This is a genomic window from Jeongeupia naejangsanensis, from assembly GCF_016865585.1.
GTDB lineage: Bacteria > Pseudomonadota > Gammaproteobacteria > Burkholderiales > Chitinibacteraceae > Jeongeupia > Jeongeupia naejangsanensis.
This window is the reverse complement of the sequence record NZ_JAESND010000005.1, coordinates 170,893-226,804: the sequence shown is the minus strand read 5'-3', so window position 1 is coordinate 226,804 and position 55,912 is coordinate 170,893. Positions and strand designations below refer to the sequence as shown.

General features: G+C 65.4%; 55 protein-coding genes (2 of these 55 running past the window's edge). 10 read left to right on the top strand and 45 right to left on the bottom strand.

Annotated features, from left to right (window positions below; all coding sequences use genetic code 11):
* A protein-coding gene (queC, locus tag JMJ54_RS12015; protein WP_203538799.1) for a 7-cyano-7-deazaguanine synthase QueC crosses the window boundary here: on the top strand, positions 1-653 show its 3' portion. The gene continues 31 nt to the left of window position 1, outside the view; the window shows 653 of its 684 coding nt (coding positions 32-684); its start codon lies beyond the left edge, outside the window; it ends in the stop codon at positions 651-653.
* Between the two features lie 62 nt (positions 654-715).
* Here the strand turns inward: queC and rpoH are convergent, their stop codons facing one another.
* The 5 genes from rpoH to ftsY form a co-directional block, all read right to left on the bottom strand.
* A complete protein-coding gene (gene rpoH / locus JMJ54_RS12010) occupies positions 716-1,576 on the bottom strand; it encodes an RNA polymerase sigma factor RpoH (protein ID WP_203538798.1) in 861 nt (286 codons plus the stop codon).
* Positions 1,577-1,749: 173 nt separating this feature from the next.
* On the bottom strand, positions 1,750-2,646 hold the full coding sequence (ftsX, locus tag JMJ54_RS12005; protein WP_203538797.1) for a permease-like cell division protein FtsX: 897 nt from the start codon (positions 2,644-2,646) through the stop codon (positions 1,750-1,752).
* Between the two features lie 11 nt (positions 2,647-2,657).
* The gene (gene ftsE / locus JMJ54_RS12000; protein ID WP_203538796.1) at positions 2,658-3,311 is read right to left on the bottom strand and encodes a cell division ATP-binding protein FtsE; all 654 of its coding nucleotides are present in this window, start codon (positions 3,309-3,311) and stop codon (positions 2,658-2,660) included.
* A gap of 46 nt (positions 3,312-3,357) precedes the next feature.
* Entirely contained in the window at positions 3,358-3,837 is a 480-nt protein-coding gene (locus JMJ54_RS11995; RefSeq protein ID WP_203538795.1) for a GNAT family N-acetyltransferase, read from the bottom strand.
* A 3-nt stretch (positions 3,838-3,840) separates the two neighbouring features.
* Positions 3,841-5,031 carry a signal recognition particle-docking protein FtsY gene (gene ftsY / locus JMJ54_RS11990; RefSeq protein ID WP_203538794.1) on the bottom strand — a complete coding sequence of 397 codons (1,191 nt, stop codon included), beginning with the start codon at positions 5,029-5,031 and terminating at the stop codon, positions 3,841-3,843.
* Between the two features lie 67 nt (positions 5,032-5,098).
* On the opposite strand from ftsY, the gene rsmD reads away from it, so the two are divergent.
* From rsmD to JMJ54_RS11975, 3 genes are all read left to right on the top strand, one after another.
* Positions 5,099-5,656, top strand: coding sequence for a 16S rRNA (guanine(966)-N(2))-methyltransferase RsmD (gene rsmD / locus JMJ54_RS11985; RefSeq protein ID WP_203538793.1), 558 nt, complete (start codon positions 5,099-5,101; stop codon positions 5,654-5,656).
* A gap of 93 nt (positions 5,657-5,749) precedes the next feature.
* Entirely contained in the window at positions 5,750-6,001 is a 252-nt protein-coding gene (locus tag JMJ54_RS11980) for a YfhL family 4Fe-4S dicluster ferredoxin (protein ID WP_203538792.1), read from the top strand.
* Between the two features lie 157 nt (positions 6,002-6,158).
* Complete coding sequence (locus JMJ54_RS11975; RefSeq protein WP_203538791.1) at positions 6,159-7,223, top strand: tetratricopeptide repeat protein; 1,065 nt, start codon at positions 6,159-6,161, stop codon at positions 7,221-7,223.
* On the opposite strand, the gene JMJ54_RS11970 is transcribed toward JMJ54_RS11975, so the two are convergent.
* Positions 7,220-8,434: a multifunctional CCA addition/repair protein gene (locus JMJ54_RS11970; RefSeq protein ID WP_203538790.1), complete on the bottom strand. Its 1,215-nt coding sequence runs from the start codon at positions 8,432-8,434 to the stop codon at positions 7,220-7,222. The genes JMJ54_RS11975 and JMJ54_RS11970 overlap by 4 nt on opposite strands.
* 97 nt (positions 8,435-8,531) lie before the next feature.
* Here JMJ54_RS11970 and cysK point away from each other — a divergent pair, with 97 nt between their 5' ends.
* Complete coding sequence (gene cysK, locus JMJ54_RS11965) at positions 8,532-9,464, top strand: cysteine synthase A (protein WP_203538789.1); 933 nt, start codon at positions 8,532-8,534, stop codon at positions 9,462-9,464.
* Positions 9,465-9,963: 499 nt separating this feature from the next.
* Here the strand turns inward: cysK and JMJ54_RS11960 are convergent, their stop codons facing one another.
* Complete coding sequence (locus JMJ54_RS11960) at positions 9,964-11,100, bottom strand: MFS transporter (protein ID WP_203538788.1); 1,137 nt, start codon at positions 11,098-11,100, stop codon at positions 9,964-9,966.
* Between the two features lie 423 nt (positions 11,101-11,523).
* Here JMJ54_RS11960 and JMJ54_RS11955 point away from each other — a divergent pair, with 423 nt between their 5' ends.
* Positions 11,524-11,751 (top strand): hypothetical protein, encoded by a 228-nt coding sequence (locus JMJ54_RS11955; RefSeq protein WP_203538787.1) that lies wholly within the window; start codon positions 11,524-11,526, stop codon positions 11,749-11,751.
* Between the two features lie 6 nt (positions 11,752-11,757).
* On the opposite strand, the gene JMJ54_RS11950 is transcribed toward JMJ54_RS11955, so the two are convergent.
* The 17 genes from JMJ54_RS11950 to JMJ54_RS11870 all read right to left on the bottom strand — a co-directional run bounded on the left by JMJ54_RS11950 (position 11,758) and on the right by JMJ54_RS11870 (position 30,367).
* The gene (locus tag JMJ54_RS11950; RefSeq protein WP_203538786.1) at positions 11,758-12,891 is read right to left on the bottom strand and encodes a M14 family metallopeptidase; all 1,134 of its coding nucleotides are present in this window, start codon (positions 12,889-12,891) and stop codon (positions 11,758-11,760) included.
* Positions 12,892-12,970: 79 nt separating this feature from the next.
* On the bottom strand, positions 12,971-13,933 hold the full coding sequence (locus JMJ54_RS11945) for a Gfo/Idh/MocA family protein (RefSeq protein WP_203538785.1): 963 nt from the start codon (positions 13,931-13,933) through the stop codon (positions 12,971-12,973).
* Positions 13,934-13,964: 31 nt separating this feature from the next.
* Positions 13,965-14,666, bottom strand: coding sequence for a glycoside hydrolase family 16 protein (locus JMJ54_RS11940; protein WP_203538784.1), 702 nt, complete (start codon positions 14,664-14,666; stop codon positions 13,965-13,967).
* A gap of 1 nt (position 14,667) precedes the next feature.
* Positions 14,668-15,297: a methionine biosynthesis protein MetW gene (metW, locus tag JMJ54_RS11935; protein WP_203538783.1), complete on the bottom strand. Its 630-nt coding sequence runs from the start codon at positions 15,295-15,297 to the stop codon at positions 14,668-14,670.
* Positions 15,294-16,454, bottom strand: coding sequence for a homoserine O-succinyltransferase MetX (gene metX, locus JMJ54_RS11930; RefSeq protein WP_203538782.1), 1,161 nt, complete (start codon positions 16,452-16,454; stop codon positions 15,294-15,296). The genes metW and metX overlap by 4 nt, the downstream gene beginning before the upstream one ends.
* Before the next feature lie 53 nt (positions 16,455-16,507).
* The gene (locus JMJ54_RS11925; protein WP_203538781.1) at positions 16,508-17,539 is read right to left on the bottom strand and encodes a glycosyltransferase family 9 protein; all 1,032 of its coding nucleotides are present in this window, start codon (positions 17,537-17,539) and stop codon (positions 16,508-16,510) included.
* Complete coding sequence (locus tag JMJ54_RS11920; protein ID WP_203538780.1) at positions 17,536-18,708, bottom strand: O-antigen ligase family protein; 1,173 nt, start codon at positions 18,706-18,708, stop codon at positions 17,536-17,538. Before JMJ54_RS11920 ends, JMJ54_RS11925 begins: the two co-directional genes overlap by 4 nt.
* 4 nt (positions 18,709-18,712) lie before the next feature.
* Positions 18,713-19,762, bottom strand: a complete 1,050-nt coding sequence (locus tag JMJ54_RS11915) for a glycosyltransferase family 9 protein (protein ID WP_203538779.1) — start codon at positions 19,760-19,762, stop codon at positions 18,713-18,715.
* 22 nt (positions 19,763-19,784) lie between these two features.
* Positions 19,785-20,894 carry a glycosyltransferase gene (locus JMJ54_RS11910; RefSeq protein WP_203538778.1) on the bottom strand — a complete coding sequence of 370 codons (1,110 nt, stop codon included), beginning with the start codon at positions 20,892-20,894 and terminating at the stop codon, positions 19,785-19,787.
* Complete coding sequence (locus tag JMJ54_RS11905; protein ID WP_203538777.1) at positions 20,891-22,081, bottom strand: glycosyltransferase family 4 protein; 1,191 nt, start codon at positions 22,079-22,081, stop codon at positions 20,891-20,893. The genes JMJ54_RS11910 and JMJ54_RS11905 overlap by 4 nt, the downstream gene beginning before the upstream one ends.
* Complete coding sequence (locus JMJ54_RS11900) at positions 22,078-23,190, bottom strand: glycosyltransferase family 4 protein (protein WP_203538776.1); 1,113 nt, start codon at positions 23,188-23,190, stop codon at positions 22,078-22,080. Before JMJ54_RS11900 ends, JMJ54_RS11905 begins: the two co-directional genes overlap by 4 nt.
* Positions 23,187-25,019 carry an asparagine synthase (glutamine-hydrolyzing) gene (gene asnB / locus JMJ54_RS11895; protein ID WP_203538775.1) on the bottom strand — a complete coding sequence of 611 codons (1,833 nt, stop codon included), beginning with the start codon at positions 25,017-25,019 and terminating at the stop codon, positions 23,187-23,189. Before asnB ends, JMJ54_RS11900 begins: the two co-directional genes overlap by 4 nt.
* A 1-nt stretch (position 25,020) precedes the next feature.
* The gene (locus JMJ54_RS11890) at positions 25,021-26,004 is read right to left on the bottom strand and encodes a glycosyltransferase family 9 protein (protein WP_203538774.1); all 984 of its coding nucleotides are present in this window, start codon (positions 26,002-26,004) and stop codon (positions 25,021-25,023) included.
* Positions 26,005-26,015: 11 nt separating this feature from the next.
* On the bottom strand, positions 26,016-27,113 hold the full coding sequence (locus tag JMJ54_RS11885) for a glycosyltransferase family 4 protein (protein ID WP_203538773.1): 1,098 nt from the start codon (positions 27,111-27,113) through the stop codon (positions 26,016-26,018).
* Positions 27,114-27,139: 26 nt separating this feature from the next.
* Complete coding sequence (locus tag JMJ54_RS11880; RefSeq protein ID WP_203538772.1) at positions 27,140-28,276, bottom strand: glycosyltransferase family 4 protein; 1,137 nt, start codon at positions 28,274-28,276, stop codon at positions 27,140-27,142.
* A complete protein-coding gene (gene rfaQ / locus JMJ54_RS11875) occupies positions 28,273-29,370 on the bottom strand; it encodes a putative lipopolysaccharide heptosyltransferase III (protein WP_203538771.1) in 1,098 nt (365 codons plus the stop codon). The genes JMJ54_RS11880 and rfaQ overlap by 4 nt, the downstream gene beginning before the upstream one ends.
* Complete coding sequence (locus JMJ54_RS11870; protein WP_203538770.1) at positions 29,363-30,367, bottom strand: NAD-dependent epimerase/dehydratase family protein; 1,005 nt, start codon at positions 30,365-30,367, stop codon at positions 29,363-29,365. The genes rfaQ and JMJ54_RS11870 overlap by 8 nt, the downstream gene beginning before the upstream one ends.
* A gap of 80 nt (positions 30,368-30,447) precedes the next feature.
* Between JMJ54_RS11870 and JMJ54_RS11865 the strand changes: the two genes are divergently transcribed.
* A complete protein-coding gene (locus tag JMJ54_RS11865; RefSeq protein ID WP_203538769.1) occupies positions 30,448-31,203 on the top strand; it encodes a glycosyltransferase family 2 protein in 756 nt (251 codons plus the stop codon).
* A 28-nt stretch (positions 31,204-31,231) separates the two neighbouring features.
* Here the strand turns inward: JMJ54_RS11865 and msbA are convergent, their stop codons facing one another.
* The 7 genes from msbA to JMJ54_RS11830 all read right to left on the bottom strand — a co-directional run bounded on the left by msbA (position 31,232) and on the right by JMJ54_RS11830 (position 38,339).
* Positions 31,232-32,968: a lipid A export permease/ATP-binding protein MsbA gene (msbA, locus tag JMJ54_RS11860; RefSeq protein WP_203538768.1), complete on the bottom strand. Its 1,737-nt coding sequence runs from the start codon at positions 32,966-32,968 to the stop codon at positions 31,232-31,234.
* Positions 32,969-33,007: 39 nt separating this feature from the next.
* Positions 33,008-33,730 (bottom strand): 16S rRNA (uracil(1498)-N(3))-methyltransferase, encoded by a 723-nt coding sequence (locus JMJ54_RS11855; RefSeq protein WP_203538767.1) that lies wholly within the window; start codon positions 33,728-33,730, stop codon positions 33,008-33,010.
* A 3-nt stretch (positions 33,731-33,733) separates the two neighbouring features.
* Positions 33,734-33,919, bottom strand: a complete 186-nt coding sequence (locus tag JMJ54_RS11850) for a hypothetical protein (RefSeq protein WP_203538766.1) — start codon at positions 33,917-33,919, stop codon at positions 33,734-33,736.
* Positions 33,920-33,937: 18 nt separating this feature from the next.
* Complete coding sequence (gene lpxC, locus JMJ54_RS11845; protein WP_203538765.1) at positions 33,938-34,852, bottom strand: UDP-3-O-acyl-N-acetylglucosamine deacetylase; 915 nt, start codon at positions 34,850-34,852, stop codon at positions 33,938-33,940.
* Between the two features lie 170 nt (positions 34,853-35,022).
* Positions 35,023-36,201: a cell division protein FtsZ gene (gene ftsZ, locus JMJ54_RS11840; RefSeq protein ID WP_203538764.1), complete on the bottom strand. Its 1,179-nt coding sequence runs from the start codon at positions 36,199-36,201 to the stop codon at positions 35,023-35,025.
* A 47-nt stretch (positions 36,202-36,248) separates the two neighbouring features.
* Complete coding sequence (gene ftsA, locus JMJ54_RS11835; RefSeq protein ID WP_203538763.1) at positions 36,249-37,481, bottom strand: cell division protein FtsA; 1,233 nt, start codon at positions 37,479-37,481, stop codon at positions 36,249-36,251.
* A 72-nt stretch (positions 37,482-37,553) separates the two neighbouring features.
* Complete coding sequence (locus JMJ54_RS11830; protein ID WP_239000048.1) at positions 37,554-38,339, bottom strand: cell division protein FtsQ/DivIB; 786 nt, start codon at positions 38,337-38,339, stop codon at positions 37,554-37,556.
* Positions 38,340-38,361: 22 nt separating this feature from the next.
* On the opposite strand from JMJ54_RS11830, the gene JMJ54_RS11825 reads away from it, so the two are divergent.
* Positions 38,362-38,523 (top strand): hypothetical protein, encoded by a 162-nt coding sequence (locus JMJ54_RS11825; RefSeq protein ID WP_203538761.1) that lies wholly within the window; start codon positions 38,362-38,364, stop codon positions 38,521-38,523.
* Here the strand turns inward: JMJ54_RS11825 and JMJ54_RS11820 are convergent.
* Genes JMJ54_RS11820 through mraZ form a run of 12 tightly spaced genes read right to left on the bottom strand, consistent with a single transcriptional unit; the run spans position 38,520 to position 52,095 of the window.
* Positions 38,520-39,437, bottom strand: a complete 918-nt coding sequence (locus JMJ54_RS11820) for a D-alanine--D-alanine ligase (protein WP_203538834.1) — start codon at positions 39,435-39,437, stop codon at positions 38,520-38,522. The two genes, JMJ54_RS11825 and JMJ54_RS11820, sit on opposite strands and share 4 nt — an antisense overlap.
* A gap of 10 nt (positions 39,438-39,447) precedes the next feature.
* Complete coding sequence (murC, locus tag JMJ54_RS11815) at positions 39,448-40,833, bottom strand: UDP-N-acetylmuramate--L-alanine ligase (protein WP_203538760.1); 1,386 nt, start codon at positions 40,831-40,833, stop codon at positions 39,448-39,450.
* Positions 40,830-42,020 carry an undecaprenyldiphospho-muramoylpentapeptide beta-N-acetylglucosaminyltransferase gene (gene murG / locus JMJ54_RS11810; protein WP_373310144.1) on the bottom strand — a complete coding sequence of 397 codons (1,191 nt, stop codon included), beginning with the start codon at positions 42,018-42,020 and terminating at the stop codon, positions 40,830-40,832. The genes murC and murG overlap by 4 nt, the downstream gene beginning before the upstream one ends.
* Entirely contained in the window at positions 42,017-43,204 is a 1,188-nt protein-coding gene (gene ftsW / locus JMJ54_RS11805; protein WP_203538759.1) for a putative lipid II flippase FtsW, read from the bottom strand. The genes murG and ftsW overlap by 4 nt, the downstream gene beginning before the upstream one ends.
* A 4-nt stretch (positions 43,205-43,208) precedes the next feature.
* Complete coding sequence (gene murD / locus JMJ54_RS11800; RefSeq protein ID WP_203538758.1) at positions 43,209-44,612, bottom strand: UDP-N-acetylmuramoyl-L-alanine--D-glutamate ligase; 1,404 nt, start codon at positions 44,610-44,612, stop codon at positions 43,209-43,211.
* A gap of 9 nt (positions 44,613-44,621) precedes the next feature.
* Positions 44,622-45,707 carry a phospho-N-acetylmuramoyl-pentapeptide-transferase gene (mraY, locus tag JMJ54_RS11795; protein ID WP_203538757.1) on the bottom strand — a complete coding sequence of 362 codons (1,086 nt, stop codon included), beginning with the start codon at positions 45,705-45,707 and terminating at the stop codon, positions 44,622-44,624.
* Positions 45,708-45,709: 2 nt separating this feature from the next.
* Positions 45,710-47,074, bottom strand: a complete 1,365-nt coding sequence (locus JMJ54_RS11790) for a UDP-N-acetylmuramoyl-tripeptide--D-alanyl-D-alanine ligase (RefSeq protein ID WP_203538756.1) — start codon at positions 47,072-47,074, stop codon at positions 45,710-45,712.
* The gene (locus JMJ54_RS11785) at positions 47,071-48,567 is read right to left on the bottom strand and encodes a UDP-N-acetylmuramoyl-L-alanyl-D-glutamate--2,6-diaminopimelate ligase (protein ID WP_203538755.1); all 1,497 of its coding nucleotides are present in this window, start codon (positions 48,565-48,567) and stop codon (positions 47,071-47,073) included. Before JMJ54_RS11785 ends, JMJ54_RS11790 begins: the two co-directional genes overlap by 4 nt.
* Entirely contained in the window at positions 48,555-50,435 is a 1,881-nt protein-coding gene (locus JMJ54_RS11780; protein WP_239000047.1) for a peptidoglycan D,D-transpeptidase FtsI family protein, read from the bottom strand. The genes JMJ54_RS11785 and JMJ54_RS11780 overlap by 13 nt, the downstream gene beginning before the upstream one ends.
* 3 nt (positions 50,436-50,438) lie before the next feature.
* Positions 50,439-50,741: a cell division protein FtsL gene (gene ftsL / locus JMJ54_RS11775; RefSeq protein WP_203538754.1), complete on the bottom strand. Its 303-nt coding sequence runs from the start codon at positions 50,739-50,741 to the stop codon at positions 50,439-50,441.
* Complete coding sequence (gene rsmH / locus JMJ54_RS11770) at positions 50,738-51,661, bottom strand: 16S rRNA (cytosine(1402)-N(4))-methyltransferase RsmH (RefSeq protein WP_203538753.1); 924 nt, start codon at positions 51,659-51,661, stop codon at positions 50,738-50,740. The genes ftsL and rsmH overlap by 4 nt, the downstream gene beginning before the upstream one ends.
* Complete coding sequence (mraZ, locus tag JMJ54_RS11765; RefSeq protein ID WP_203538752.1) at positions 51,658-52,095, bottom strand: division/cell wall cluster transcriptional repressor MraZ; 438 nt, start codon at positions 52,093-52,095, stop codon at positions 51,658-51,660. The genes rsmH and mraZ overlap by 4 nt, the downstream gene beginning before the upstream one ends.
* A 238-nt stretch (positions 52,096-52,333) precedes the next feature.
* On the opposite strand from mraZ, the gene JMJ54_RS11760 reads away from it, so the two are divergent.
* Entirely contained in the window at positions 52,334-52,501 is a 168-nt protein-coding gene (locus JMJ54_RS11760) for a protein MIGRI (RefSeq protein WP_203538751.1), read from the top strand.
* 70 nt (positions 52,502-52,571) lie between these two features.
* A complete protein-coding gene (gene msrP / locus JMJ54_RS11755; RefSeq protein WP_203538750.1) occupies positions 52,572-53,492 on the top strand; it encodes a protein-methionine-sulfoxide reductase catalytic subunit MsrP in 921 nt (306 codons plus the stop codon).
* A 48-nt stretch (positions 53,493-53,540) separates the two neighbouring features.
* Here the strand turns inward: msrP and JMJ54_RS11750 are convergent, their stop codons facing one another.
* Positions 53,541-54,062 carry a YcnI family copper-binding membrane protein gene (locus JMJ54_RS11750; RefSeq protein ID WP_203538749.1) on the bottom strand — a complete coding sequence of 174 codons (522 nt, stop codon included), beginning with the start codon at positions 54,060-54,062 and terminating at the stop codon, positions 53,541-53,543.
* A gap of 133 nt (positions 54,063-54,195) precedes the next feature.
* Positions 54,196-55,912: the 3' portion of an ammonium transporter gene (amt, locus tag JMJ54_RS11745; RefSeq protein ID WP_203538748.1), read on the bottom strand. Its footprint extends 50 nt past the window's final position; the window shows 1,717 of its 1,767 coding nt (coding positions 51-1,767); its start codon lies off the right edge, out of view — the gene reads right to left on this strand; its stop codon occupies positions 54,196-54,198.

The window sequence follows — 55,912 nt, the reverse complement described above, 5'->3', positions numbered from 1 at the left end:
GCGGCCTCGATTCCGCGACCTGCCTGGCGATCGCCAGGGATCAGGGCTTTGCACCCTACTGCCTGTCGTTCAATTACGGCCAGCGCCACAATGCCGAGCTGAAAGCCGCCGAACGCGTCACCAAGGCGCTCGGCGCAGCAGCCCACCGTGTCGTCACGATCGACCTGGCTGCCTTCGGCGGTTCGGCCCTGACCGACGCCAGCATCGCCGTGCCCGAGGAGGCACCCAAGGAAGGCGAGATCCCGCTGACCTACGTCCCGGCACGCAACACCATCCTGCTGTCTTACGCGCTGGCCTGGGCCGAAGTCCTGAAGAGCGACGACATCTTCATCGGCGTCAACGCCGTGGACTACTCGGGCTATCCCGACTGCCGTCCCGACTACATCGCCGCCTATCAGGCGATGGCGCGGCTGGCGACGCGCACCGGCGTCGAAGGGTCGCCGCTGACGATCCACACGCCGCTGATCGACCTGTCCAAGGGCGACATCATCCGGACCGGCGCCCGGCTCGGTGTCGATTACGGCCTGACCGTGACCTGCTATCAGGCCGACGACGACGGCCGTGCCTGCGGCGTCTGCGATGCCTGCCGGCTGCGCCGTGAAGGCTTTACCGCAGCCGGTGTGACCGATCCGACGCGCTACCGGCCGGTCTGATCCGGCCGCGAGGCAAAACAAAAAGGGCACCCGAAGGTGCCCTTTTTGTTGAAGCGCATCGTTTACGCGGCGACCGGCAACAGCGCCGAGCGCATCTTCTGCAGCGCCTTGACCTCGATCTGGCGGATCCGCTCGGCCGAAACGCTGTATTCGGCGGCGAGTTCGTGCAGCGTCAGACCCTTGCCTTCATCGGCCAGCCAGCGTGTTTCGACAATGCGACGGCTGCGCTCGTCGAGCGTTTCGAGCGCTTCGCGCAGGCCGTCGGACTGCAGACGGTCGGCGGCACGACGTTCGATCTGCCGGGTTGGCTCCGCGTCATGGTCGGCCAGCCAGTCGATCGGGGCGAAACCGCCCTCGTCGTCGTCGTGATCGGCCATCAGCGCGATGTCCTGGCCGGTCATCCGCGTTTCCATTTCCAGCACTTCTTCCGGCTTCACGCCGAGGTCGTCGGCGATTTCCTTGGCCTGCGCATGCGTCAGCGCGGCAAAGCTCGACTTCATCGAGCGCAGGTTGAAGAAGAGCTTGCGCTGCGCCTTGGTCGTCGCGATGCGGACCAGACGCCAGTTGCGCAGGATGTATTCGTGGATTTCGGCCTTGATCCAGTGCACGGCGAACGAGAACAGCCGCACGCCACGATCGGGCTCGAAGCGTTTGACCGCCTTCATCAGGCCGATGTTGCCTTCCTGGATCAGGTCCGCCTGCGGCAGGCCGTAACCGGCGTAGCCGCGCGCGATCGACACCACGACGCGCAGGTGGCTCATCACCAGGCGCCCGGCGGCCTCGAGATCGCTTTCCTTCTGCAGGCGCGTGGCGAGTTCGACCTCTTCCTCGACGCTCAACATCGGAATCGCGTTGACACGATGGATGTAACTTTCAATGCTGTCACCGCCGGTGATCACCGGCAGGGCAAGGCTGTTCCCCATTCGTTCACTCCTGTCTTGCTGACGTTACACAAGCAACGTTCATGATATTAGCACTCGTATCATTTGAGTGCTAAGTCTGCTTCGGGTTCCACAGATTCAAGCACGGGATGTACCGATGCGCACGGCAATTATGCCAATCATGCCCATTGCCTGAAGCTATGACGTCGTCGTACTCAGCGATAGCGGCGCAGATGACGCCAGACGGCAAACCACGCACCGAGCAGGCACAGCAGCATCGTCGTCACGCAGACGGCAGCAAGCTCGACCGGCCCCGGCAACGCCAGCAGGAAGGGCTGGCCGTAGGCGGCGGCCAGCTCGCCGACCGCCGGATTCAGCCAGGTGATCGCCCCGGCGGCGATGCCGCAGCCGACCAGCCCGCCGAGTACCCCCTGGATTGCCGCGCTGTAATGGAACGGCCGGCGGATGAAGCTGTCGGTTGCGCCGATCAGCTTGGCGACCTCGATTTCCTCGCGCCGGGTCAGGATCTGCATGCGGATGGCGTTGCCGGTGACCAGCACCAGCGCCACTGCCAGCAGCAGCACGACGACCTGCAGCGCATGGCGGCCGAGTGCGATCGCCTTCTCGAGCCGCGCCGCCCATGCCGAATCGAGCTGCACGGTATCGACGCCGGGATCGGTCAACAGCGTTTGTTCCAGCCGGGTCAGCTCGGCCGCGGGCACGTCACGCCGGGCGGTCAGCACGAAAGCGTCGGGCAGCGGATTGTCCGGCAGGCCGGCGAGCAGGTCGCCGCTACCGATGGCGGCTTCCATCGACTTCAGCGCCTCGTCCTTCGGCACGAAGCGCGTCTGCGCCAGCCGGCCGTCCCTGGCGAGCTGCGCGCGCAGCGCGCCGACGTCGGCCTCGGGCTTGAGGAAGACCGTCAGCTGCGGCTCGACCGGCATCTTCGACGTCACGCCGGCGACGCTCGAAAGCAGCAGATACAGGCCGAGCGGCAGGCTGGCGACAAGGCCGATCACCGCCAGATGCAGCAGGGTCGCGACCGGATGGCGCAACAGCGCGCCAACAGTGCGGGACAGGGCAAGGCCGTGCAGGCGGAACCAGTGTTTCATCAGTTTTTCCCTTAAGCGCTGAACTGGCCGTTTTTCAGCCGCAGGATGCGCCGGCCGTAATCGGCCATCAGCGTTTCGTCGTGCGCCGAGATCACCAGCGTCACGCCGACCTGGTGGAAGGACTTGAACAGCTCGAGGATGTCGTGCGCATAGTCGCGGTCGAGATTGGCGGTCGGTTCGTCGGCCAGCAGGATGGCGGGTCGGTGCACGACGGCACGGGCGATGCACAGCCGCTGCTGCTCGCCGCCCGACAGCGCGATCGGATTGAGCTTTTCCTTGCCCGACAGCCCGACCTTGTCGAGCGCCGCCAGTACCCGGCGTTTCACCTCGCGGCCGTCGAAGCCGATGATGTCGAGCGGCAGCTTGACGTTGTCGTACACCGAACGGTCGAACAGTATCTTGTGGTCCTGGAAGATCAGCCCGAAATGGCGCCGCACGTAGGGCAGGCTGCCGCGCGACGCGCGCGCGAGGTTCTGGCCGTTGACGAGCACGGTACCGGCAGTCGGTTTCTCGATGCCGGCAATAAGCTTGAGCAGCGTCGACTTGCCGGCGCCCGAGTGGCCGGCGAGGAAGACGAGCTCGCCCGGCTGGATGTCCATGCTCAGGCCCTTGAGCGCTTCGAGTCCGCCGGGATAGCGTTTGGTCACTTGCTGGAATTGGATCATCGGTCCGCCTTGGAAAGGATCACGGAGTCTGAACGGAAGAAGGCGCTCACAGGCCGCCCGAGGTCTGCGCAACCGACCAGCTGAGCCGGCGCAGACGCCAGCCTAGCTGCACGTCGCCGCTGGTATCGAGATCGAAGCCCAGCCGGGTCAGTACCCGCGCCGCCGCACCATCGGACCGCAAGGTCCGGGCCAGCAGGACGCGCGGCGAATGTTGCGTGAACAGCCGGTCGATGAAGGCACGACCGGCCTCGACGCCAAAGCCGTTGCCACAGGCCGCCGGCAGCAGCCACAGCCCGACATGCGCTTCGTCACGCTCGAACCGCGCGCCGACGCAGCCGACGGTTTGCCGGTCGCTGCGACGGCAGATCGCCATTCCGGTCGCACCGCCGAACAGCTCGCCGCGTCGCAGTTCACGCAGATAGCCCGCAGTGCCACCGGGCAGCGGCAGCGCTGCCAGCACACCGGCATCACCGTCGCCGAACGGGCGCAGGATCAGCCGGGGCGTGAGCAGCGTCGGCAGGCTCATCGATCAGTCGAACAGCGCGTCGACGTAGTCGCGCGCCACGAAGGGGCGCAGGTCATCGATGCTCTCGCCGACGCCGACGAAGCGCAGCGGAATGCTGCGTTCGCGCGCGATCGCCGCGATCACGCCGCCCTTGGCGGTGCCGTCGAGCTTGGTCAGCACCAGGCCGGTCAGATCGAGCGCATCGTCGAAGGCCTTCACCTGAGACAGCGCGTTCTGGCCGGTATTGGCGTCGAGCACCAGCATGATTTCGTGCGGGCCGGTCGGATCGGCCTTCTGCACCACGCGTTTGACCTTCTTGATCTCTTCCATCAGGTGCAGCTGCGTCGGCAGACGGCCGGCGGTATCGACGATGACCACATCGACGCCACGCGCCTTGGCTGCGTTGACCGCGTCGAACGCCACCGCTGCGGCATCGCCGGACTCCTGCGCGATCACCTGAACGCCGTTGCGCTCGCCCCAGACGACCAGCTGCTCGCGCGCCGCAGCGCGGAAAGTGTCGCCGGCAGCGAGCAGCACGCTCTTGCCTTGCGACTGGAAGTACTTGGCCAGCTTGCCGATGCTGGTGGTCTTGCCGGCACCGTTGACGCCGGCGACCATCAGAATGAAGGGCTTGTGGCCTTCGAGGCTGAGCGGCACTTCGAGCGGGCCGATCAGCATGTTCAGGCTGTCCTTCAGCGCGCCCTTCAGCTCGAGCGAATCCTTCAGTCCCTTCAGCGACACGCGCTCGCGCACGTCGTCGAGCAGGTGGGTCGTCGCGTTGACGCCCATGTCGGCGGTCAGCAGGACGGTTTCCAGCTCTTCGTACAGTTCCTCGTCGATCTTGCCACCGCCGAACAGGCCGGCGAGGTTCTTGCCGAGCTTGTCGCGCGTCTTGGCCAGCCCGGCCTTGAGCCGTTCGGCCCACGACAGTCTGGGTTTGTCCTGCGGCTGGGCGACAGGAGCCGGCTGCGCAACGACCGGCGCACTCGCGGCCGGTTCGATCGACGCGACGGATTCAGCGACAGGCGCCACAGCCGGCGCTGCAAGCTCCTGCGCTGGTGCGACGGGCGCGGGGCTGTCGACGAACTGCGGTGCGGCGGCTTCGACGGACGCGGGCTGCGGGGCCACCGGCGCCTCGACGGGTGCCGGAACGGGCTGCGCTTGCGGTTCGGGCGTCGCCTCGGCCGGCTTTTTCTTGCGGAAGAAACTGAACATGGGTTTTGAAATTGGCCCTGATTGGCGGAAAATGCTTGATTTGCCGCGATTTTAACGCTTCGACCCCATGGCAGCCCAGCAGAAAAACCAGCTCCGCATCATCGGTGGCGAATGCCGCCGCCGCATCGTGCATTTTCCCGACGGTGACGGCCTGCGCCCGACGCCCGACCGCGTCCGCGAAACACTGTTCAACTGGCTCGGCCAGGACCTGACCGGCAAGCGCTGCCTCGACCTGTTCGCCGGCAGTGGCGCGCTCGGTTTCGAGGCGGCGTCGCGCAATGCCGCACATGTAGTGATGATCGAAAAATCCAAGCCGGTGCACGCAGCACTCGCCGCCAACCGGACCACGCTCAAGCTCGACCGGATCGAACTGGTCCAGGCCGACGCGGCCAGCTGGCTGGCGCGCAGCAGCGACACTTTCGATATCGCTTTCGTCGACCCGCCGTATGCCAGCGATCTGCTGTTGCCGACGCTGACGGCCTTGCTGCCTCGACTGGCGCCCGACGCCCGCGTCTACGCCGAAACCGCCGACTGGTCCCGCCTTGAAGCCGGACTGGCCGGCTGGGCCGTGCTGCGCGAAGGGCGTGCCGGCACCGTCCACTACCGCTTGCTGACACCCGCGTGACCATTCACGCAGCATTGTCCTGCGCCGTCCAAAGTGGGACAATTGCGCAAAGCTCTTGTTTTTATGTGATTTTCTAAACGGAAGAACCGCACCATGTCGTTGATGATTACCGACGAATGCATCAATTGCGACGTCTGTGAACCGGAATGCCCGAACAGCGCGATCTCGCAGGGCGAAGAAATCTACGAGATCGATCCGAACCTGTGCACCGAGTGCGTCGGCCATTACGACGAACCGCAATGCCAGCAGGTCTGTCCGGTCGACTGTATTCCGCTCGACCCGGAACACGAGGAGTCGAAGGAAGTCCTGATGCAGAAATACCTGGTGATCTCGGGCAACGCCTGAGTTCCGGCCAGCCGAAAAAAGCCGCGCACTGCGCGGCTTTTTTCATGGCGCGCAACCGGCCATCAGTCGCACGAATCGCACACCGGTCCGGAGCAGCCGTTTACCCCCGACCGGCCGGTCTCTATGATCGGCCTGTCCGGTTTTCTTGTTTCCTTTCATGTCGGCTCCCCTGCCCGCGCGCGTGTTCAACCTCCGCGCAGAAATAGACCAGACCCTTGCCGTCGCCGCCACGCTGACGCACTCCCAACCGGCCGAAGCCCTGTTGCTTGCCACCCAGTCGCGGCAGCGCGCACAGGCCATCGCCTACCGGGCCGGCGAAGCACGCGCATGGATGCAGGCCGCCCGCGCGGCGTTTGCCATGCCCGATTGCGCCGAGGCCCATCCGGCCTGCGTCGCGGCAGCCGAACTGGCCGACACGCTCGGTGATCCGCTGTTGTGGAGCGAGGCGACCCATATCGCCGCCGAAGTCCGCTACGGCAGCGGCAGCTACCAAGAGGCCGAAGCCCACTGGCTGGCGCTGCTCGAGCGCGGTCTGGCAGGCGGTCCCGCACTGGCCCGGCTGCTCGGCTATCTCGGCATGGCCAAGCTCTACTTCATGCTGATCGCACCGGAGCCCGCAGCGGCGATGCTCGCCAAGGCCGAGCGCGAACTGCCGGACATCGATCGGCTCGACATCCGTTTCGGCCTGCACATCAATATCGCCGCCCACCATTACCGCTGCGGCGACGACGATGCGACCGTTGCCGAACTCGCCACCGCCGAAGCCTTGCTGCCACGGCTGGGATTCTGCGAGTTCGAACCCGAGCTGTACTACTACCGCGGCTACCTGCTCAAGCGCCAAGGCCGACTGGGCGAAGCGAGGCAGCAGTTCGAGCGTTCGCTGTCGCTGAACGGCAGCGCCCACAACTACTGGGGCAAGGTCGTCAATCTGGTGGCGCTCGGTGAAACCTGCCTCGATCTGGCCCAGCCGCACGCGGCCGACCACTATCTGCGTCGCGCGCTCGACGGCGCGATCAGCCTCGGCGCCCCTTATCTCGAGGCCCAGTGTCAGGCCGCGCTCGCACGTGCCTGTGCCGACATCGGCGACACCCATGGCGAATTCGCGTACTGGCAACGGCATTTCACGCTGATGGCACAGCTCGAGCAGCGCGACAACGCTGCCGACCGGCCCGACGCCATCGCCCAGCTCGGTGCACGGATTGCCGCGCTGGAAGCCCGTTAGCCGGTCCGCCTGACCGCCTCGATCGCGCGGATCCGCGCCGTGCGCACCGCATGCGGAATCTGCGCCTTGTCGCTACAGCCCTGGGCAATTTCACCGGCGTTGACGGTATTGGCCGCAGCGAGCTGCAGCCGCAGCCAGTCCGGCTGCGGGTAGTCGCAATCCTCGAAGTGCAGCCGGCCACGCGCATCGGCCAGACAAGCATCGAGGAACTCGTCGAACCGCGCCGGCTTGCGGAACGCATCGCAACGGGTGAACAGATCCAGCGTGGTATCGGCCCGCAGCTCTTTCGCCCGGTGCACGTGGGTGTGGTCGCGACAGACCATCACCGCCAGATCGCGGCAGTCGGCCGGCACGCGCAGCCGCTCACACAGGGCCTCGACGACCTTCACGCCGGCGCCTTCGTGGCCGTAGTGGCTCGGCAGCACGTCGCCCGGTGTCAGCGGCTTGCCAAGATCGTGGCACAGTGCGGCGAAGCGCGTCGTCAACGGCCAGCGCTGCGCGGCGGCGTAGTCGAGCACCATCATCACGTGCACACCGGTATCAACTTCCGGATGGTAGTCTGCGCGTTGCGGCACGCCCCACAGTGCATCGAGCTCGGGTGCGATCCGCGCGAGTGCGCCGCACTCGCAAAGCACCGCGAACATCCGGCTCGGCGTATGGCACATCAGACCCTTGGCAAACTCCTGCCAGACACGCTCGGCCACCAGATGGTCGACCTCGCCATCGGCCACCATCTGCCGCATCAGGTCCATCGTTTCCGGCACAACGGCAAAATCGAAGCGGGCGGCAAAACGGGCCAGCCGCAGGATGCGCACCGGATCTTCGACAAAGGCCGGCGATACGTGACGCAACCGCCTTGCCTGCAGGTCGGCCTGGCCGTGATACGGATCGATCAGCGCGCCGTGCTCGTCCTCGGCGATCGCATTGATCGTCAGGTCGCGCCGCGCCAGGTCTTCCTCCAGCGTCACACTCGGTTCGGCGAAGACGGTGAAGCCCTTGTAGCCATGGCCGGCCTTGCGCTCGGTGCGCGCCAGCGCGTATTCCTCGTTCGTCTGCGGGTGCAGGAAGACCGGGAAATCCTTGCCGACCGCACGGTAGCCCTGCGCCGCCATTTCATCGGCGGTGGCGCCGACGACGACCCAGTCGACGTCCTTGACCGGCAGGCCAAGCAGGCGGTCACGCACGGCGCCGCCGACTTTGTAGATCTGCATAGTGTCCGGGGTTCTAAGCTTTGAAGCCTTCAATTGTAACGAGCTGACAGGCTGCGGCTACAATCTTCAGGTTACTCCTTGAGACAGGAACACCGCCATGAAGATCGCCAACGACGTCACCGCGCTGATCGGCAACACGCCGCTCGTCAAACTCAACCGTGTCACCGCCGGCTGCGGCGCCACCATCGTCGCCAAGCTCGAATACATGAACCCCAGCCATTCGGTGAAGGACCGGATCGCCGTGAGCATGATCGACGCCGCCGAAGCCGCCGGCGTGATCAACGCCGACACGACCATCGTCGAACCGACGTCGGGCAATACCGGCATCGGTCTGGCCATGGTGTGTGCGGCGCGCGGCTACAAGCTGGTGCTGACGATGCCGGAAACGATGTCGAAGGAACGCCGTGCGCTGCTGCGCGGCTACGGCGCCGAACTGGTGCTGACCCCGGGGCCGGACGGCATGGGCGGCGCGATCGCCAAGGCCAAGGCCATCGTCGACGCCAATGCCAACCACTTCATGCCGCAGCAGTTCGAGAACCCGGCCAACCCGGAAATCCACCGCAAGACCACGGCCGAGGAGCTGTGGAACGACACCGACGGCCAGATCGACATCCTGATCGCCGGCGTCGGCACCGGCGGCACGATCACCGGCGTGTCCGAAGTGATCAAGGCGCGCAAGCCGTCGTTCCAGGCGATCGCGATCGAGCCGGACGCCAGCCCGGTCCTGTCGGGCGGCGCCAAGGGCCCGCACCCGATCCAGGGCATCGGCGCCGGTTTCGTCCCGGCCGTGCTGAACACCCACGCTTACGACGAAGTGATCCGCGTGACCAACGACGACGCCTTCGCGACCGCCAAGGCCATGGCGACGCAGGAAGGCATCCTCTGCGGCATCTCGGCCGGTGCGGCAACGTGGGCAGCGATCCAGGTCGCCAAGCGCCCGGAAAACGCCGGCAAGCTGATTGCGGTCATCATCCCGTCGTTCGGCGAACGTTATCTGTCGACCAAGCTGTTCGAAGGCCTGACCGACTAGAAATCAGGTGGATGATTAACCCACGAACCTGCCATGCCGGACTTTCTGCGGGTCAGCGGTCATGGCAGGCAGTGGCCAATTCACGGTGGCGTGGGGGTTGGTTTTGGCGAGGTCAGCGCCATGGCAGGGAACCTGAGCGAGACGTGCGGGTACATCCGGCCATGGGCGGCGCAGGACATCATCATTCGGCAGACTGATGGCGCTGAAGTCGTCTTGATCCTGCACTTCAAGTGCCATCGGTCATGGCGGCCAACCCAGCCGCTTGTTCATTCGACAGCGCATCGGCCACAGCAAGCCCGACCGGCTCGGACGCCAGCTTGCGCGACGTGACCGGCGAATCGGGCTGCGCCAACAGCTCGGTGCGCTCATTGCCCGACTCCCGATAGTGCCTCAACCGCCGACGCGTCAATACGCAGCGTCAGCGCTACCTCATCGCCATCGGCCTGCCAAATGAAGCGCGAATTCGAAACCGGAGAGCCCGCCTCCGATGAGGCATGAATTATTCATGCTTCTTTCCGTTATTTATTTTTTCCGAACGAAAAAGAATGATGACACCCAGTAGGCCAACGCCTACCGAGATGGAGATGGTTCGCGTGATGTCAAAGAAATAGGTACCCAGAAAATAAACCACGGACGAAACAGACGATGAAACAAAGAATGAAATGGAAAGCAAGGACCCACCGATACCCGGTCTGTCTTTGGCCAGAGATTGCAGAAAACCGATGGGGATACTAATCAGGCAAGCGGCTCCCAATGCAAGCAATGGAATCAAAAAGTAGATATGGACGAGATTACGTGTCATCGAAAACAACAGCATGGCAAGTGAAAACAGGAGGGCACCCCAAATTATCACGCTGGAGACTTTCCTTTTCTGCGCCACTCGGGACCAGAAGAATATGAAAAATATTTCAAATATGGCAATGCCTGCTTCGAACAGGCCAATGCTTGAATACTCACCACCCGCTTGATTGACGAGAATCAATGGTGCCGTTGCATCCAGTGTGAACAGCATGCTGGCAATCAGTGAAACGCCCACCAGCTTGAAAATGTTCGCTTTGTTGAATACTTGAGAAACAGGCGCAGAAGCACTCGCTGACTTGAAAGCTTCGTTAGAAGGCTGCTCTTTGAAGTAGATCGCAAAGATCAAGAGGCTCATGACGCCAGAAAACAGCCAAATGAAAATCAGCTCTTTTTTGGGAAGGGCCAGTACGCCAATCAGCCCAAGTGTCAGCACGTACCCCATCGAGTAAGTCGAGCGCAACAGGGCATTTTCGTCACCACGGCTGCTTTCTCGGGCGGCAGTCCGTCTGACTGTCGCATAGCTGAAAATCAGCGAATTGAGCACGCAGAAAATCGGCAGTAAAAGGCACGTCGCCAGAAAATAGGTGTATGGATTTGGCCAGAGAAAAACGGCGATGTTGCCAGCGAATCCGCATGCGCTGCAGATCAGGATATATTTGACAAAGCTTCCATTTTTGTCCGCCTTTACGCCGAAATAAATGCTGGCGAAGGTGATGATCAGCCCTGAGAACAAAATAACCAGGCTGTAGTAAATCTCGGTCACGCCGATTACGTCGATACCGAAGATATTTTTATACGGATTGATTGCTGCATTCGCGCTGGAGAAAAGCAGCATTGCGACGATCTGTTTACTTAGAAGCGGAAACCTTGAGGAGTCAGCAATACCCAATGAACTTGAAGCATTAGACATGGTTAAACACTCACTTGACTGACGACAAATCAACCATCGTCTGTAATTGTTTGGGCGCAAAACTATAATCTACTTGATGCCGAAGTAGTGGCAATTGTTCATTGGGTGTCGCATCCGCAACAGTCATCGAGGGCGTCAAGCCGAGTGTGCGGCTCACAGGGGTGCTGCACGACCGTTCTGCAGGTCCATTTCGCACCGCCCGGCGCCGCCGGGCGGGCTTGCCATCAAGTTGCGGCATTTCCAGTCGATATTGACTGCAAATCATCCTGAAGGACGCTTGTCGTGGTCGCCGCCGTCTCACCGCTCGGATACGAGCACCCCGTTCTGCGTACCGACCCGGCCCCCCGGGTGCTGGTCCACGAGGAACGCCTGCCGCCAGAATCACGCTATCGCTCGCCCGGTGACAGCTGGAACGGCGTCGAGCGCCGTAGCGGCGACGACCGGCGCAACGGCGAGGAACGGCGGCAACAGGCACAGAAAGCGCTGCTCGACACACGCGGCCGGCAGGACCGACGTGCCCAAGGCCGCCGTGCGACCGATGCGGCCGTCGCGACCTCGGTCTCGCTGCGCGTCTGAGCCTTTTCAGCCCGCGCGGTTGACCACCGCCCACAGCGGCGCCAGCACCGACGCACCGAACTGGCGCGACCGCTCGCCGTTCCAGCCGACCTCGGGCACCGGCCGGTCGAACGTGTCCTTGAACGGCATCTCGATCGTGTACGCCAGACAGCCGAAGGTTTCACCGACCCACTTGGTCGCGATCTTCAGCGTATCCGGGCCGAACTTGCCGTTCTCGTAGCCGTGCACCGTCTGGAAATCCGGGCTGGCGGCAAGCCACACCGTGTTGAACAGCGCCTGCAGCTCGGCCTGTTTGGCCGAGAACGACGGGATGTCGTCGCAGCCCGAGGCGAAGTTGTGCGGAATCGATTCGTCGCCGTGGATGTCGAGGAAGACGTCGACACCGGTCTGCTGCATCAGTGCACGCACCCACAGCACCTCGGGACTCCGTTCGGCCGACGGCGCACCCCACTCGCGGTTCAGGTTCGTGCCCGTGGCATTGGTGCGCAGGTTGCCGCGCACGCTGCCATCCGGGTTCATGTTCGGCACGACGTAGAACACCGCTTTTTCCAGCAGCGCGCGGCCGAGCGCGTTCTGGGTGTCGAGCAGCGCTTCGAGAAAGCCTTCGGCGAACCATTCGGCCATGGATTCGCCCGGATGCTGGCGCGCGATCAGCCAGACTTTCTGCTTGCCCGGCGTGTCGACGCCGATCTTCAGCGCATCGAAATCATGACCGTCCGGCGTCACGCCCAGCGGCAGCAGCTCGACCCACGGCGATGCTTCGAGCGCGCCGCCGATCAGCTGCTGGTGACGCTCCCACGAGTACGGTTCGAAATAGGCGAACCAGACCGCATCGTGCCTTGGCGTATGGCGGATCGTCAGCGTCTGGCCGTCGTAGTCGGTCGGCACGCGGAACCAGTTTTCGCGATCGTACGACGCCACCGCATGGTAGTCGGGCCAGCCGCCCGGGTACGCCGAAGCCGCCGCATTTTCGAGCTTCAGCACGCAATCGGTGTCCTTCGCGCCGGACAGGCGGAAATGGAACCACTGCATGAACGGCGAGGCGTTGTCGGGCCGCAGCGCCAGGCGGACATTGGCCGGATCGCTCGCATCGACGACGTCGATGGCACCGGAATCGAAATGGCTGCTGATACGGATCATGCTGGGCTCCCTGAGGCCGGAGGAATGGCCCGGATTTTACGCGGAGCACCGCCGGGCCAGAACGGTCGTAATCACGGGCTCAGGCCTCGAACGGAAAGACCACGCCAAGACCGGCACGCGCGGCGTCGATCAGTTCGATCATCGACCGCGAGTGCGCGTGGGTCACGATCGGGCTTTCGAGCCGACCTGCTTCGATCAGCGCACCGAAATGCGCGGTTTCGTAGTTGAGTCCGCTCCCGCTCATCGGTGCCTCGAGCTCGACCTTGCGGCCGTCGGTGTACTGGATCGTCGCGCGAACCGGGTTCCACCACTTTTCGTGAATCACGATATGCCCGCCGGGGCCACCGAGCAGGGCATCGCCGCTGCCGGCGAGATCGAGCCCGCAATAGAGCTGGGCAATGCCGGCCTCGTGACGGACGTTGACGCTGGCGAAGCTGTCGACGCCACCGTGCAGACGGCCCAGCACCTGCACCTCCTGCACCGGGCCGAGCCAGTCGACGGCGAGGAAGGCGCTGTAGATGCCGATATCGAGCAGGCTGCCGCCGGCCATGTCCGGGTTCCACAGCATGTGGTCCGCCGGCACGCCGGGATTGGCAAAGCCGGCGCGCACGAAGCCGACCGGACCGATCGGGTCGGTGGCGAGGTGATCGCGCAGCTTGCGGTACAGCGGGTAGAACGGCGGCTTCATCGCCTCCATGAACAGCTTGCCGTGCTGGCGTGCGGCGGCGAGCACGGTATCGAATTCGGCCGCGCTGATCGCCGCCGGTTTCTCGCACAGCACATGCTTGCCGGCAGCCAGCGCGTGGATGGCCAGCTGCGCGTGGCTGGTGTGCGGTGTGGCGATGTAGACCGCGTCGATGTCACTGTTCAGCAGCCCTTCGAGGCTGTCGCAGGCAGTGCCGCCGAACTCGCGGGCGAAAGCGTCGGCCTTGCCGGTGTTGCGGTTCCAGACCGCTGCGAGGGTCGCTGCGGCGACATGCTCCAGGCCCTGCGCAAAACGGCGGGCGATATTGCCGCAGCCGAGGATGCCCCAACGGATCATCGTGTTTCTCCAGAAGGAAGCCGTGCCGGGACTAGCGCGGGCGCGGCGTAAAGCGGAAGGCGGTGACGACGATCTCGGGCGGTTTCACTTTGGGCTTGCGGCCCTCGAACAGCCAGTAATTGATCATTACCGGCAGCGGTCGCTGCGGGATCATCGCCTGCGGATTGTCCGGCGCATAGCGCCAGCGTGCCAATACGGTCCCGCCCTGAGCCACTTCGAAATCGATGGCGGTCGGTTGCCAGTCGAAGCGGAACTGCACCGGACCATCGCCCGGCGGGACTTCGAAACCGTGATGGCCGCGCTGCTTGCTGTACGCCGGATCGGCCGGCCAGACGGTGAAGTTGCCGTTCGGATGCGCCGGATTGCCCCAGCGGGCGATTTCGATGTCGATCTCGTTGGTCCCGTCGATGGCGGTGCCATAACTCGGGTAATTGAAGAAACCGAGCACAAGGTCCGGGCCGAGGTCCGGCAGCTTCTCGATCTCGAATTCGTAGCGGCCGAAACCCAGTGCCTGGCTCAGCATCGCCTCGGCGCAGCTCCACTCGCCGCCGCGTTTGACGATGGCCAGATGCATCCGCCCCTGCTCGTCGTGCCAGACATTGCCGCGATCGAACTGGTTCGGCCCCGGCCCGCCGTGGCGGCGCTGCGACAACCAGTTCATCTCGCCGATGTGCGGCCCGGCGCAGCCGGCCAGCAGTACTGCACACAGCACCGCCAGCCAGCAACGACGCATGTCAGCTCCTTGAATCGCGCTCGAAGCGCACCAGCGCCAGATTGCCCAAGAGGTTGGGCATGAACTCTACACGACGGCCGTTGGCCAGCACGACGCGACCGGTGTTCTTCATCCCGAGCTTGATCAATAGCCGATCGAAGTCGCTGACGGTGCAGAAGTGGATATTCGGCGTGTTGTACCACTCGTACGGAATCGTCTCGGACACCGGCATCCGCCCCTGCAGGATCTGCCAGCGGTTTTCCCAGTAACCGAAGTTCGGGAAGGTGACGATGCCGGTGCGGCCGACACGCGCCATTTCGGTCAGGATGCCTTCAATGTTGTGCATCGCCTGGATCGTCAGCGACAGCACGACGTAGTCGAAACTGTCGTCCTCGAACTGCGCCAGCCCGACCTCGAGGTTGCTCTGGATCACGTTGACGCCGCGCGAGATGCAGGCGACGACGCCGTCGACGTCGATCTCTACGCCATAGCCGCGCACGTCCTTGTGCGTCGCCAGCCATGACAGCAGCGCGCCGTCGCCGCAGCCGAGGTCGAGCACCCGCGAGCCGCGGGCGATCCAGTGGCCGATCTGGTTGAGGTCGGGACGCAGTTCGGGCGCGCCGGTGGCGGCCGGCTTGATGGCGGTACTCATGCGCGGGCCTCCTGCGGCAGCGGATTCACTTCGTCGGCGACGCGCGCCAGATAGCCGCGCATCAGCGCGTGGTATGGCGCATCCTCCATCAGGAAGGCATCGTGGCCGTGCGCCGACTCGATTTCGGCGTAGCTGACGTCCTTCTTGGCATCGAGCAGCGCCTTGACGATCTCGCGCGAGCGCTCGGGGGCAAAGCGCCAGTCGGTGGTGAACGACACGACCAGAAAACGCGCCTGCGCCTGCCGCATCGCTTCGGCCAGATCGTCGCCGTAGTGCCGCGCCGGGTCGAAATAGTCGAGCGCCTTGGTCATCAGCAGATAGGTGTTGGCGTCGAAGTAGTCGGAAAACTTGTCGCCCTGATAGCGCAGGTAGGATTCGATCTCGAACTCGACGTCGTAACCGAACTTGTACTCGCCCGAGCGCAGCATCCGGCCGAATTTCTCGCCCATGCCGTCGTCGGACAGATAGGTGATGTGGCCGAGCATGCGCGCCAGCCGCAGGCCGCGGCGCGGTACGGTGTCGAACTGGTAGAAGTCGCCGCCGTGGAAATCCGGATCGGTGATGATGGCCTGACGCGCGACATCGTTGAAGGCGATGTTCTGCGCGGTCAGCTTCGGCGCCGAGGCGATCACCAGTGCGTGGCGAACCCGCTCCGGATGGGTGATGGACCAGCGCAAGGCCTGCATGCCGCCAAGGCTGCCGCCGATGATCGCCGCGAACTGGCGGATGCCGAGCCGGTCGGCCAGCATCGCCTGCGTCTGCACCCAGTCGGCCACCAGCAACACCGGAAAGCGCGAGCCATAGGGTTTGCCGGTCCCGGGGTCGATGCTCGCCGGCCCGGTCGAACCGTGACAGCCACCGAGATTGTTGACGCCGATGACGAAAAACCGGTCGGTATCGATCGGCTTGCCCGGTCCGATCATGTTGTCCCACCAGCCGGCGGCCTTGTCGTCCGGCTGATGGCGCCCGGCAACGTGATGGTGGCCCGACAGCGCGTGGCAGATCAGGATGGCGTTGGAGGCGTCGGCATTGAGGGTGCCGTAGGTTTCGTACACCAGCTCGAAGCGCGGCAGGATGGCTCCGCTGGCGAGCTGGATCGGCGCATCGAAGACCGCGGTTTGCGGCGCAACGATACCGACGGAATGGCGGTCGGGCATGGCGGGCGACGGGAGGCTAAAGAACGGAGTCTATCGGCCCGGCGCCCCCCCGGCTAGTCGCCGGGGCTGCGTTCGAGCAGGCGCCGGTGTGCAGCGAACACGGTCTCGGCACCCAGCGTGTTCACGTCGCGCGCCTCGGTCTGCAAGATTTCGTGCGGCACGCCCCAGGGCGCCCACGCCGCGGCATTGCTGTTGCCGAACAGCGCGACCACCGGTTTGCCGAGCCCGGCAGCGACATGCATCGCCCCGCCGTCGGCGGTGATCACCTGATCGCACAGCTGCATTGCCGCCTTCAGCTCGGCCAGCGACGTCGTCCTGACCGGCACCAGCGGCAGCCCGGGGCACGCGGCGACAAGCTGCGCGGCCTTGTCGTCATCGCCGGGGTGGCGCGGATCGTCGGCCGCGCCGGGAGACCAGAGCAGCACCAGCTTGCACGGGCCGGCGGCGGCGATGCGGGTCGCCAGCTCGGCAAAGCGTTCGACCGGCCAGCGTTGCTTGAGCTTGCGTGCGCTGAGCTGCAAGGCGTACACCGGCACCGCGCCGTCCAGCCCGTAACGCGCACGCATCCCCGCCACCTGCGCTTCGTCGGCAAACAGCCGCAACGGGCCGGGTGGCACCACGATCCCCAGTGGCGCGAGCAGCCGATGCAGGCGTTCGACCAGATGCTCGCTGCCGAATTCGGGCGCGGTCACCAGATCGGTAATGCGCGGATGCCCCGGCCGGCCATGGTCGCACAGGGCGACGATCCGTTTGGCCCTGGCCAGGGTCGCCCACTGCAGCGGGCGCTTGTCCCATGCTTCCTTGGCGACAACGGCGATGTCGTAACGCGCGCGGCGGATCGCCAGCACCGTGCGGATGCGTTCGGCGATCACCTGCCACGCCGACTCGCCGGTGTCGCGATGGTGCAGCTTCTTGTAGCGATAGACGCGCGCGACATCCGGATTGCCGTCGAGGATCGCCTCGTTGTAACTGTTGACCAGCACGTCGACCCGCCAGCCCGGCTGTGCCGCAAGGGCTTCGATCAGCGGGGTCGTCAGGATCAGGTCGCCGATATTGTCGCGACGGATCAGCAGTACGCGGGTCATGTTCTGTCACCGAAACGTGCCGACTGCGCCAGCGCAATGCCCGCAAACAGCCCCAGCGGCGCCCACGCCAGCGGTTCGGTCATCCCCAGCACGCCGTAAAAGCCGATCAGACCGAGCAAGGCCGCCTCGGCCAGCGGATTGCCCTCGCGGCTGCGCTGCCACAGCAGCCAGCCGCTGCGCAGCATGATGGTCAGCAGCAGCGCAGCACCGACCAGACCGGTCGCAAACGCGACTTCGAGCCAGATGTTGTGCGGGTGGGTAGCGTCCTTCCACAGCCAGTCATCGTGCTTCGGCGCCTCGGCGGCGAAAATCTTGCTGAAATTGGCGTTGCCATAGCCGTGCCCCAACAAAGGGGTATCTCTGATCATCGTAATGGTTGGCTTCCAAAGGAAATCCACACGACCGGAGGAGTCGGTCTGACGCAACTTGGTCTCGACATACTGATACGTTTGCGGTGCAAACTGCTTAGTCAGGCTGGCCGAAGCGACACCTACCGCTATCACAACCGCTGCCAGCACCAGCAAACCCTTGGTGGTTAGGTGCCGCCAAACAAACAGTAGTACGACCGTAACCAGTCCCAGCCAGGCACCACGGAACCCCATCAAGCCGATCGCGATGACCTGCAAAACGAGCAGCAGCGCAGCTAACCCCGTCCAGATCCTCCCCAACTTGCTGATCAGTGCCAATAGCAGGAACGGCAAGAAAACAAGAAAGCGAAAGCCGTAGTCACGATTAAACAGATTGGCCTGCAATGCCCCCCATAGCTGGTGGATTGACCAGGCATACAGCAGCGTTGTCAAAACAGAGGCCAGCACGGTCAGCTTCAACTGCGCCTTGACGTCAAAATCCTTAGTGACAGCCAGCAACGCCATCGCTAGTACGGTCGGCGCCAGCATGCTGCGGACGAACTCCGAGCTGCTTGCACCAATGTTGGTGAGCGTCAGGAACGAGGCCGTCACCAGCAGCAGATAGCCCATGCCGCTGATTGCCAGGCACTTGTCCACTTTCGGTCGCTGCCGGATCAGCACGTACAGCGAAAGCAACAACAACAGCCCCAGACTAGTATTACGCAAGCCGGGTAGTGCCGTATTGGCCGCCAGAGGCAGGTAGATGAAAAGCAGCCCTTGGATCAGAGCGGTGAGCGTGAGGCTGCCGAGCAGATTGCGCATCGCTTCATGCCTCAGAGACAACACCACGGATCGTCCGCAGCATCAGTTCGAAGTAATCACCGCGTTCGTACACACCACAACGCTTGAAGCCGGCCGCACATTGCCCTGCCTTGGGCAGGTAGTTGCACGGCACACAGGGCATGGCCTTGAACACGATCCGGCTGGCCGCGCCCGGGTGGACGGTGTGTACCGGCAGGTCGTGCGACATAGCCGCGATGTGGCCGTCGGCGAACAGTTGCGCGAGGTGCGAGACGAAGCTGTCGACGGTGATCACCGCCGGCGCGTGCCTGAGGACGTAGAGCACGTCATTCAGCGTCGGCGTGATTTCACAGGCAATACCGAGTGCGGCGTAGTCGGCCATGGTCGCATCGCCGGGGCCGAAGAAGGCACGGACTTCGACGCCGGGCAGCGCCGCGACCAGCCGCGCCAGAAACGCCGGCGGCATCGTCTGGAACGAGGCGCCACTCGGAAACACCGCCAGCGTCGGCACCGGCAGCAACGATTGGTAATCGCCGAGCGCTTTGCCGATGTTCGCCTTCAGTTCGTCGACCGTCGCGTACAGCGCACGGCCGAGGTCGATTTCGCTGAAGCCGTGGTACTCGGCCAACGGCGCCCACATCTTGATCGCGTAGTAGTCGGGCGCTTCGCGGCGCCAGCGGGTGTTGCCGATCAGGCGCTTGTCGGTCAGCCAGCGCGCCAGCCCCGCCACACCGCCGGGAGCCTGATAACCGGTCGACGCCTGTCGGCGGCGCTCGGCGAAGTTGTTGATCCAGTCCGGACCGAACCAGTTCTTGTACGCCGAACCCAGCGTCGTCTTCGCGGCACTGGTATAGAAGCGCGGGTGCGCCGAGCCGTTGCTTTTGTCGATCGGCAGCACCTTGGCCCACGGCATCAGCGCCTGGATCAGCGGCGCGGCGAGCGAACGCGGATAACAGACCACGTCGTCGGCGAAAATGCCCGGCTTGAGCGCGTGCAGCGCCGCCATGCCGTACGCGGCCATGATGGCGTCGCCCTGACCGCCCTGCATGATGACCGACTTGACTGCTCGTTTCATGAACAAACCTGAGGTAGTGGATCTAGCCGCCGACGGCGGCGCAGTAGGCGTCGAAATCGGCGGCGATGCGCGACCAGCCAAAACGCGCGCGCACCATCGCGGTTGACGCCGCGATCACCGCATCGCGTTGCGGCGCGTCGAGTGCGCGCAGGATATCGCCAGCCAGCCCGGTCGCGTCAAGCGGATCGCCTATCAGGAAACCGGTCTCGCCATCGATCAGATATTCGGGCATGCCACCGCGCCGCGATGCCAGCACCGGCACGCCGGCGGCCATCGCTTCGATGGCGACCATGCAGAACGGTTCCTCGAACAAGGATGGGACGACGACCAGATCGGCGGCACGGTACGCTGCCTGCATGCCCTCGGGCGGCAGCGAACCGGCAAACACGCCGTCGCCGAGCCGGCCGACCGCATCGCGGACCTTGCGCACATAGTCGGCGCGTGCCCCGGTCAGCCTGGCCGGATCGCTTTCGCCGACCAGCAGCAGCCGGCAGCGCGCAGCCAGTCCGGGTGACGCGAGGAAAGCGTTCGCCAGCGCCAGCGCGCCCTTTTCCTCGGAAAACCGCCCGGCGAACAGCACCGTGCGCTTGGTGCTCTTCGGCAGCGCCAGCGGCGCTTGCGGCGGCGCATCGAGGTCGACACCGTTGGCGATCACACGGATGTCGCGCGCCCTGCTGTTGGCCGCGTACCAGTCCTGCAGGTAGCGGCTCGGCACCACCAGCCGGTCATCGGCGCCCAGCTGTGCCGCCGGTTGCTCGTTGTGCATGTGCAGCACCAGCGGCAAGCCGCGCGCGCGGCGCTTGATCTCGGCATAGGTGGTGACCGAATTGTGGACATATACCAGTTCGGCACCACTGCGACGCGCCTGCGTCAGCACCCGGCCGGCATAGCCGTAGGGGTCGAGCTTGGTCCATTTCTGGAACAGCCGCTTGTACGTCCGGCCGATCTCGACACGGTGGATGCGCAGCCGCTCCGAAACCCGTTCGTCGACCGCATAGCCGGGCTGGTGCGTGCAGGCGATCAGCATGTCGTGCTGCGTACGCAGTCCCACCTGGTACATCCACCACTCGACCGCGGCACTGTGGCGCGGCGGCACCGGGTGGATCGGCGCACAGGTCATCAGCAGCTTCACCGGGCGGCTCCGGCGGTCGCGTCGCCGATCGTCGCATCGATGGCGTCGGCAATCCGGTGGGCGCGGGCTTCCCAGCTGTACTGCAGCGCCAGTTCGCGCGCTTGCGCGGCCAGCCGCGCGGCGACTTCGGGCCGGGCCAGCAGCGTATTGATGCCTTCGGCCATGGCCTGCGGCGACGCAGGCGCGACCAGCCAGCCGGATTCGCCGTGCACCAGCACCTCGCGGATCGACGGCAGGTCGGCAACGACAATGGGCTTGGCCAGCGCCATGTATTCGAACAGTTTCAGCGGCGAGGTATAGCGGCTGGCGATGCTGGTCTCGGTCAGTGGCAGCAGGCAGATATCGTGTTCGGCAATCAGCGCGAAGCGCTTGGCCGGCGCAATCGCACCGATGAAATCGATCCTGCCGTGGACGCCGAGTGCCATCGCCTGCGCGCGCAGTTCGTCGATCCGCTCGGCGTTGCCACCGGCGATCGTCAGCCTTGCACCGTCGACATGAGCCATCGCCTCGATCAGCGTCGGCACGCCCTTCCACGGGTGCAGACTGCCCAAGTACAGCAGCCGGGCGGGCGTCGACGGCGACCACGGTGCTTCGGTGAACGCCGCATTCGCCGCCGTCAGATCGACGCCGTCGGCGGCAACCCAGGCCGGTGTGCTCACCTGATAGTCGCGGCGGACGTCGTCGATCAGCAGCTGCGTCAGCGCGAACAGCCCGGTGGACTTGCTGTAGACGTTGGCCTCGCGTTCGCGCAGCGTCGCATGCTTGCCGGCCTGTTTGCCGCGCAGCTGCGGATGGTCCTCGCGGTAGGTCTGGGCGAAGATTTCATGCGTTTCGAAAAACAGCTTCACACCGGGGCAATGCGCCAGCAGGTAGTCGGCCAGCTTGAGATTGCGCACGAAGACCGCGTCGACGTGATGACGCCTGAGCCAGCGCACTGCCTGGATGAAGAACGGCAGGTTGCTGTTGACCGGAAAGAACCAGCGCCGGCGCCAGTCGATCTGCGGGTGCAGGATCACCCCGGCGGCCAGCGGCCGGCCGAGGATGGCCTGGGTTTCAAACGTTGCGGTCGGCGTGACCAGATCGACCATCACGCCGACGCGTGCCAGCGCGTCGACGTTCTGCAGTATCTGCAGCGCCTCGACGTCGCCGCCGGGCACCGGGTGCGGGTCGATATAGGCCAGCCTCATGCCGGATCTCCCAGCGCGGCCAGCAGCCGCTGTGCCGATTGCGTCCATGTGTACTGGCCGACGATGCGCGCGCGCGCGCGCTCGCCGATCGCCCGGCCGCGGTCGGGCAACCCCAACAGGTGCCGGACCGCACCGGCGATTGCCGTCGCGTCGCCGGGGCTGACCAGCACGCCGCAGCTGCCTTCGTTGCCGACGACCTCGGGGATGCCGCCGATATGGCTGGCGATCACCGGCAGTCCGCAGGCCATCGCCTCGGCAATGGTAATGCCGAACGCCTCGTCGCCGATGCTCGGAAACACGCCGGCGTCGGCCGCGGCGTACCAGTCGGGCAGGCTGGCATGAGGCTGCGCCGGCACGAACAGCACGCGCCCGGCCAGACCCAGTTTTTGCGCCTGCGCTTTCAGCTCGTCGAGCGCGTCGCCGCCGCCGATCAGCAACAGCCGCGCCTTGACGTCGACCAGCTTCGCCAGCGCATCGATCGCGACCCGGATGCCCTTCCAGCCGACCAGCCGGCCAGCGAAGGCCAGCACGAACTCGTCCTCGCCAATGCCGAGTTCGGCGCGCTTGGCCGCGCCGTCCAGCGGACGGAAATGATCGACGTCGACGCCGTTGTAGATCACCTTGGGGAAACGCTTGTAGTGGTGCTGCAGCTGCCAGGCGTTGAAATGGCTGCACGCCATCCATGCATCGATACGTTTGGCCAGCTTGCGGTCGCCACGGAAGAAGTCGGTGCCGCCGCTCATGAAGGCAAAACGGGTGCGGCTGCCGGCCGGCATCAGATGCGGCCAGAAGAAGTCGAACGGCTTGGTCAGCACGACCCAGTCGAGTTCGAGCCCGGCGACGGCCTGCTTCGCATTGCGCGCCATGCTGTAGCGCTCGGCCAGCCGGCGGAAGCGGCTGCCGAAATTCGGGAAACGCTCGCGCGAGCGGAACGCGAAGGTGTGCACGCCGATATCGCGGCCGCCGAGGTCCGGGCGGATGTCGCCGTTGCCGCCGATCACGTGGACCTCGTGACCGAGGTCGGTCAGCGCCGCGGCCAGCTGCCACACGGCGGTCTGCACGCCGCCGAACGACACCGTCGCGGTGACGTCGATAAAGCCGATTTTCATCGCAGTTCCGTATCCAGTTGCTTCAGTTGCGCCAGCGATGCGTCGAGCATCAACAGCTGCAACACCTGTTCAGCGTAGCGGCCGTTGCCTTCACGATAAGCGGCAATCAGCGTATCGACGGCGCCCGCGTCGAGCAAGCCGTCGCTGTTCACGGCCAGCCGCGCGCCGAGGCCGTCATAGCGGTCGGCCAGATCGACCGTCAGCCAGTGCTTCAGCGGCGGGTTGAAGCCGCGCTTTTTCTGCAGGAAGGGGTTCAGCGCATCGGGCAGGCCGGCCATCGCCGGCGCCAGCAGTTGCTTGGCCGGATCGGTGAAACGCCTGGCCACCGGCTGCGCCAGCACGCTGGCGACGAAGTGGTGGTCGAGCAGCGGCGCGCGGCCTTCGAGGCCGTGCGCCATCGTCACGAGGTCGGCCTTGCGCAGGATATACTCGGGCAGGTAATTGGCCAGATCGCGGTTCAGCAACGATTCGACCGGGCTCGCCGCCGGCACGCCGTCGCGCCAGTAGTGGGCCAGCACCGGCCGGGTCGGCATCAGCGCGGCGCGCTGCTGCGGGCTGAAGCCCGAGAAGCGCAGGCTGTACGCGTCGCCCCAGCTGAGTCCCGCTTCCTGCGCCAGCTTGTTGCGGCCGAGCACGTCGGGTTTGTACGGCAAGGGCAGCCGGAAGCCGCCGCGCCAGCTTGAACGCAAATGCTGTTTGTAACGCTTGTAGCCGGCGAACAGCTCGTCGCCGCCGTCGCCGCACAGCACCACCTTGACCTGCTCGCTGGTCTGCCGCGACAGATACCACATCGGCAGCGCCGACGGATCGGCGAACGGCTCGTCCAGCGTCGCGACGATCTCGTCGAAATCGGCGGCGATCGTGTTCGGCACTTCGATCCGTTCGTGCCGCAAGCCAAGGTGGCTGGCGATGCCGGCGGCCGCATCCGATTCGTCAAGCGTGCTGCCCGCGAATGCAGCGGTGTAGGTACTCAGATCCTTGTGGCCTTGCGCGGCGAGCCGGCTGGCGATCACGACCGAGTCGACGCCGCTCGACAGGAAGACGCCGACCGGCCGGTCGGCGACGGTGCGCAGGCCGATCGCTTCGTCGAGCAAGGCCAGCGGTTCACCCTCGCCCGCTGCGGGTTGCCAGTAGGCGCGGTTTTCGAGCTTGCCGCTGTCGAGGTCGTAACGCAGCAGGTGGCCGTTCTCGAGCCGGCGCAGGCCGGTGAAGATCGTTCGCGACGCCGGGATGTAGCGGTGCGCCAGATAGGCGGCGAGGCCGTCGGCGTCGAGCGTGCGCGCGGCAGCCGGCACCAGCGGCATCACCGCGCGCACCAGCGAGCCGAAGGCGAAGCGGCCGTCGTCGCCGTGGTGGTAGATCAGCGGCTTGAGGCCCAGCCGGTCACGCGCCAGCCACAGCGTGCGGGTGCGCCAGTCGAGGATCGCCAACGCGAACATGCCGCGCAGCTTCGGCAGCAGCGCCTCGAAGCCCCAGCGCTCGTAGCCGTGCAGGATGAATTCGGTGTCGGAACGGGTGTTGAACACGACGCCTTCGCGCGCCAGCGCGGCCGCGTCGTCCTCCCAGCCGTAGACCTCGCCGTTGTAGCAGATCCAGATGTCGCCGGCGTCGTTGCGCATCGGCTGGTCGGCTTCGGGGCGCGGGTCGCGGATCGACAGCCGCCGGTGCAGCAGGCCGTATTCGGCGTCATCATCGCTGCGGCTGCCGTCACGGCGCCAGCCGATCACGTGCGCGGCGTCAGGACCGCGGCGGCGCAGGGCATCGATGGCTGCATCGATCGCCGTTCTCGGCAAGGCGTCGGGAAGAAAGAAACCGGCGATGCCGCACATATCAGGCGTCTCCGAGTCGTTGTTGCACGGCAGCCCAGACGGTATCGACGCTGATGTCGGCCATCGGTGCATCGCGGCGCGCGCCCTCGCCCGCTTCCGGGTGCTCGAGCACCGTCAGCGCCGGATGCTGCAACGGTGCGAGCAGGTAACCGGGGTGGAAGGCGTGGTACATCGCGACCATCGGCACGCCGAGCGCGCCGGCGAGATGGGTCGGGCCGGTATCGACGCCGACGTACAGCGCCAGCCGCGCCATGATCGCGGCGTTCTCGCGCATCGTCACCGTACCGGCGAGCACGCTGACGCGGTCCGAGCCCAGTTCGGCTTCGAGCATCAGCGCCGCGTCGCGGCCTTCGGGGCCGCCGAGCAGCACCAGTTGCACGTCGGGATAGCTGGCGAGCAGGCGCCGGGCCAGCTCGGCAAAATGGGGCAGCGGCCAGTCGCGGTAGGCCTTGGCCGGGAAACTCTGCAGCTGCAGGCCGACCAGCCGCCGGCCGGCGACCCACGCATCGGCCTTCTCGGCCTCGGCCGGCGTCACCGTATACGCAAGCCGCCAGTCGTCGACGGCCAGATCCAGCGGTGCCAGCAGCATCGCACGCTCGTGCTGCGCCGGCGTCGGTTTCATCGGGGCCGGCACCAGCGTCACGTTGGCCGCCGCGGCACCCGAGCCGAAGGCGACGACCTTGCGCGACACCCGCGCGGCGTAGTCGGTGAATTCGCAGTCGTCACCGTAGACCAGCGCCAGATCATAGTGTTTCAGCCCGAAGCGGCCGCGCCACGGCGCGCTGCGCTTGGAGATCGTCGCGAGCCGGTCGATGAAGGGCAGGTGTTCGAGCACCTCGGCACGGCGATGGTGGGCCATGACCGTCAGTTCGGCGTCCGGATGTGCGGCCTTGAGCCGGCGCAGCACCGGCGTCACCAGCAGCGTGTCGCCGAAGCGCGCAACGACGATGACGAGAATGCGCCGGACCGGAGTCTGTGGGGCCAAGGCGGGTTGGATCATCGGGCGACGGCGGCGCCGAACACCGCCTCCATCCGGTCGAGCATGCGCTCGAGCCCGAAGGTGGTACGCGCATGCGCCAGCCCGGCCGATGCATAACGCTGCCTTTGCGCGGCATCGCCCATCAACGCGGCCAGCGCCTCGGTCAGCGCCTTTGCATCCTGCGGCGGCACCAGCGTGCCGGTCTGGCCGTCGAGCACCGCTTCGGCGATCGCGCCGACCGGGGTGCTGACCACCGGCAGCCCGCAGGCCATCGCCTGCATGATGCCCTGCGGCACGCCTTCGTTGCCGTACGACGGCAGCGTGAACAGGTCCATCGCCGCCAGCCAGTCGGGTACGTCGTCACGGTTGCCGGCGAAGATCACGTTGGTCCAGCCGGCTTCGGCGACGCGGCGCTCGAGGTTCTGCCGCTGCGGGCCATCGCCGACGATCAGCAGCTGCCAGTCCGGGAAGCGCTCGGTCAGCGCCGGCCACGCGTCGAACAGGTAGCCGTGCCCCTTCCAGTTGCGCAGGGTCGCGAGGATGCCCAGGGTCGGCTTGTCGGCGAGGCCGAGCTTGGCGCGCGCCGCAGTGCGGCTCAGCGGCGGCGTGAAGCGTTCGAGATCGACACCGGTCGGGATCGACGTCATCCGGTTCAGCGGAAAGCCGTTGTCGCGGTTCAGCGTCTTGCGCAGCCGCTCGCCGGTGGTGACGATGTGGCGGGTCGCGTTCAGGTAGAGCCAGCGCGTGGTGGCGCTCTTGTTGATGTCAGTCGACACGTGACGGGTCCGCACCACCGGCGGCACGCCGGACAGCGTCGCACCGGCGACCGCGACCAGCCAGGCATCGGTCGAGCTGTGCGTGTTGATCACGTCGAACTCGTGCTTGTGCCGGGCCAGCCAGCCGCGCATCGCCATCAGGCTGCCGACGCGCTTTTTCTCGATCGGCAGCGCCACCGCCGGAATCCCGCGTTCGAGCGCGGCCGGGTAGATGTTCGAGTTCGGGCAGGCAAGGATGGTCACCTGGTGGCCACGGGCCAGCATGCCGGCGGCCTCGGTCAGGATGCGGATTTCCTGACCGCCCCAGCCGCACGATGATTCGGTATGCAGGATGCGCATTGGTCGACGGTTCTCTTCTGGTCTTTTCAGGTCCGGGCCAGCAGGCGGGCGTAGAGTGCTTCGAGCTCGCCGGCCATGCGGGCCAGGGTAAAGGGTTCGGCGGTCTTGCGTGCCGCCGCGCGCAGCGCGGGCCATTCGTCGCGGCGCGCCAGCCAGACGCCGACTGCGCTGCGATAGCCGTCGATGTCGAGTGCATCGTTGGTCCAGCCGTTCTCGCCCTGGACGACCCATTCGGCCGCGCCGCACATCGGGCTGGTGAACACCGGCAGGCCGGACGCGAAGGCTTCGACGCAGACGTTCGGAAACGGGTCGTACAGCGTCGGCAGGATCAGCGCGTCGGCCGCGCCGTAGACCGGCTTGACGTCTGCGACGCCACCGAGGAAACGCACCCGCGCGGCAACGCCCAGCGTCTCAGCCAGTTTCTGGTAGCGCTTCGCGTGCTTGTCGGCACCGGCGATCACGAGGTGCAGGTCCGGATAAGGCACGATCGCTTCGAGCGCGGTCGACACTCCCTTGCGCGCAAAGCCCGAGCCGACGTAGGCGAGCAGCGGCGCATCCTGCGGCACGCGCCATTCGTCGCGCATCGCCGTGCGGTGACGCACCAGATCCGGATGGAAGACCTCGGTATCGACGCCGTTGTAGATCAGTTCGAGCTTGTCGTCGGACACGGCGAAGCGGTCGGCGATTTCGTCGCGGACCAGCTTGGAGTTGCAGATCACCGTCTGCAGCGCCGGATGGCGGAACATCTCGGTTTCGGCCTGGCACACATAGCTGTGGTAGGGGCTGAGGAAGCGGATCAGCCGTGCCGACAGGCCCTGCACGCGCGACAGCTGTTCGAGCCAGACCGCGTGCACACCGTCGCCGGCGCGAAAGATCGCCGCGCCGGGAATGCGCTCGTGGCTCTGCACCAGATCGAAATCCCGGAAACGCTTCTGCACTGCACGGGCAAAGCCGCGGTCGCGACCGAGGCGGCCCGAATAGCGCGGATTCACCGTCTCGTTGTGCCAGCCGCTGTCGCCCTGCTGCCACTGCCGCGCCAGCAGGGTCACGTCGAGCGCACCACGACTGGACAGCGCGTCGAGCGCGCGCGCGACAAAGCGCTCGGCGCCGCCGTGCGGGTTGTACTTCTGCCGGACGATGGCCAGCCTGATCGGCGCGGTCAACGGCTCACCCCGCGACCCGTCTCGGCGAGCAGGCCGTCGAGTTCGGCGAGCACGCGTTCGGGCGTGATTGCGGTCAGGCAGTCGCTGACCTTGCTGCCGCCGCAACCGTCCTGACCACAGGGGCGACAGGAGAACGGTTCGGTGATCAGCCGGTGCGGCGAGCGCCATGGTCCCCATTCGATGTCGCCGGACGGACCGAACAAGGCCACGGCCGGCGTCTGCGTCGCAGCGGCAAGATGCATCGGCACCGAATCGACGCCGACGAAGGCACGCGCGCCGGCGATCAGGGCGCCGAGTTCCTTCAATGACAGCTGGCCGGACAGGTCGGCCACCGGCCGCGCCAGTTTCATCTTCAGTTGTGCGATCCAGTCGAGCTCGGCCTTCGACGGTGCTGCCGACAGCACCACGGTGTCGCCGCGCGCGGTCAGTGCATCGACCAGCGTCGCCACGTGCGCCACCGGCCAGGTCTTGAACAGCCAGCGCGACGTCGGGTGAATCAGGATGTACCCGCCGCTAGCCACGCCTTGCCCTTCGAGCTTGGCGGCGACCGACGCCTCGGCGGCGTCGCCGGCGACGAAGCGCAGCGGCTTGCTCGCCTCGCTCGGCTGGATGCCGATCCGGCGCAACGCGTCGAGATGGATGTCGACGGTGTGGCGGCGGTTGCCGCCGACGACCGGATATCGCGCGGTGAACGACTTCGCCCAGGTCTTGCTGGCGCGTGCGCTGTTTTTCTTCACGCTCGGCGCGACCGAGACGCGGGGCTTCAGCAAGCGCGCCAGCCGCGCACCATGCCAGTGGTCGGTCAGGTGGACGATCAGGTCGTAATCGCGCGACTTCAGTGCCTTGTACAGCCCCCAGTAGCGCGACAGCTGCGCCAGCGGGCCCAGCTTGCGCCAGTCGCGGCCGATCGTGTGCACCGTGCGCACGTGCGGGTGCAGCGTCAGCATCTCCTGTGTGTCCGAGTACACCAGCGCATCGATCTCGATGCCCGGATGCGCCTCGGCCAAGGTGCTGAACACCGGCCCGGTCAGCAGCACGTCGCCGTGGTGGCGCAGTTTGATGACCAGCGCGCGACGGAACGGCGCATCAGACACCGTGATAATCCTTGAACCATGCGACAAAGCGGCCGAGCCCTTCGTCGAGCGAGATCCGCGCGACCGGACCGACGACGGCTTCGAGTGCGCGGGTATCGGCGTAGGTTTCCGCCACGTCGCCGTCCTGCATCGGCAGGAACTGCTTGTTGGCGGTCACGCCGAGGTGTTTTTCCAGCGTCGCGATGAAGTCCATCAGTGGCACCGGATTGTTGCCGCCAATGTTCAGTATCCGGTACGGCGCCCAGCTGGTGCCCGGCTGCGGCTGCATCACGTCGAAGCCGGCGTCGGGTTTGGCCGGATTGGCGAGCAGGCCTTCGATGCCGGCGATGATTTCGTCGATGTAGGTGAAATCGCGGCGCATCTTGCCGTGGTTGTAGACGTCGATGGTCTCGCCACGGACGATTTTCTGCGCGAACTTGTAGTACGCCATGTCCGGCCGGCCCCACGGGCCGTAGACGGTGAAGAAGCGCAAGCCGGTCACCGGCAGGCCGTACAGGTGCGCATAGCTGTGCGCCATCAGTTCGTTGGCACGCTTGGTCGCCGCGTAGAAGCTGACCGGATGATCGGCCGCGTCGGTTTCGGCGAACGGCAGCTTGCGGTTGCCGCCATAAACGCTGGACGAGCTGGCGAAGATCAGCTGGCCGACCTTGCCGTGGCGACAGCCTTCGAGCACATGGGTAAAGCCGACGAGGTTGGCGTCGCTGTACGCCAGCGGCGCTTCGAGCGAATAGCGCACGCCGGCCTGTGCGGCCAGATGCACGACCGCGTCGTAACCGCCGTCGCGGATCAGCGCGACCGAGGCCGGGTCGGCCAGATCGTGTTCGGCAAAAGAAAAGGCGGCGTGCGGGGCGAGCTGCGCCAGCCGCGCACGCTTGAGCGCCGGATCGTAATAGCTGTTGATGCTGTCGATGCCGTGGACGGTATGGCCGGCAGCCAGCAGTCGCTGGCTCAGGTGCAGGCCGATAAAGCCGGCTGCGCCGGTAACGAGTATGTTCATCTGGGTGACCGCGTGAGGGCCGGGCTTGTGGATGCACCGGCGTTTGTCCGATTATATCCAGTTTTCAGCCCCGCCTTCCCATGCCAGCTGCAACCCTGGGCGTTGCCCTGATCACCAAGAATGCCGAAGCAAGACTGGCCGAATGCCTGACGGCGCTGGCTTTTGCCGACAGGATCGCCGTGCTCGACTCGGGCAGCAGCGATGCGACCGTGCAAATTGCCGAGGCCCACGGCGCCGCCGTGGCGGTTTCAGGCGACTGGCCGGGCTTCGGCGTGCAGAAGAACCGCGCCGTGGCCCTGCTCGACACCGACTGGGTCCTGCTCATCGACGCCGACGAGGTCGTCACGCCCGAACTCGCCGCTTCGATCCGTGCCGCCATCGCCGCGCCGCAAGCCGCCGTCTACCGGCTCAATCGCTTGTCGAGCTTCTGCGGCCACTGGATGCGCCATTCGGGCTGGTATCCGGACTGGATTCCGCGCTTGTTCAAGCAAGGCAGCGCCCGTTTTTCGGACGATCTGGTGCACGAAAGGCTGGTGTTCGACGGCCCGGTCGCGGCGCTGGACGGCACGCTGCTGCACTACTCGTACGAAACGCATGCCGACGTGCTCAGAAAGCTCGACGCCTACTCGGAAGCCGGCGCCCGCCAGCGCCATGCGCGCGGCGAATCCGCATCGGTCGCCAAGGCCGTCGGCCGCGGGCTGTGGGCGTTCGTGCGGACCTATATCGTCAAGCGCGGCTTTCTCGACGGCGTGGCCGGTTTCCAGGTTGCCGTGTTCAACGCCGAAACCGTCTATTACCGCTTCCTGAAACTGGCCGAACTGAACCGCCGGCAATAAAAAAACGGGGCATCAAGCCCCGTTTTCATTACACCTCGTGGAACTGCACCGCGTGCATCTGGGCGTACATGCCCTTCTGCTCGATCAGATCGGCGTGGCTGCCGACCTCGACAATGCGCCCCGACCGCATCACGACGATACGATTGGCGTTTTCGATCGTCGACAACCGGTGGGCAATCACCAGCGTCGTGCGGTTCTTCATCAGGTTTTCCAGCGCCGCCTGGACCTTGCGCTCGGACTCGGTATCGAGCGCGCTGGTTGCCTCGTCGAGGATCAGGATCGGCGCGTCCTTGTAGATCGCCCGCGCGATCGCCAGCCGCTGGCGCTGGCCGCCCGACAGCCGTACGCCGTTTTCACCCAGCATGGTGTCGAAACCCTCGCCCATGTTCTCGATGAACTCGGTCGCGAACGCCGCATCGGCAGCGGCCTGGACACGCGCCAGATCCGGAGCGGCATCGCCGTAGGCGATGTTGGCGGTCACCGTGTCGTTGAACAGCACGACATCCTGACTGACCATTGCAAACTGGCGGCGCAGGTCGGCGAGTTTGTACTGATCCACCGGTACGCCATCGAGGTCGATTTCGCCACCGGTCGGCTCGTAGAAGCGTGGCAGCAGATTGGCCAGCGTCGTCTTGCCCGAGCCCGAACTGCCGACCAGCGCGACCGTTTCACCGGGCGCGACCTTCAGGTCGATGCCGGACAGCGCCGGCTTGTCCGGATCGCCGTAGTGGAATTGCAGCGCCTTGATGTCGATCTCGCCGCGGGCGCGTTCGATCTGACGCGTACCGGTATCGCGCTCGGCCGCTTCGTCGAGCACGCCGAACACCGATTCGGCCGCCGCCATGCCCTTGTGGAACTGCTCGTTGATCTTGGTGAGGTTCTTCACCGGCTGCTGGATCGCCATCATCGCGACCATGAATGACACGAAGGCACCGGCGGTCAGCGCACCGGTCTGCGCGCGCAGGCTGGCGAAGTAGATGATGATCGCCAGCGTGATGCCGATCAGCAGCATCACCAGCCCGGAGTTGGCGCCCGAGGTGGCGTTCTGCTTGACCATGATGCTGCGCATCCGGTTGTTGATGTTGAAGTAGCGCAGGCGCTCGTACGGGAAACCACCGAAAATCTTCACCACCCGGTGGCCCGAGAGGCTTTCGTCGAGGATGCGCGTCATTTCGCCCATGGTTTCCTGTGACGAACGCGACAGCTTGCGCTGGCGCTTGCCGACGATGCGGATGCTGGCAGCGACGCCGGGCAGCAGGATCAGGCACAGCAAGGTCAGCTGCCAGTCGTGGTACAGCATCACGCCGAGGAAGGCGACGATCGAGAAGCTGTCGCGCACCAGCACCGTCAGCACCTGCACGCCGGCGTTCATCACGTTGCCGATGTCGAAGGTGATCCGCGACAGCATCACGCCGGTCGAGCTCTGGTCGTAATAGCGCGTCGGCAACTTCAGGTACTGCTCGTACATTTTCTGCCGCAGATCGTGCATCACCCGTGCCGACAGCCAACCGCTGGCGTAGTCGGAACCGAAGTTGGTCACCAGCCGCAGGATGGCCAGGCCGAAAATCTGCGCCGGCAGCACCCATGCGGCGGTATGCGCGAGCGAGTGGGCCTGCAGATTCTGGTCGACCAGCGGTTTGAGCAGCACCGCCAGACCGGCGTCGACGCCGGCGGCGAGGATCATGCAGACGATGGAGCCGGCGATCACCGGCCAGTACGGGCGGATTTCGCCGAGCAATCGGGTATAGAGCAAGCGGTTGTTCATGCTTTGCCTGAGATGGAGCAAAGCCCGATTATAGCCGGATCAGCCGTCGCCCCAGCGCGCTTGCGCCAGTGCCAGCAATGCCGGGCCGGCGGTCTCGGTGCGCAGGATGCGCGGGCCGAGCACCAGCGGCGTGAAGCCGGCAGCGATGGCCAGCTGTTCCTCGGCGCTCGAGAGGCCGCCTTCGGGACCGACCAGCATCGCCAGGCTGCCTGCCCGATCGGCCAGCGAACGGAACGGCACCGCGCCGACCGGCGACATCAGTAGCCGCAAGTCGAGCTGCGGCAGCTCCGCCAGCGCATCGGCCAGCGGTGCGACCGGATCAATCTGCGGCACGCGGGTGCGGCCGCTCTGCTCACACGCCGCTGCAGCGACAGCGCGCCAGTGAGCGAGGCGCTTCTCGGCGCGTTCGCCCGACAGCCGTTGCTGGCAGTACTGGCTGTAGACCGGGACGATGCGGCTGACACCGAGTTCGGTCGCCTTCTGTACCGTGTAATCCATCCGTTCGGCCGCCGACACCGCCTGCAGCAGCACGGTCTGCAGCGGCGATTCGCGATCGGCCGGATCATGCCCGCCGACCTCGACATCGACGTTGCGCTTGCCCATCGCCGTCACCGTCGCGGCGTACTCGCCGCCCAGACCGTTGAACAGCGTAATGGCCTCGCCCGGTTGCATCCGCAGCACCTGGACATGGCGTGCGAGCGATTCGGGCAGGGACAGCGCATGGCCGCTGGCGAGCGGCGCATCGAGATAAAAACGGGGCATGGTTCAGAGCCAGAAGAAACGCTCGGCGACAAGGCCGACGAAAAAGAGCAGCAGCAACGCCAGCGTCGCCACGATCACCCGGCGCAGGAACACCAGCCAGTACCGGTCGTGCGTGCGCAGGTAGCAAAAGACCGACCAGCCGGCGAGCACGACGGCCAGGACGAAGAGGATGCGCAACACGGCAAACATGGCGCGCCTTGCCGTGGATCAGATGCCGGCGGGCGGCAGGGCGTGGAACGAACTCGGCACGTCCTCGTCACGCTCGAAGCTGACGAACTCGTAGCTGTCCGGGTCGTCCAGCAGCGCGCGCAGCAGCTTGTTGTTCATCGCGTGGCCGGACTTGTAGCCGGAGAACGCGGCGATCAGCGGATGGCCGAGGATGTAGAGGTCGCCGATCGCGTCGAGCACCTTGTGGCGGACGAACTCGTCCTCGAAACGCAAGCCACCGTCGTTGAGCACGCGGTATTCGTCGATGACGACGACCGAATCCATGCTGCCGCCCCGTGCAAGGCCGTTGGTGCGCAGCATCTCGACTTCCTGGATGAAGCCGAAGGTCCGCGCCCGGGCAATCTCGGACACGTAGTTGGTATTGGCGAAGTCGAGCGTGATCGTCTGCGCCGATTTCTTGAATGCCGGGTGCTGGAAGTCGATCTTCAGCGAGACCTTGTAGCCGTCGTGCGGTTCAAGCTTCACCCACTTGTCGCCTTCGACGACTTCGACCGGCTTCTTGACGCGCACGAATCGCTTGGGCGCGGCCTGATCGACGACGCCGGCGCTCTGCAGCAGGTAAATGAACGGCGCGGCCGAGCCATCCATGATCGGCATTTCGGGCGCGTCGACCTCGACGACGACATTGTCGACGCCGAAGCCGGCGAACGCCGACATCAGGTGCTCGATCGTGCCGACACGCACGCCATCTTTGATGAGCGTGGAGGAGAGTCGTGTGTCGTTCACGAGCGAGGGCCCGACCCTGAACGGCGCCGAATCGGGCATATCGGCGCGGTGGAACACGATGCCGGAATCGATGGGCGCAGGCTTCAGGACAAGCGTGACACGCTCGCCCGAATGCAGGCCGACACCGACCGCACGGACCGTGGTTTTCAGGGTTCGTTGCTGAAACATGGGTTGCCTTGGCCTAACGGATTCATGACAACGATTCTAGCAGCCCCGGGTCATGGGCTGGATTGATCGTCGCAATGCATCCGATTGCCGTTCTCAATTTACCTGTGCAGCGCGCAAGCGTCCTCCGCCCTGCGGTTCACGCAGGGCGTTCAGGTCGCGCGCATGGCGGATCAGTCTGCCTGACGACGCAGGAAGGCCGGAATGTCCATGTCGACATTGCCGAGCATCGAACGCGCGTCGTGACCGGCCGGCGCGTTGCGACGGTTCGGACGCATGCCCGGCGGCAGGTCGAACTCGCTCCAGTCGGTGCTGTCGACAGCACGGTTGTCGGTACCGGTCTTCAGCGGCTGGCTGGCAACAACCTGCATCACCGGCTTGCTGGATTCACGCACGCCGAGGCCGGTTGCGATCAGTGTCACGCGCAGCTGGTCGCCGAGGCTTTCGTCATAGACCACACCGTGCTTGACCACCGCATCTTCGGCGGCGCCGGCTTCGACGATCTCGCGCACCTGGCGGATTTCGCTCTTCTTCAGCGTCGTCTTGCTGGCGCTGATGTTGACCAGCACACCACGGGCGCCCTTGAAGTTGATGTTGTCGAGCAACGGACTGCGGATCGCTTCCTCGGCCGCTTCGACCGCACGGTTCGGACCGGCAGCATGGGCGGTACCCATCAGCGCCATGCCCATTTCCTGCATCACGGTCTTCACGTCGGCAAAGTCGACGTTGATCAGGCCCGGGTAGTTGATGATCTCGACGATCGAACCGACGGCGTTGCGCAGCACGTCGTCAGCGGCACGGAATGCCTCGTCGATGGTCACGTCATCGCCGAGCACTTCCTCGAGCTTCTGGTTCGACACGACGATCAGCGAATCGACATAGCGACCCAGTTCGTCGATCCCGGCCTGTGCGACCTTCTGGCGGTTGCCTTCGTCCAGACCCGGCTTGGTGACGACGCCGACGGTGAGGATGCCCTTCTCGCGCGCGACTTGCGCGATCACCGGCGCAGCACCGGTACCGGTGCCGCCGCCCATGCCGGCGGTGATGAACAGCAGGTCCGCGCCATCGATCAGCTCGGCCAGTTGCTCGCGGTCTTCCTCGGCCGCTTCACGGCCGATGTCCGGGTTGCAACCGGCGCCGAAACCGCGTGTCAGCTCCTGACCGAGCGCGACGATGTGCTCGGCCTTCGACAGCTTCAGCACCTGTGCATCGGTGTTGGCCGAAATGAACTGCACGCCGGCGAGTGCGTGCTCGATCATGTTGTTGATCGCGTTGCAACCGGCGCCACCGACGCCGATCACCTTGATGTTGACGACGTGTGCAACGTCGTGGACTTCGATACTCAATGCCATGATGACTCTCCTTCTGACCCGATTCTAAATTACTGACCCGAAACTGACTAAAAATTATTCTGGAACCACGATTTCATGCGGCCCAGAATGTCTCCAAATGATCCGTCCTTGGCCTTGCCGGCCGGATTCTTGTGGTATTGCTCCCTGGCCAACAACAGCAGCCCCACTGCCGTCGAATAGCGCGGATTCTTGACGACCTCCGCCAGCCCGCCGACGTACTTCGGCAGCCCGAGGCGCACCGGCATGTGGAAGATCTCTTCGGCAAGTTCGACCATGCCTGGCATCAGCGCGGCGCCACCGGTGATGACGATGCCGCTCGAGAGCCGGTCCTCGAATCCGTTGCGGCGCAACTCGGCCTGGACCAGCGCATACAGCTCCTCGATCCGCGGCTCGACGACCTCGGCCAGCGTGTGGCGGCTCATCTGGCGCGAACCGCGCTCGCCGACACCGGGCACTTCGATCATCTGCTGCGGATCGGTCATGTGCCGCAGCGCGACGCCATGCTGGATCTTGATGTTCTCGGCTTCGGCCGTCGGCGTGCGCAGCGCCATGGCGATGTCGTTGGTGATCTGGTCGCCGGCGATCGGAATCACCGCCGTGTGACGGATCGCACCGCCCATGAACACCGCGAGGTCGGTGGTGCCGCCGCCGATGTCGACGAGGCAGACGCCGAGCTCCTTCTCGTCGTCGGTCAGCACCGACGTCGCCGACGCCAGCGGCTGCAGCACGACTTCGGCGATCTCCAGCCCGCAGCGGCGCACGCACTTGGTGATGTTCTGTACCGCCGAGACGGCACCCGAAACGATGTGCACGTTGACGTGCAGTCGCACGCCGGACATGCCCAGCGGTTCCTTCACGCCTTCCTGACCGTCGATCATGTATTCCTGCGCCAGGATGTGCAGCACCTGGTGGTCGGTCGGGATGTTGACCGCACTGGCGGTCTCGATCACGCGCTGGACATCGGCGTCGGTGACTTCCTTGTCCTTGATCGCGACCATGCCGTCCGAATTGATCCCCTTGATGTGGCTGCCGGCGATGCCGGTAAACACTTCGCGGATCTTGCAGTCGGCCATCAGCTCGGCCTCGCCGAGCGCGCTCTGGATCGCGCCGACGGTCTTCTCGATGTCGACGACGACGCCGCGCTTGAGCCCGCGGCTGGTGGCCGAGCCGAGACCGACGACGTTCAGCACGCCGTCATCCTGAATTTCGGCCGCCACGGCGACGATTTTGGACGTGCCGATATCGAGTCCGACAATGAGGTTGTTCGCGTCTCTACTCACAGAAGCCTCTTTCTTACACAACGCAATTCATAACAGGCCGGCACCTGCGCACCGGCCGCGGATTCGTACCCGTTACGCCGAAGCGCTGCGGGGTTTGGGTTTCACGGCAGCCGGCGCCGATGCCTTGGCGGCCGGCTTCGCAGCCGGTCTGGCACCGGGTTTGGCCGCCTCTTCGGGCTTGTAGGCCGGCAGCCGCACGGCAAAGCCGTTCGGGTAACGCAGGTCGACGTACTCGAACGGATGCTTCTCGGCAATCAGCGCCAGCGAGTTCGGGTAGGCGACGGCAAAACGGTGTACGCGCTCGATCGCATCGTCGCGACCGACCTCGACGACCACGCCGTTGTCGAGCTGGAAACGCCATGCGCGACGCGGCGACAGCCACAGGTGCGTCGGTGCCTTCTGCAGTGGCGCCATCGCTTCCTTGAGCATCCGGTAGCCTTCGACCATCAGTTTCTCGGTGCCTTCCGGGCCTTCGAGCACCGGCAGCGCATCGTTGCTGGCGGCGTCGAAACGCTCGCCATAGGTGTTGAGCAGGGCCACATTGCCCCAGCGCGCATACGCGTGCTGTTCTTCGATGCTGACCTCGAGCCGGTCCGGCCAGCGCCGGCGCACGTTCACTTCGCGCACCCACGGCAGCTTCTCGAACGCCTGCCGGGTCTTGTCGAGGTCGAGCGTGAAGAAGGTGCCCTTCAGCTCGTTCTTGATCACGTACTGCAGCTGTTCGCGAGTCACGTGCGACAGCTCGCCGTCGATCTTGACCTGACGTACCGGGAACAGCGGCGAGTGGATGGTCAGGAACACCAGCGAATAGAACAGCAGCAGCACCGCCATCGCGGTGAGCAGGTTGGCGAACCACATCAAGAGCTGCGGCCTATCCCACATGGAAAAACCTCGCCATGCCTACTACGCAGCGGTGACGCTGCGTCGTGCGCTGCTCGCGATCCTCATGGGCCATACGCCCATTCTGGTCGCTGCGCTGCTGGCTCCTTGCCTGACCGCCGCTCGCGACGGCCTGACGAGGTTTTTCGCTGCCGAACATTAGTTGGCCTCTCCTTCAAGCGTCGTATCGAGGATCTGCAGCACCAGCTGCTCGTAGCCGATGCCTGCTTCACGCGCGCACATAGGGAATAGGCTGTGGCTGGTCATGCCCGGTGCGGTGTTCGGCTCGAGCAGGTAGACCTTGCCGTCGGCGTCGGTCAGGAAGTCGATCCGTGCCCAGCCGGTCGCGCCCAGCACGCGGTACGCCGCTTCGGCGAGCACGCGCGCCTGCGCTTCGGCTTCGCCGGCGAGGCCAGGGCAGGTGTAGACGGTATCGTCGCGGAAGTACTTGGCGTCGTAGTCGTAGAACTCGGTCGCCGGTTCGATCTTCACCGTCGCCAGCGCGCGGCCGTTGAGGACGGCGCAACTGAATTCGCCACCGGAGACGGCCTGCTCGACCATCACCAGCGGGTCGTACTTGGCTGCTTCCTCGTAGGCGGCGCGGATATCATCGGCGTTGCGGCACTTGGTAACGCCGACACTCGAACCGCCATTCGACGGTTTGACGAACACCGGCGAACCCAGCTTAGGGATCACCGAGTCGAAATCGCTCTGTGCGTCGAGCAGCAGGTACGCCGGCACCGGCAGGCCCACGGCCTGCCACATCAGCTTGGTGCGCCACTTGTCCATGCCGATCGCGCTCGCCATCACGCCGCAGCCGGTATACGGGATGCCGAGGTATTCGAGCGCGCCCTGGATCGTGCCGTCCTCGCCGTCGCCGCCGTGCAGGATCAGGAAGGCCCGGTCGAAGCCCTCTTCGTGCAATGCCTCGAGCGGCAGCTCGGCCGGGTCGAAGGCATGCGCGTCGACGCCCTGGCTCTTCAGTGCGTCGAGCACGCCCTTGCCGCTCATCAGCGAGACTTCGCGCTCGCTCGATTCACCGCCCATCACCACGGCCACCTTGCCGTACTGCTTCATTTCAGCCATCTCAGTTCTGCACCAGTTTGCCGGGAACGGCACCGATCGAGCCCGCCCCCATCGTGATCACCACATCGCCGTGCTTTGCGGCCGCGGCAATGGCGGCCGGCATCTCGGCAATGTCTTCAACAAAAATCGGTTCGACCTTGCCGGCGACGCGCACCGCGCGCGCCAGCGAACGGCTGTCCGCCGCCACTACCGGCGCTTCGCCGGCCGCGTAGACCTCGGCCAGCAGCAGGCCGTCGACGGTGCCCAGCACCTTGACGAAGTCCTCGAAGCAATCGCGAGTGCGGCTGTAGCGGTGCGGCTGGAAGGCCAGCAGCAGCCGGCGACCCGGGAAGGCGCCACGCGCCGCGGCGATCGTCGCCGCCATTTCGACCGGGTGATGCCCATAGTCGTCGACCAGGGTGAAGCTGCCGCCGTCGCATGCCACTTCGCCGTAGCGCTGGAAGCGCCGGCCGACACCCTGGAACGTCGCCAGAGCACGCTGGATCGCCTCGTCGGACGCGCCGACCTCGATGCCGATGGCGATCGCCGCCAGCGCGTTCAGCACGTTGTGCTGGCCCGGCATGTTCAGCGTGACCGGAATCCGCCGCGTCTCGCCGTTTTCCCACACCGCATCGAAGCGCATTTGGCCGTCGACAGCGGTAACGTTTTCGGCACGCAGCATCGCGTCGGCGCTGGTGCCGTAGGTCGTGATCGGGCTGGTCACGCGCGGCAGGATCTCGCGCACGCTGGCGTCGTCGATGCACAGCACCGCGCGGCCGTAGAACGGCAGGTGGTAGAGGAACTCGACGAAGGCCTTCTTCACGTTGTCGAAGTCGTGGCCATACGTATCCATATGGTCCTGGTCGATATTGGTCACGACCGAGATCATCGGGCTCAGGTGCAGGAAGGACGCATCGCTCTCGTCGGCCTCGGCGACCAGGTAGTCGCCGTGGCCGAGCCGGGCGTTCGAGCCGGCGGCGTGCAGCTTGCCGCCGATGACGAAGGTCGGATCCATGCCGGCGGCTTCGAGAATGCTGGCGGTCAGGCTGGTCGTCGTCGTCTTGCCGTGGGTGCCGGCGATCGCAATGCCGCGCTGCAGCCGCATCAGTTCGGCCAGCATCAGTGCACGCGGAATCACCGGGATCTTGCGCGCGCGCGCCTCGACCACTTCGGGGTTGTCGTCCTTGACCGCACTCGAGATCACCACCACATCGGCGTCGGCGACATAGGCCGCATCGTGGCCCTTGTGCACGACGGCACCGGCGTTCTGCAGCCGCTGCGTCGCGGCGTTGCTGCCCAGATCGGAGCCGCTGACGGCAAAGCCCTGGTTGGCGAGCACCTCGGCGATGCCGCTCATGCCGACACCGCCGATCCCGACAAAGTGGATGCGTTTGACCTTGTGTTTCATCTTGCCAATTCCTCGATCACCGCCACGACCCGTCCGGTCGCGTCGGGCTTGGCGAGCTGCCGGGCCTTGTGGGCCATTTCCAGGCAGCGCGCTCGGTTTGTCTCTTTCAGCAGCGCCGCGAAACGCTCGGCGCCGAATTCGGTTTGTTGCAGCAGCACGCCGGCGCCGGACTCGGACAGGTAACGCGCGTTACCGGTCTGGTGGTCGTCGACCGCGTGCGGGAACGGCACCAGCACCGCCGCGGCACCGACGCAGGCCAGCTCGGAGACGGTCAGCGCACCGGCACGGCACAGCACCAGATCCGCATCGGCATAGGCACCGGCCATGTCGCCGATGAAGGCCACGCATTCGGCGTCGACACCGGCCGCGGCGTAGTTGGCCTTCAGCGCATCGATGTGTTTTTCGCCGGCCTGGTGGATCACCACCGGACGTTCCACCTCGGACAGCAGCGCCAGCGCCTTCGGCACTTGTTCGTTGAACACCTGCGCGCCGAGGCTGCCGCCGACAATCAGCAGCTTCAGCGGGCCGGTTCGACCTTCGAAACGCGATTCGGGTTCGGCAACCGCGGTGATGGCGTCACGGACCGGGTTGCCGACGCAGTCGAAGCGCGGCGGTGCGCTGCGGAACGCCGACGGAAACGCGAACAGCACGCGGTTGGCGAACTTCGACAGCGCCTTGTTGGTCAGCCCGGCCACCGAGTTCTGTTCGTGCACCACCAGCGGCAGCCACAGCAAACGCATTGCCAGCCCGCCCGGGAAACCGGTAAAGCCGCCGAAACCGATTGCCACATCGGGGCGATGGCGGAAGATGGTCCGCAGCGAACCGCACAGCGCCTTCAGCTGCACCCAGGGCTGGGCCAGCTTCTTCAGCAGCCCCTTGCCGCGCACGCCGGTGATGGCCAGCGTTTCGAGCGGGATGTCGTGCTGCGGCACGATGCGCGTTTCCATCGCGCCGGCCGCGCCGAGCCAGACCACGTCCCAGCCGCGTTCGCGCATCGCGTTGGCCACGGCCAGCGCCGGGAAGATGTGGCCGCCGGTACCGCCGGCCATGACGAGCAGGGTGCGCCCAGCACGATTCTGCACAACGGCTTGCGGCTGCGAAGCGGAAACGGCCTGACGCGACTTCGCCCGACTGACAAAACCGAGAATCAATATGGCCAGTACGACGAGGGTCAGAATCCAGCTCATACCTTGCGCCCCCGCATCAGCTGTCTGTTCTCGTAGTCGATGCGCATGACGACGCCGAGCGCCAGCAGATTGGCGACGATGCCCGAGCCGCCGAACGACAGCAGCGGCAGCGTCAGGCCCTTGGTCGGCAGCAGGCCCATGTTCACGCCGATGTTGATCACCGACTGCACGCCGATCCAGATGCCGATGCCCTGCGCCACCAGTGCCTGATAGGCGCGGTCGAGCTTGGCAGCCTGCACGCCGATCGTGAAGCAGCGGAACACTAGGAAAGCGAACAGGCCGACGACGACGGCCACGCCGAGGAAACCGAACTCCTCGGCAATGATCGCCATCAGGAAGTCGGTATGCGCTTCGGGCAGGTACGACAGTTTCTCGACGCTGGCGCCGAGACCGACGCCGTGCCACTCGCCGCGGCCGAAAGCGATCAGCGAGTGGCTGAGCTGGTAGCCCTTGCCGTACGGGTCCTGCCACGGATCGAGGAAACCCAAGACCCGCGCGCGCCGGTACGGCGAGCTGGCGATCAGGCCGACGAAGCCGATGCCGAGCAGCACGATCAGCCCGGCGAACAGCCGCCAGTTGAAGCCGCCGAGAAACAGCAGGCCCATGGTGATCGCGGTGATGACGGCGAACGCGCCGAAGTCCGGCTCGAGCAGCAGCAGGCCGCCGACGATCAGCATCACGAACAGCATCGGCAGCAGGCCCTTGGTGATGCTGGCCCAGAAGTCGCCGCCCATGAACGCGGCCTTGCGCACCGTGTAGTCGGCGGCATAGAAGGCGGCGGCAAGCTTCATCAGCTCGGACGGCTGCAGGTTGATCACCACCAGCCCGAGCCAGCGCCGGCTGCCGTTGACCTCGCGGCCGATGCCGGGCACCAGCACCAGGATCAGCAGCAGCACGCCGAGAATGAACAGCAAGGGCGCGTACTGCTGCAGCGTCCGGGTCGAGATGCTGAACGAAAAGAAGGCCGCGACCACGCCGACGACGAGGAAGATCGAGTGGCGGACCAGGAAGTAGGTCGAGCGGAAACCGGTGTCCTTGTCGACCTCGGCCATCGCGATCGACGCCGAGTAGACCATCACCAGGCCGATGGTCAGCAGCAGGATCACGCACCACAGCAGCGCCTGGTCGTAGGCGGCCATGCTGGGGCGGATGCGCTTGAGGGCCCGGTAGAAGATCGCTTTCATCGCGTCAGCCTTCCAGACCCCGGACCGCGGCGATGAACACTTCGGCGCGGTGGTGGTAATTGCGGAACATGTCGAGGCTGGCGCACGCCGGGCTCAACAGCACGATGTCGCCGGCTTCGGCGAGGTTGGCGGCCATCTGCACGGCCATCTCCAGCGTCGGCACCTGCAGCACCGGCAGGAAAGCTTCCTCGTCGTCATCGGCGTCGATCAGTTGCGAGGTCGCTTCGTTCAGCACCTCGGCGATCTGCGGGCCGTCACGGCCGATCAGCACCACGGCGCGGCAGATGCGCTCGCACGCGGCCTTCAGCGGCATAAAGTCCTGGCCCTTGCCGTCACCGCCGGCGATCAGCACCACCGGCCGGTTCATGCCCTTGAGCGCGGCCTCGGTCGCGCCGACATTCGTGCCTTTCGAGTCGTCGTAGTAGCTCACGCCGGTCTTCTCGGCGACGAATTCGACCCGGTGCGGCAGGCCCTTGAAGGCCTTGAGCGCGGCGATGGTCAGCGCGCTCGGCAGGCCGATGGCACGCGTCAGTGCCAGTGCGGCCAGTGCGTTGGCGGCGTTGTGCAGGCCTGCGAGCTGCAGCTCGCCCGCTTTCATCAGCGTGCGCTCGCCGAGCTTGAGCGCGACGTCGTCGCCGTCGGCGACGAGACCGTATTCGCTCGGATTGCGTGGCGCGTCGGTGCCGAACCAGACGATGTTGCGGCCCGGCTGCGTCATGCCGCGGCACCAGCCGTCCTCGCGGTTCAGCACCATCACGCCGAGGCCGTTGAAGATCCGTGCCTTGGTCTGCGCGTAGTCGCGCATGCCGCTGTAACGGTCGAGGTGGTCCTCGGTCACGTTGAGCACGACCGCTGCGTCGGGCGTCAGCGAGCTGGTCGTTTCCAGCTGGAAGCTCGACAGTTCGAGCACCCAGATGTCCGGATTGCTGCTGCGGCTTTCCCAGTCGGCCAGCGCATCGAGTACCGGCAGGCCTATATTACCGGCAATGACGGTCTTCAGGCCGGCCTGTTCGCACGCCTTGCCGACCATGCTGGTGACGGTGGTCTTGCCGTTACTGCCGGTGATCGCCAGCACGCGGGCGCCGCTGCCGCGGATCGCGCGCGCGAGCAGTTCGACGTCACCGGCGATGTCGACGCCGCGGTCGATCGCACGGGCGATCTCGGGCGTGGCCAGCGGCACGCCCGGGCTGACGACCAGCAGCTCGGCATCGGCAAACGTCGCGTCGCTGAATGCGCCGAAACGGGTCGTCACGTCGGGCAGCTCGGCCGCCAGCGCTTCGGCCCCGGGCGGCACGTCGCGGCTGTCGGCGACGGTGACGCGGGCATTGTGGCGCACGAGCCAGCGCACGCACGACAAACCGGTGATGCCCAGACCGACGACGACGACGTTTTTACCGTTGAAATCCATGTCGGCTCCTCAGCGCAACTTCAGCGTGGCCAGGCCGACAAGGACCAGCAGCATGGTGATGATCCAGAAGCGGACGACGACCTGCGTCTCCTTCCAGCCCTTGAGTTCGTAGTGGTGGTGCAGTGGCGCCATCCGGAACACGCGCTTGCCGGTCATCTTGAAACTGGCCACCTGGATCATCACAGACAGCGCCTCGACAACGAAGACACCGCCCATGATCAACAGCACGATTTCCTGCCGCACGACCACGGCAACGGTCCCGAGGCCGGCGCCGAGCGCCAGCGCACCGACGTCGCCCATGAAGACCTCGGCCGGGTAGGCGTTGAACCACAGGAAGCCCAGCCCCGCACCGGCCATCGCCGCGCAGAACACCACCAGTTCGCCGGCACCCGGCACGTGCGGAATGCCCAGATAGGTCGCGAATTTCACGTTGCCGGCAACATAGGCAAAGATGCAGAACGCGCCCGAGACCAGCACCGTCGGCATGATCGCGAGGCCGTCGAGGCCGTCGGTCAGGTTGACCGCGTTGCTGGTGCCGACGATGACGAAATAGGTCAGCACGCAGAAGCCGATCGCCCCGAACGGATAGAGGATTTCCTTGTAGAACGGGATGATGAAACCGGTATGCGACGGCAGCTGGCCGGCGTTGACAAGAAACAGCCCGGCGCCGATGGCGATCGCCGACTGCCAGAACATCTTGGCCTTGGCGCTCAGGCCTTTCGGGTTCTTCAGCGCGACCTTCTTGTAGTCGTCGACGAAGCCGATGATGCCGGTCGCCATCGTGACGATCAGCACCAGCCAGATGTACTTGTTGCCCAGATCGCCCCACAGCAGCGTCGTCAGGCCGATCGACAGCAGGATCAGCGTCCCGCCCATCGTCGGCGTGCCGGCCTTGACCAGATGGGTCTGCGGGCCGTCACTGCGCACCGCCTGACCGACCTTCATCTCGGTCAGTTTGCGGATCACCCACGGGCCGAGCACCCACGAGATCGTCAGCGCGGTCATCGTCGCCAGCACGGCGCGCAGCGTGATGTAGTTGAATACGTTGAAGGCCCGGATCGATTCACCCAGCCATTGGGTCAGCCAGAGCAGCATGGCTAGTTGTTTCCTTGTTCGTTGACGAGCGCGTCGACGACGCGCTCCATGCGCATGAAGCGCGATCCTTTCACCAGTACCACCGCATCCGGTCCGGCCTCGGATTCCAGCGCCGCCAGCAGTGCATTCAGCGTGTCGAAGTGCCTGCTGCCGAATGCCGCAGCCGCCTCTCGCATGTGGTTGCCGAGCGTGAACAGGCGCTGCACGCCGGCCGCCTTCGCGTAGGCACCGACGTCGGCATGCCGCGCGGGTGCATCGTCGCCGACTTCGCCGATATCGCCGAGGACCAGCAGGGTCCGCTTGTGCTGCTCGGCGCCGATGCGCACCAGCACGTCGATCGCAGCCTTCATCGAGTCCGGGTTGGCGTTGTAACTGTCGTCGATCAGCAAGGCGCCGCGGGCCGCAGTTTTGCGTTCGAGCCGGCCTTTTACACCGCGATACGCGGCAAGGCCAGCGGTACAAATGACAAGCGGCACATCCAGCGCCAGCGCGGCAGCGGTGGCGGCCAGCGCGTTGCGGACGTTGTGCACGCCCGGCACGCCGAGCTCGACCGGCGCGGTACCCGCTGGCGTGACCAGCGTGAAGCGGCTGCCCAGCGCGCCAGCGACCACATCGGTCGCGCGCACGTCGGCGTCGGCACCGAGACCGAAACCGGTCTGCGGCCGGCCGGCGGCGAGCGTGCGCCACAGCGGTGCGTACGCATCGTCGGCGTTGAGTACCGCCAGACCACCGGTCGCGAGGCCGGCGAAGATCTCGCCCTTCGCACGAGCGACGCCTTCGACCGAACCGAGCGCTTCGAGATGCGCCGCACCGGCGTTGTTGACCAGCGCGACGTCGGGACGCGCCATCCGTGTCAGGTAGTCGATCTCGCCGAAGTCGCTCATGCCCATCTCGACCACCGCGTAACGGTGTTGCGAACGCAGGCTCAGCAGGGTCAGCGGCACGCCGATGTGGTTGTTCAGGTTGCCCCGGGTTGCCAGCACCGCCTCGGCACCGGCGTGGGCGGACAGGATGGACGCGGTCATTTCCTTGACGCTGGTCTTGCCGTTGCTGCCGGTGATCGCGATCAGCTTCGGCGCGATCACGCTGCGCCAGTGGCTCGCCAGTTCGCCGAGCGCCTTGAGCGTGTCGGCAACGACGATGCGGTTGCCGCCGCCGTCGGTTTCGACCAGCACCGCGGCGGCGCCCTGCGCCAGTGCCGCATCGGCAAAATCGTGGCCGTCGAAACGCTCGCCGCGCAGTGCAACGAACAGGTCACCGTCGCGGATGTCGCGGCTGTCGGTGGTGACACGCACGAACGCCACCGTCGCGTCGCCACGAAGGGCGCCACCGACGGCCAGCGCTGCGTCGTGCAACGTCAGCATCATGATGTTTTCCTCGCAAGGGCGGCGACCGCCTGTTCGACATCGTCGAAATGGCCGCGCACACCCTGGATTTCCTGGTAGGTCTCGTGTCCCTTGCCGGCGATCAGCACGACGTCACCGCGACCGGCGAAATCGATGGTTGCGGCAATCGCGCGGGCACGGTCCGATTCGATCGAGTAGTTCGCCAGTCCGCTGCCGTCGACGCCTTCCACACCGGCGACGATGTCGTCGATGATCCGCTGCGGGCGTTCGGAGCGCGGGTTGTCGCTGGTGATGACCGTCGAATCGGCCAGCCGGCAGGCAATCTCGCCCATCTGCGGCCGCTTGCCGCGATCGCGGTCGCCACCGCAACCGAAAACGCAAAAGAGTCGGCTTTTCGCCGGCATCGCCTCACGCAAGGTCGTCAGCGCCTTGTCGAGCGCATCGGGCGTATGCGCGTAATCGACGACAACCAGCGGCTGAGCGCCGCCGCCGAGTCTCTGCATCCGGCCCGGCGCCGATTCGATGGCTTCAAGCGCAGCCACTGCATCGGCCAGCGCCATGTCGGCGGCCAGCAGCACGCCAAGGCAGGCGAGCAGGTTGTAGGCGTTGAAACGCCCGATCAGCGACGAACGGATTGTTGCCTCGCCGGCCGGCGTGACGACATCGAGCACGAGGCCGTCCAGCGTTGCCGCCAGCCGGGTCGCGCGGATATCGCCGGCATCGATGCCGTAGCTCAGTACGCGCGGCGCGGTCGTTGTCGTCAGCAGTGTCCGGCCGAACGCGTCGTCGGCATTGATCACCGCCGCCTTCAGCCCCTGCCAGGCAAACAGCTTGGCCTTTTCGGCACCGTAGGCGTCGAGCGTGCCGTGGTAATCGAGATGATCGCGCGTCAGGTTGGTGAACACGGCGATGTCGAATGCAACGCCGTGCGCGCGTGCCTGCGCGAGCCCGTGCGAGCTGACTTCCATGGCGACATGGCCGGCACCGGCGTCGCGGAACCGCGCCAGCCAGTGTTGCAGCGCGACCGGGTCGAGTGTCGTGTGCGTCGAGTCTTCCAGCGCCGGAAACACGCCGTTGCCCAGCGTGCCGAGCACGCCGGTCTTGTGGCCAAGTCGGGTGAACGCCTGGCCGAGCCAGTTGGCGATCGACGTCTTGCCATTGGTGCCGGTGATGCCGACGACGGTCTGCGCCACGCTCGGATCGCCGAGCAGGTGGCCGGCGACGATGCCGGCCTGCGCCCGCAGCTGGTCTACGCCCAGATTCGGAACGGCCCACTCGGGCTGCCAGACGAATGTGGCGGACCCGGCGTCGCCGGTCTCCCACAACACCGCGCCGGCACCGGCGTCGATCGCAGCCTGAACGTACTGGCGACCGTCGGCGTACTCGCCCTGGAAGGCCAGAAACACGTCACCCGGCCTGATCTGGCGGCTGTCGGCCACAACGCGGCGCCCCGAGGCAATCGCATCAATTGCGGCAAAATCGAGCGCGGCCAGCGGCCAGCTTACGGGACCCATGCTTCGTCCTCCTTGGTGTCCTGAGGACTCGGCAGCAGGATGTTGTTGGTCGGCGCATCCGGCGGAATGCCGAGCAGGCGCAGCGTGCCCGCGACGACGCTAGAGAAAACCGGCGCAGCCACCGCACCGCCGTAGATGCTCTTCTTGATGTCCGGCTCGTCGATCATCACCGCGACGATCAGGCGCGGATTCGACACCGGCGCGAGACCGACAAAAGAGCCGACGTATTTCTTGTCGGCGTAGTTGCCGCCGCTCTGCTTGCGCGCCGTACCGGTCTTGCCGGCGACGCGGTAGCCGACGACCTGGGCGCGCGTGGCGGTGCCGCCAGGCTGGGTCACCTTTTCCATGTAGCCGCGTATCGTCAGCGCCAGCTCGGGCGAGATCACCTGCTTGCCCGGCATCGGCGCATTCTGCTTGATCAGGCTGACCGGATGCTCGATCCCGCTGGTGGCGAAGATCTGGTAGGCCTTGGCCATCTGCATCAGGCTCACCGACAGGCCGTAACCGTAACCCATGGTGCCCTGCTCGATCGGGTACCAGGTCTTGAACGGCCGCAGCTTGCCGGCCGATTCGCCCGGGAAGCCCAGACCGGGCCGCTGGCCGATGCCGACGGCGTTGAGCATGTTCCACTGCGTTTCACGCGGCATCGTCAGCGCCACCTTGAGCGCGCCGATATTGCTCGAATGGACGAGGATGCCTTCGGCATTGAGCACGCCGTAGTTATGGGTGTCCTTGATGGTGAAGCCACCCATCGACAGTGCGCCCGGCGAGGTATTGAACGTCGTCTTGGCGTTGATGGTGCCGGCCTGCATGGCCGCAGCGACGGTGAGCGGCTTCAGCGTCGAACCCGGTTCGTACAGGTCGGTGATCGCGCGGTTGCGCTTCTTCGCCGGGTCGATCCGCTCACGGCTGTTCGGGTTGTACGACGGCGAGTTCGCCAGCGCGAGGATTTCGCCGGTGCGCGCATCGAGCACGACGATGCTGCCGCCGGCGGCGTCGAAGTCGCTGACGGCCTTGTTGATCTCGCGGTAGGCCAGATACTGGATGCGCCGGTCGATCGACAGCGCCAGCGTCTCGCCATCCTTCGGCGGCACGATGGTCGAGATGTCCTCGACGATGTAGCCACGCCGGTCGCGAATGACCGTGCGGCTGCCGGTCTGGCCCGACAACACCTTGTCGCGCGCGAGTTCCAGCCCTTCCTGGCCACGACCGTCGATGTTCGTGTAGCCGATGATCTGCGCCATGATTTCGCCGGCCGGATAGTAGCGGCGGTATTCGGCCTGCGCGTAAACGCCGGGAATGTTCAGCGCCATCACGTTCTTGGCATCCTGCGGATTCATCTGCCGGCGCAGCCAGATGAAATCGGTACGGCTGGGCTTGCCGTCCTTGTCCTTGATCGTCTCGCCCTTGTGGGTGCGGCGCGTTTCGGACAGTTTCTTCACCACGTCGGCGACCGGCATGCCCAGCGCGCGCGCCAGCTTGCCGACTTCGTCCTGCGACAGTGGGACCGGATCCTTGTCGCTTTCAGGCTCCCAGTCGGCGGGACGGACCTGTCCGGCGGGCAGCAACTCGATGCTGCGCGGACTGGCCCAGATCGACTGCACCGGGGTCGAGATTGCCAGCGGTTCGCCGTTGCGGTCGGTGATCATGCCGCGGTTGGCTTCCAGCCGCAGCGTACGCGCATAGCGCGCCTCGCCCTGGCCTTGCAGGAACTCCTCGTTGAAGACCTGCAGCCACAGACCGCGGCCGAGCAGGATCGCGAACAGGCCCATCAGCCCGGCGACGACGAACCACACCCGCCAGCGCTCGAGCTTGAGCTGCTGGCTGTAGCGCTTGCGTGCCTGCGTCGGCGGAATCATCCGGTTCATGACTCAGTCCGCCGGCGACTGTTTGGGCCGCGCGATGACCTGCCCGTGCGGCAGGATGACCTGGGTGCGGTTGGCCGCCGGCAGCTGCATGCTCAGCTTGGCCGTCGCTTCGGACTCGATGCGCGAATGCATCGCCCAGGTACTCTGCTCGAGTTGCAGCTGACCCCACTCGACGTCAAGCTTGCGCGTGACCTGGTCTTCCTTCTGCAGCTCGCCATAGAGCTTGCGGGCATTGAACTGGCTGGTCACGACCGACAGTGCGCAGACGATCAGCACGATGAGCAGAAACAGATTGAGGCGGGTCATGGCGCCGCCTTTTCCGCCACCCGCAGGATCGCGCTTCTGGCACGCGGATTCCCGGCCACCTCGTCGGCGCTGGCCCGTACGGGCTTGCCGACGATGCGCAGCGGTGCCGGCGGAATGTCGGCCGCCCGAATCGGCAAGCGGTCGGGCAGGTCGTGCTTGCTCTGATCCTGCATGAAGCGCTTGACGATGCGGTCTTCGAGGGAATGGAAGGCGATCACCGAAAAACGGCCGCCAACGCTCAGCCTCGCCAGCGCCTGCGGCAGGATCAGCGCGAGTTCTTCAAGCTCGCGATTGACGAAAATCCGAACAGCTTGGAAGGTACGCGTCGCCGGGTCCTGGCCCGGCTCACGGGTACGGACTGCGCGCGCCACGAGCGCGGCAAGTTCGCCGGTTGTGGACAATGGCCGCTCGCTGCGACCTGCAACAATCGCTGCTGCAACCTGTTTAGCAAACCGCTCTTCGCCATAATCTCTGATGACCTCCGCAATGTCTTTTTCATCCGCGCTGTTGAGCCAGTCGGCGGCGGTGATGCCGCGCGTAGTGTCCATGCGCATGTCCAGGGGGGCGTCGAAGCGGAAGCTGAAGCCGCGACTGCCGTCGTCCAGTTGGGGCGAGCTGACGCCCAGATCGAGCAGCACGCCGTCGATCACCGGTACGTTCAGCGCGTCGAGCGACGCGCCGAGCGAAGCAAAACCGTCGTGCACGATGGTGAAGCGGGGATCGGTGATCGTCTGCGCTTCGGCAATCGCGTGCAGATCCTTGTCGAACGCGATCAACCGGCCGTTCGGACCAAGCCTGGACAGGATCAGGCGCGAATGGCCGCCACGGCCAAACGTACCGTCGACATAGATACCGTCTGCACGGAGGTTCAGTCCGTCGACCGCTTCGTCCAGCAGGACGGTTTTATGGATAAAGCTCACAGCACAATGCCTTGCATTTGGGTTTCAAGATCGGCCGGTGACAGATCAAAGACCGATTGGTTTTTTGCCGACCACTGGCCGTCATCCCAAATTTCGAATTTGTTGCCAATACCGACGAAGGCGATTTCCTTTTCCAGCCCGGCGATTTGCCGCAATCGCGGCGCAATCAGGATGCGGCCGGCGTTGTCCATGTCCATTTCTTCGGCATGGCCCACCACCAGGCGGCGGATTTGCGCTTGCGCGCCGGAAAGCTGGTTGAGCGCGTCGCGCACGGGTTCCCAGTCGGATTGCGGGTAGAGCAGCAGACAGCGGTCCGGACTGACGGTCAACACCAGGCGGCCCGCGCTACGCGCGAGCAGCAGCTCGCGATGCCTGGCCGGAATCGCCAGACGCCCCTTGCTGTCGAGGTTGAGTGTTGCCACGCCGCTGAACATGAGCCCTGTCTCGTTGTGAGGAAAATTCCACTTTCACCCACTTTTTCCCACTTTCGCCCACTATAGCAGCAATTAAAAACCCGCCACAAGGGCGGGTTTTGGCTTTCCCGTTTTGATACAATCACTTAGCTTCAATTCATGCGGTCAGGATTTATCCACGGAAAGCCGCGAAGAATGAAACAGATATCGTGGACAACTTAAAGTGCCACTTTAACTATTTGTCCCCGCCTGTCAGCGCATGCCCGATAAACCGTTCCGACTGCTCCTGCTTGTCTTCGTCGTACTCCTGCTATGGCGGATGCTGTCGCCGGCACGCCGGGCCGAAGCACACCGCAGCGTCCGGATCGCCGCACGTGTCCTCCTCGCCAGCGCCGCCATCGCACTGGCCGTGCACTTTTTCCGCTAAACCGGTTCCAACAGCTGTCAGATCCGCGCGCCCGGCGCGACAACAGCAGATCATGGCCATGGAGACCGACATGTCGCACTCCCCTTCCCGCATCCTCCCGTCGGACATCACCGCCGAATCGCTCTACCTCGACCGGCGACGGTTCCTGCTGGCGACCGGCGGCCTGATCGCCGCGACGATGCTCCCCGATGCCGAGGCGGCGGCACTGGCGACCCGGCCCAGCCGGTTCAGCACCGGCGAGGAAAAGAACAGCTGGGAGCAGATCACCAGCTACAACAACTTCTACGAATTCGGTACCGACAAGGGTGATCCGGCACAGAACGCCGGCAGCCTGAAAACCCGGCCGTGGAGCGTGCGGGTCGAAGGCGAGTGCGAAGCGCCGAAAACCTTCGACATCGACACGCTGATGAAACTGGCCCCGCTCGAGGAGCGCGTCTACCGGCTGCGCTGTGTCGAAGGCTGGTCGATGGTGATTCCGTGGGTCGGCTATTCGCTGTCCGAGCTGCTCAAGCAGGTGAAGCCGACATCCAAGGCCAAATACGTCGAATTCGTCTCCCTCGCCGACCCGAAGCAGATGCCCGGCGTGCGCCGGCCGGTACTCGACTGGCCGTACACCGAAGGCCTGCGCATCGACGAAGCGATGCACCCGCTGGCGCTGCTGTGCGTCGGCCTCTACGGCAAGCCTTTGCCGAACCAGGACGGCGCACCGGTGCGGCTGGTCGTGCCGTGGAAGTACGGCTTCAAGAGCGCCAAATCGCTGGTGAAGATCGTGCTGCGCGAAACCCAGCCGGCGACCGCATGGAACAAGGCGGCACCGAACGAGTACGGCTTCTACTCGAACGTGAATCCGGAAGTCGACCACCCGCGCTGGAGCCAGGCGAACGAGCGGCGCATCGGCGAGCTGCTGCGACGCAAGACGCTGATGTTCAACGGCTACGGCAACGAGGTCGCCGGGCTGTACAAGGGCATGGACCTGAAAAAGTACTTCTGACACGACAACGGCGCCTGCCGGCGCCGTTGTCGTGTTGAACCGGTCTCATCAGTGATGATGGTGGCCGGCACCTGCCGGCGGGGCCAGTTCGAGTACCGGCGCCGGGTGCGCCGGTGCGGCACCGTCGTCGCCCGCCACGTCGGTCCATTCGATCTTCTGCTTGCCGCACTGCTGCACGACCTCGAAGTACAGCTTGCCCGCCTCGGCCGGCAACTTGAGCTGCATGACGAATTCGTCGAACTGCGCATCGGGCAGACTGCCGGACCAGCGGATTTCGCTCACGCCCTCGGTAACCGTCTTGCCGTGCGACTCGTATGGCTGCTTGAGCTTGCTGCTGCGGATATCGAGCTTCCAGCCCGGCTTCGGCATCGGCTTGGCCGACAGCACGCCGTCGGGAATGCGTACGGTCACCGCCGTCGTCGCAGCGCCCTCGCAACCATGGCCGACCTGGAACACCGCCTTGTAGTAGGTATCGGCCGGCGCATATTTCTGCTGCAGCACGATGTGCGCCTGCGCACTCCCGGCAAGCAGGGCAAGGGCAATGGCGAGGGATTTGCCGGCAAACATCATCTGAGCTCCTTCAGTCGAGGCTGCGAGTCTATCCGCGAACCGACCTGCTTGCCGGTCATCGGCGGCAAACGTCGAAAAAAAGCCCGCCGTGAAGGCGGGCTTTGCAAGCGGCGCAGTGCGCCGGGCACGTGGATCAGTGGTTGTAGGCTTTTTCACCGTGGCTGGTGACATCGAGGCCTTCGCGCTCTTCGTCTTCGCGCACGCGCAGACCGATCACCAGATCAACCAGCTTGTAGGCGACGACCGAAACGATGCCCGACCACAGGATGGTGATGCCGACGCCGATCGCCTGGATTTTCACCTGCGCGCCGATGTCGTAGCCGGTGGCAACCTTGTTGGCGACGTAGTCCCAGACACCGGTGCCGCCGAGGTCCGGCGAGGCGAACACGCCGGTCAGGATCGCGCCGAGGATACCGCACACGCCGTGGACGCCGAACACGTCAAGCGAGTCGTCGGCACCGAGCAGGCGCTTCAGGCCATGCACGCCCCACAGGCCGGCGATACCGGCGATCAGGCCCATGACCAGGCCGCCGCCGACGCCGACGAAACCGGCCGCCGGAGTGATCACGACCAGACCGGCCACCGCACCCGACGCAGCGCCGAGCAGCGACGGCTTGCCCTTGAGCAGCCATTCGGCGAACAGCCATGCCAGTACGGCGGCAGCGGTTGCAGCCCAGGTGTTGACGAAGGCCAGCGCAGCGGTGCCGTTGGCTTCGAGCGCCGAGCCGGCGTTGAAACCGAACCAGCCGAACCACAGCAGCGAGGCGCCGATCATCGTCATCGTCAGGCTGTGCGGCGCCATCGCTTCGCGACCGAAGCCGACGCGCTTGCCGACCATGAAGGCACCGACCAGACCGGCGACGGCAGCGTTGATGTGCACGACGGTACCGCCGGCGAAGTCGAGGTCCCCCTTCTGGAACAGGAAGCCCGCAGTCGCGTTGGCAGCGTCGGCGGCGGCCTGCGTGGTGTACGCATCCGGGCCGGCCCAGTACCAGACCATGTGGGCCATCGGCAGGTAGGCGAAGGTGAACCAGATCACCATGAACACGAGGATGGCCGAGAACCGGGCGCGTTCGGCAAACGAACCGACGATCAGGCCGCACGTGATGCACGCGAACGCGCCCTGGAACACGACGTAGATCAGTTCGGAGATGCCGACACCCTTGCTGAACGTTGCGGCAATCGAATCCGGCGTCACGCCCTTGAGGAAGAGCTTGGACAGCCCGCCGAAGAAGGCATTGCCCTCGGTGAACGCCACCGAGTAGCCGTAGACCACCCACAACACCGCGATCAGCGCGAAGATCACGAACACCTGCACCAGCACCGACAGCATGTTCTTGCTGCGCACCAGGCCGCCGTAGAAGAGCGCCAGACCCGGGATCGACATCAGGATCACCATGCTCGCGGCAACGATCAGCCAGGCGTTGTCACCCTTGTTGACGGTGACTGCCGGTGCGGCGGCGGGTGCAGCAGCAGCGGCTTCGCTGGCGACCGCAGCGACCGGCGCAGCAACGGCAACGCTGATCTCGACGCGGCGCGCTTCGTTCGCATCGCCGCCACCGGTCGTCACCGCCGGTTTTTCGAGGCTGATCTGCGCTTCGGCGAGGCCGCCCTTGACCAGCAGCTCCTTGACCGCCAGCGCACGCTGCTTGGCCAGCTCGGCGTTGGCCGCGGCATCGCCGCTTGCATCGTGGAAGCCGGCAATGCTCAGCACCACCTTGCCGTCGGCCTTGGCGAAGTCGACCAGCGGCTGCGCCGCAGTCGCCGCATCGGCCGGCAGATCGGCCTTGCCGGTCTCGAAGTACAGCTTGGCCGCGACAGGCGCGTCGGCCGCGAGCGCCGCACCGGCG

Coding starts and splice junctions, on each gene's coding strand:
- murC (WP_203538760.1), bottom strand. CDS start 40,833: ATGAAACACAAGGTCAAACGCATCCACTTTGTCGGGATCGGCGGTGTC.
- JMJ54_RS11960 (WP_203538788.1), bottom strand. CDS start 11,100: ATGCTGCTTTTCTCCAGCGCGAATGCAGCAATCAATCCGTATAAAAAT.
- metX (WP_203538782.1), bottom strand. CDS start 16,454: ATGCCCGACCGCCATTCCGTCGGTATCGTTGCGCCGCAAACCGCGGTC.
- JMJ54_RS11970 (WP_203538790.1), bottom strand. CDS start 8,434: ATGCAGATCTACAAAGTCGGCGGCGCCGTGCGTGACCGCCTGCTTGGC.
- JMJ54_RS11885 (WP_203538773.1), bottom strand. CDS start 27,113: ATGCGCATCCTGCATACCGAATCATCGTGCGGCTGGGGCGGTCAGGAA.
- JMJ54_RS11995 (WP_203538795.1), bottom strand. CDS start 3,837: ATGAGCCTGCCGACGCTGCTCACGCCCCGGCTGATCCTGCGCCCGTTC.
- ftsW (WP_203538759.1), bottom strand. CDS start 43,204: ATGAAAGCGATCTTCTACCGGGCCCTCAAGCGCATCCGCCCCAGCATG.
- JMJ54_RS11760 (WP_203538751.1), top strand. CDS start 52,334: ATGCCCGATAAACCGTTCCGACTGCTCCTGCTTGTCTTCGTCGTACTC.
- JMJ54_RS11945 (WP_203538785.1), bottom strand. CDS start 13,933: ATGATCCGTTGGGGCATCCTCGGCTGCGGCAATATCGCCCGCCGTTTT.
- JMJ54_RS11830 (WP_239000048.1), bottom strand. CDS start 38,339: ATGTGGTTCGCCAACCTGCTCACCGCGATGGCGGTGCTGCTGCTGTTC.
- ftsL (WP_203538754.1), bottom strand. CDS start 50,741: ATGACCCGCCTCAATCTGTTTCTGCTCATCGTGCTGATCGTCTGCGCA.
- JMJ54_RS11920 (WP_203538780.1), bottom strand. CDS start 18,708: ATGCGCAATCTGCTCGGCAGCCTCACGCTCACCGCTCTGATCCAAGGG.
- JMJ54_RS11950 (WP_203538786.1), bottom strand. CDS start 12,891: ATGATCCGTATCAGCAGCCATTTCGATTCCGGTGCCATCGACGTCGTC.
- JMJ54_RS11940 (WP_203538784.1), bottom strand. CDS start 14,666: ATGCGTCGTTGCTGGCTGGCGGTGCTGTGTGCAGTACTGCTGGCCGGC.
- ftsX (WP_203538797.1), bottom strand. CDS start 2,646: ATGAAACACTGGTTCCGCCTGCACGGCCTTGCCCTGTCCCGCACTGTT.
- mraZ (WP_203538752.1), bottom strand. CDS start 52,095: ATGTTCAGCGGCGTGGCAACACTCAACCTCGACAGCAAGGGGCGTCTG.
- msbA (WP_203538768.1), bottom strand. CDS start 32,968: ATGAACAACCGCTTGCTCTATACCCGATTGCTCGGCGAAATCCGCCCG.
- JMJ54_RS11790 (WP_203538756.1), bottom strand. CDS start 47,074: ATGATGCTGACGTTGCACGACGCAGCGCTGGCCGTCGGTGGCGCCCTT.
- metW (WP_203538783.1), bottom strand. CDS start 15,297: ATGAGTACCGCCATCAAGCCGGCCGCCACCGGCGCGCCCGAACTGCGT.
- JMJ54_RS11780 (WP_239000047.1), bottom strand. CDS start 50,435: ATGAACCGGATGATTCCGCCGACGCAGGCACGCAAGCGCTACAGCCAG.
- msrP (WP_203538750.1), top strand. CDS start 52,572: ATGTCGCACTCCCCTTCCCGCATCCTCCCGTCGGACATCACCGCCGAA.
- mraY (WP_203538757.1), bottom strand. CDS start 45,707: ATGCTGCTCTGGCTGACCCAATGGCTGGGTGAATCGATCCGGGCCTTC.
- JMJ54_RS11975 (WP_203538791.1), top strand. CDS start 6,159: ATGTCGGCTCCCCTGCCCGCGCGCGTGTTCAACCTCCGCGCAGAAATA.
- rsmD (WP_203538793.1), top strand. CDS start 5,099: ATGGCAGCCCAGCAGAAAAACCAGCTCCGCATCATCGGTGGCGAATGC.
- JMJ54_RS11925 (WP_203538781.1), bottom strand. CDS start 17,539: ATGACCCGCGTACTGCTGATCCGTCGCGACAATATCGGCGACCTGATC.
- ftsY (WP_203538794.1), bottom strand. CDS start 5,031: ATGTTCAGTTTCTTCCGCAAGAAAAAGCCGGCCGAGGCGACGCCCGAA.
- murG (WP_373310144.1), bottom strand. CDS start 42,020: ATGAGCTGGATTCTGACCCTCGTCGTACTGGCCATATTGATTCTCGGT.
- murD (WP_203538758.1), bottom strand. CDS start 44,612: ATGGATTTCAACGGTAAAAACGTCGTCGTCGTCGGTCTGGGCATCACC.
- JMJ54_RS11905 (WP_203538777.1), bottom strand. CDS start 22,081: ATGAGGCTGGCCTATATCGACCCGCACCCGGTGCCCGGCGGCGACGTC.
- JMJ54_RS11870 (WP_203538770.1), bottom strand. CDS start 30,367: ATGAACATACTCGTTACCGGCGCAGCCGGCTTTATCGGCCTGCACCTG.
- JMJ54_RS11750 (WP_203538749.1), bottom strand. CDS start 54,062: ATGATGTTTGCCGGCAAATCCCTCGCCATTGCCCTTGCCCTGCTTGCC.
- JMJ54_RS11915 (WP_203538779.1), bottom strand. CDS start 19,762: ATGAAACGAGCAGTCAAGTCGGTCATCATGCAGGGCGGTCAGGGCGAC.
- lpxC (WP_203538765.1), bottom strand. CDS start 34,852: ATGTTTCAGCAACGAACCCTGAAAACCACGGTCCGTGCGGTCGGTGTC.
- asnB (WP_203538775.1), bottom strand. CDS start 25,019: ATGTGCGGCATCGCCGGTTTCTTTCTTCCCGACGCCTTGCCGAGAACG.
- cysK (WP_203538789.1), top strand. CDS start 8,532: ATGAAGATCGCCAACGACGTCACCGCGCTGATCGGCAACACGCCGCTC.
- rpoH (WP_203538798.1), bottom strand. CDS start 1,576: ATGGGGAACAGCCTTGCCCTGCCGGTGATCACCGGCGGTGACAGCATT.
- JMJ54_RS11900 (WP_203538776.1), bottom strand. CDS start 23,190: ATGAAAATCGGCTTTATCGACGTCACCGCGACGGTGTCGTTCGGCGGC.
- ftsZ (WP_203538764.1), bottom strand. CDS start 36,201: ATGGCATTGAGTATCGAAGTCCACGACGTTGCACACGTCGTCAACATC.
- JMJ54_RS11850 (WP_203538766.1), bottom strand. CDS start 33,919: ATGTTTGCCGTGTTGCGCATCCTCTTCGTCCTGGCCGTCGTGCTCGCC.
- ftsE (WP_203538796.1), bottom strand. CDS start 3,311: ATGATCCAATTCCAGCAAGTGACCAAACGCTATCCCGGCGGACTCGAA.
- JMJ54_RS11785 (WP_203538755.1), bottom strand. CDS start 48,567: ATGGGTCCCGTAAGCTGGCCGCTGGCCGCGCTCGATTTTGCCGCAATT.
- JMJ54_RS11865 (WP_203538769.1), top strand. CDS start 30,448: ATGCCAGCTGCAACCCTGGGCGTTGCCCTGATCACCAAGAATGCCGAA.
- JMJ54_RS11820 (WP_203538834.1), bottom strand. CDS start 39,437: ATGAAGCAGTACGGCAAGGTGGCCGTGGTGATGGGCGGTGAATCGAGC.
- JMJ54_RS11980 (WP_203538792.1), top strand. CDS start 5,750: ATGTCGTTGATGATTACCGACGAATGCATCAATTGCGACGTCTGTGAA.
- JMJ54_RS11825 (WP_203538761.1), top strand. CDS start 38,362: ATGGAAAAACCTCGCCATGCCTACTACGCAGCGGTGACGCTGCGTCGT.
- JMJ54_RS11855 (WP_203538767.1), bottom strand. CDS start 33,730: ATGCCCCGTTTTTATCTCGATGCGCCGCTCGCCAGCGGCCATGCGCTG.